The organism is Altericroceibacterium xinjiangense (genome assembly GCF_003958635.1).
GTDB classification, from domain to species: Bacteria; Pseudomonadota; Alphaproteobacteria; order Sphingomonadales; family Sphingomonadaceae; genus Altericroceibacterium_A; species Altericroceibacterium_A xinjiangense.
Genome location: NZ_RSEK01000007.1, coordinates 114,019 through 169,918 on the forward strand (window position 1 = coordinate 114,019; position 55,900 = coordinate 169,918).

At 63.1% G+C, this 55,900-nt stretch carries 54 protein-coding genes, 1 tRNA gene and 2 pseudogenes (2 of these 57 running past the window's edge); 29 read left to right on the forward strand and 28 right to left on the reverse strand.

What is annotated here, in order from left to right; translation table 11 throughout:
- The 4 genes in view from crtY to ELY13_RS09835 are tightly spaced (at most 60 nt apart) and all read left to right on the forward strand, a layout consistent with a single transcriptional unit that may run on beyond the window.
- Nucleotides 1-388, forward strand: partial view of a lycopene beta-cyclase CrtY gene (gene crtY / locus ELY13_RS09820; protein ID WP_126173738.1) — the 3' portion only. 773 nt of this gene lie to the left of the window's left edge; 388 of the gene's 1,161 nt are visible here — the last part of the coding sequence; its start codon lies beyond the left edge, outside the window; it ends in the stop codon at nt 386-388.
- Nucleotides 385-1,878 carry a phytoene desaturase gene (locus tag ELY13_RS09825; RefSeq protein ID WP_126173739.1) on the forward strand — a complete coding sequence of 498 codons (1,494 nt, stop codon included), beginning with the start codon at nt 385-387 and terminating at the stop codon, nt 1,876-1,878. The genes crtY and ELY13_RS09825 overlap by 4 nt, the downstream gene beginning before the upstream one ends.
- A complete protein-coding gene (locus ELY13_RS09830) occupies nt 1,875-2,456 on the forward strand; it encodes an LOG family protein (RefSeq protein WP_126173740.1) in 582 nt (193 codons plus the stop codon). The genes ELY13_RS09825 and ELY13_RS09830 overlap by 4 nt, the downstream gene beginning before the upstream one ends.
- A 60-nt stretch (nt 2,457-2,516) precedes the next feature.
- The gene (locus tag ELY13_RS09835; protein ID WP_241233629.1) at nt 2,517-3,536 is read left to right on the forward strand and encodes a phytoene/squalene synthase family protein; all 1,020 of its coding nucleotides are present in this window, start codon (nt 2,517-2,519) and stop codon (nt 3,534-3,536) included.
- Between the two features lie 55 nt (nt 3,537-3,591).
- On the opposite strand, the gene ELY13_RS09840 is transcribed toward ELY13_RS09835, so the two are convergent.
- Nucleotides 3,592-4,863, reverse strand: a complete 1,272-nt coding sequence (locus ELY13_RS09840) for a multidrug effflux MFS transporter (protein WP_126173742.1) — start codon at nt 4,861-4,863, stop codon at nt 3,592-3,594.
- Nucleotides 4,864-4,949: 86 nt separating this feature from the next.
- Between ELY13_RS09840 and dinB the strand changes: the two genes are divergently transcribed.
- Nucleotides 4,950-6,089 (forward strand): DNA polymerase IV, encoded by a 1,140-nt coding sequence (gene dinB / locus ELY13_RS09845; protein ID WP_126173743.1) that lies wholly within the window; start codon nt 4,950-4,952, stop codon nt 6,087-6,089.
- On the opposite strand, the gene ELY13_RS09850 is transcribed toward dinB, so the two are convergent.
- The 6 genes from ELY13_RS09850 to ELY13_RS09875 all read right to left on the reverse strand — a co-directional run bounded on the left by ELY13_RS09850 (nt 6,086) and on the right by ELY13_RS09875 (nt 9,111).
- Nucleotides 6,086-6,550 (reverse strand): NUDIX hydrolase, encoded by a 465-nt coding sequence (locus ELY13_RS09850; protein ID WP_126173744.1) that lies wholly within the window; start codon nt 6,548-6,550, stop codon nt 6,086-6,088. The two genes, dinB and ELY13_RS09850, sit on opposite strands and share 4 nt — an antisense overlap.
- Complete coding sequence (locus ELY13_RS09855) at nt 6,538-7,158, reverse strand: 6-phosphogluconolactonase (RefSeq protein ID WP_126173745.1); 621 nt, start codon at nt 7,156-7,158, stop codon at nt 6,538-6,540. The genes ELY13_RS09850 and ELY13_RS09855 overlap by 13 nt, the downstream gene beginning before the upstream one ends.
- A gap of 12 nt (nt 7,159-7,170) precedes the next feature.
- A complete protein-coding gene (locus ELY13_RS09860; protein WP_126173746.1) occupies nt 7,171-7,632 on the reverse strand; it encodes a Dps family protein in 462 nt (153 codons plus the stop codon).
- An 87-nt stretch (nt 7,633-7,719) separates the two neighbouring features.
- A complete protein-coding gene (locus ELY13_RS09865; RefSeq protein ID WP_126173747.1) occupies nt 7,720-8,274 on the reverse strand; it encodes a hypothetical protein in 555 nt (184 codons plus the stop codon).
- A 97-nt stretch (nt 8,275-8,371) separates the two neighbouring features.
- The gene (locus ELY13_RS09870) at nt 8,372-8,773 is read right to left on the reverse strand and encodes an ArsI/CadI family heavy metal resistance metalloenzyme (protein WP_126173748.1); all 402 of its coding nucleotides are present in this window, start codon (nt 8,771-8,773) and stop codon (nt 8,372-8,374) included.
- Complete coding sequence (locus tag ELY13_RS09875) at nt 8,770-9,111, reverse strand: ArsR/SmtB family transcription factor (RefSeq protein WP_126173749.1); 342 nt, start codon at nt 9,109-9,111, stop codon at nt 8,770-8,772. Before ELY13_RS09875 ends, ELY13_RS09870 begins: the two co-directional genes overlap by 4 nt.
- Before the next feature lie 62 nt (nt 9,112-9,173).
- Between ELY13_RS09875 and ELY13_RS15170 the strand changes: the two genes are divergently transcribed.
- A complete protein-coding gene (locus ELY13_RS15170) occupies nt 9,174-9,416 on the forward strand; it encodes a hypothetical protein (RefSeq protein WP_126173750.1) in 243 nt (80 codons plus the stop codon).
- A gap of 17 nt (nt 9,417-9,433) precedes the next feature.
- A complete protein-coding gene (locus ELY13_RS09885; protein WP_126173751.1) occupies nt 9,434-10,711 on the forward strand; it encodes a hypothetical protein in 1,278 nt (425 codons plus the stop codon).
- A 549-nt stretch (nt 10,712-11,260) separates the two neighbouring features.
- Here the strand turns inward: ELY13_RS09885 and ELY13_RS09890 are convergent.
- Complete coding sequence (locus ELY13_RS09890) at nt 11,261-11,698, reverse strand: hypothetical protein (RefSeq protein ID WP_126173752.1); 438 nt, start codon at nt 11,696-11,698, stop codon at nt 11,261-11,263.
- Between the two features lie 165 nt (nt 11,699-11,863).
- On the opposite strand from ELY13_RS09890, the gene ELY13_RS15660 reads away from it, so the two are divergent.
- The 3 genes from ELY13_RS15660 to ELY13_RS09905 all read left to right on the forward strand — a co-directional run bounded on the left by ELY13_RS15660 (nt 11,864) and on the right by ELY13_RS09905 (nt 14,324).
- Nucleotides 11,864-12,313 carry an RES family NAD+ phosphorylase gene (locus tag ELY13_RS15660; RefSeq protein WP_420897421.1) on the forward strand — a complete coding sequence of 150 codons (450 nt, stop codon included), beginning with the start codon at nt 11,864-11,866 and terminating at the stop codon, nt 12,311-12,313.
- A gap of 1,004 nt (nt 12,314-13,317) precedes the next feature.
- Nucleotides 13,318-13,545, forward strand: a complete 228-nt coding sequence (locus ELY13_RS09900; RefSeq protein WP_126173754.1) for a hypothetical protein — start codon at nt 13,318-13,320, stop codon at nt 13,543-13,545.
- A 152-nt stretch (nt 13,546-13,697) separates the two neighbouring features.
- Nucleotides 13,698-14,324 carry a tyrosine-type recombinase/integrase gene (locus ELY13_RS09905; protein WP_126173755.1) on the forward strand — a complete coding sequence of 209 codons (627 nt, stop codon included), beginning with the start codon at nt 13,698-13,700 and terminating at the stop codon, nt 14,322-14,324.
- Between the two features lie 622 nt (nt 14,325-14,946).
- On the opposite strand, the gene ELY13_RS09910 is transcribed toward ELY13_RS09905, so the two are convergent.
- Nucleotides 14,947-15,726: a HEAT repeat domain-containing protein gene (locus tag ELY13_RS09910; protein ID WP_126173756.1), complete on the reverse strand. Its 780-nt coding sequence runs from the start codon at nt 15,724-15,726 to the stop codon at nt 14,947-14,949.
- A gap of 88 nt (nt 15,727-15,814) precedes the next feature.
- On the reverse strand, nt 15,815-16,051 hold the full coding sequence (locus tag ELY13_RS09915) for a hypothetical protein (RefSeq protein ID WP_126173757.1): 237 nt from the start codon (nt 16,049-16,051) through the stop codon (nt 15,815-15,817).
- 124 nt (nt 16,052-16,175) lie between these two features.
- On the opposite strand from ELY13_RS09915, the gene ELY13_RS09920 reads away from it, so the two are divergent.
- Nucleotides 16,176-16,586 (forward strand): DUF6334 family protein, encoded by a 411-nt coding sequence (locus ELY13_RS09920; RefSeq protein ID WP_126173758.1) that lies wholly within the window; start codon nt 16,176-16,178, stop codon nt 16,584-16,586.
- 545 nt (nt 16,587-17,131) lie between these two features.
- On the opposite strand, the gene ELY13_RS09930 is transcribed toward ELY13_RS09920, so the two are convergent.
- From ELY13_RS09930 to ELY13_RS09975, 10 genes and pseudogenes are all read right to left on the reverse strand, one after another.
- Nucleotides 17,132-17,809 carry a phytanoyl-CoA dioxygenase family protein gene (locus ELY13_RS09930; protein WP_126173760.1) on the reverse strand — a complete coding sequence of 226 codons (678 nt, stop codon included), beginning with the start codon at nt 17,807-17,809 and terminating at the stop codon, nt 17,132-17,134.
- A 276-nt stretch (nt 17,810-18,085) separates the two neighbouring features.
- A pseudogene (locus ELY13_RS15665) lies at nt 18,086-18,241 on the reverse strand (hypothetical protein); the annotation flags it as partial.
- Nucleotides 18,186-18,875 (reverse strand): hypothetical protein, encoded by a 690-nt coding sequence (locus tag ELY13_RS09940; RefSeq protein ID WP_241233630.1) that lies wholly within the window; start codon nt 18,873-18,875, stop codon nt 18,186-18,188. The pseudogene ELY13_RS15665 and the gene ELY13_RS09940, both read right to left, overlap by 56 nt.
- A gap of 94 nt (nt 18,876-18,969) precedes the next feature.
- The gene (locus ELY13_RS09945; RefSeq protein ID WP_164549765.1) at nt 18,970-20,463 is read right to left on the reverse strand and encodes a YfjI family protein; all 1,494 of its coding nucleotides are present in this window, start codon (nt 20,461-20,463) and stop codon (nt 18,970-18,972) included.
- 5 nt (nt 20,464-20,468) lie between these two features.
- On the reverse strand, nt 20,469-21,371 hold the full coding sequence (locus ELY13_RS09950; protein ID WP_126173763.1) for a DUF7146 domain-containing protein: 903 nt from the start codon (nt 21,369-21,371) through the stop codon (nt 20,469-20,471).
- Nucleotides 21,368-21,550, reverse strand: coding sequence for a hypothetical protein (locus ELY13_RS09955; RefSeq protein WP_126173764.1), 183 nt, complete (start codon nt 21,548-21,550; stop codon nt 21,368-21,370). Before ELY13_RS09955 ends, ELY13_RS09950 begins: the two co-directional genes overlap by 4 nt.
- Nucleotides 21,551-21,553: 3 nt before the next feature.
- Nucleotides 21,554-21,760 carry a helix-turn-helix domain-containing protein gene (locus tag ELY13_RS09960; RefSeq protein WP_126173765.1) on the reverse strand — a complete coding sequence of 69 codons (207 nt, stop codon included), beginning with the start codon at nt 21,758-21,760 and terminating at the stop codon, nt 21,554-21,556.
- Between the two features lie 618 nt (nt 21,761-22,378).
- Complete coding sequence (locus ELY13_RS09965) at nt 22,379-25,564, reverse strand: Eco57I restriction-modification methylase domain-containing protein (protein WP_126173766.1); 3,186 nt, start codon at nt 25,562-25,564, stop codon at nt 22,379-22,381.
- A gap of 53 nt (nt 25,565-25,617) precedes the next feature.
- Nucleotides 25,618-26,850 carry a tyrosine-type recombinase/integrase gene (locus ELY13_RS09970; protein ID WP_126173767.1) on the reverse strand — a complete coding sequence of 411 codons (1,233 nt, stop codon included), beginning with the start codon at nt 26,848-26,850 and terminating at the stop codon, nt 25,618-25,620.
- 211 nt (nt 26,851-27,061) lie between these two features.
- A tRNA-Gly gene (locus tag ELY13_RS09975) sits at nt 27,062-27,135 on the reverse strand.
- A gap of 274 nt (nt 27,136-27,409) precedes the next feature.
- Here ELY13_RS09975 and ELY13_RS09980 point away from each other — a divergent pair.
- Nucleotides 27,410-27,871, forward strand: a complete 462-nt coding sequence (locus tag ELY13_RS09980) for an MgtC/SapB family protein (protein WP_241233631.1) — start codon at nt 27,410-27,412, stop codon at nt 27,869-27,871.
- 97 nt (nt 27,872-27,968) lie between these two features.
- Here ELY13_RS09980 and ELY13_RS09985 read toward each other — a convergent pair whose 3' ends face one another.
- The gene (locus ELY13_RS09985) at nt 27,969-28,916 is read right to left on the reverse strand and encodes a TauD/TfdA dioxygenase family protein (protein WP_126173769.1); all 948 of its coding nucleotides are present in this window, start codon (nt 28,914-28,916) and stop codon (nt 27,969-27,971) included.
- A gap of 114 nt (nt 28,917-29,030) precedes the next feature.
- On the opposite strand from ELY13_RS09985, the gene ELY13_RS09990 reads away from it, so the two are divergent.
- From ELY13_RS09990 to ELY13_RS10025, 8 genes are all read left to right on the forward strand, one after another.
- A complete protein-coding gene (locus ELY13_RS09990) occupies nt 29,031-29,351 on the forward strand; it encodes an I78 family peptidase inhibitor (protein WP_241233632.1) in 321 nt (106 codons plus the stop codon).
- Nucleotides 29,344-29,748: a Rid family hydrolase gene (locus tag ELY13_RS09995; RefSeq protein WP_241233633.1), complete on the forward strand. Its 405-nt coding sequence runs from the start codon at nt 29,344-29,346 to the stop codon at nt 29,746-29,748. The genes ELY13_RS09990 and ELY13_RS09995 overlap by 8 nt, the downstream gene beginning before the upstream one ends.
- A gap of 103 nt (nt 29,749-29,851) precedes the next feature.
- Nucleotides 29,852-30,994 (forward strand): acyl-CoA dehydrogenase family protein, encoded by a 1,143-nt coding sequence (locus ELY13_RS10000; RefSeq protein WP_126173771.1) that lies wholly within the window; start codon nt 29,852-29,854, stop codon nt 30,992-30,994.
- Entirely contained in the window at nt 30,991-32,049 is a 1,059-nt protein-coding gene (locus tag ELY13_RS10005) for an enoyl-CoA hydratase/isomerase family protein (RefSeq protein WP_126173772.1), read from the forward strand. The genes ELY13_RS10000 and ELY13_RS10005 overlap by 4 nt, the downstream gene beginning before the upstream one ends.
- Nucleotides 32,050-32,105: 56 nt before the next feature.
- Nucleotides 32,106-33,053 carry a sulfate adenylyltransferase subunit CysD gene (gene cysD, locus ELY13_RS10010; protein ID WP_126173773.1) on the forward strand — a complete coding sequence of 316 codons (948 nt, stop codon included), beginning with the start codon at nt 32,106-32,108 and terminating at the stop codon, nt 33,051-33,053.
- The gene (cysN, locus tag ELY13_RS10015; protein ID WP_126173774.1) at nt 33,053-34,981 is read left to right on the forward strand and encodes a sulfate adenylyltransferase subunit CysN; all 1,929 of its coding nucleotides are present in this window, start codon (nt 33,053-33,055) and stop codon (nt 34,979-34,981) included. Before cysD ends, cysN begins: the two co-directional genes overlap by 1 nt.
- A 23-nt stretch (nt 34,982-35,004) precedes the next feature.
- Nucleotides 35,005-35,751 carry a 3'(2'),5'-bisphosphate nucleotidase CysQ gene (locus ELY13_RS10020; protein ID WP_126173775.1) on the forward strand — a complete coding sequence of 249 codons (747 nt, stop codon included), beginning with the start codon at nt 35,005-35,007 and terminating at the stop codon, nt 35,749-35,751.
- A gap of 1 nt (nt 35,752) precedes the next feature.
- Nucleotides 35,753-36,535, forward strand: coding sequence for a sulfite exporter TauE/SafE family protein (locus ELY13_RS10025; RefSeq protein WP_126173776.1), 783 nt, complete (start codon nt 35,753-35,755; stop codon nt 36,533-36,535).
- A 20-nt stretch (nt 36,536-36,555) separates the two neighbouring features.
- Here ELY13_RS10025 and ELY13_RS10030 read toward each other — a convergent pair whose 3' ends face one another.
- The 4 genes from ELY13_RS10030 to cynS all read right to left on the reverse strand — a co-directional run bounded on the left by ELY13_RS10030 (nt 36,556) and on the right by cynS (nt 41,411).
- Nucleotides 36,556-37,203 carry an O-methyltransferase gene (locus ELY13_RS10030; RefSeq protein WP_126173777.1) on the reverse strand — a complete coding sequence of 216 codons (648 nt, stop codon included), beginning with the start codon at nt 37,201-37,203 and terminating at the stop codon, nt 36,556-36,558.
- A 21-nt stretch (nt 37,204-37,224) separates the two neighbouring features.
- Nucleotides 37,225-39,762: a DNA ligase D gene (gene ligD / locus ELY13_RS10035; RefSeq protein ID WP_126173778.1), complete on the reverse strand. Its 2,538-nt coding sequence runs from the start codon at nt 39,760-39,762 to the stop codon at nt 37,225-37,227.
- Nucleotides 39,763-39,774: 12 nt separating this feature from the next.
- Nucleotides 39,775-40,713, reverse strand: coding sequence for a non-homologous end joining protein Ku (ku, locus tag ELY13_RS10040; RefSeq protein ID WP_126173779.1), 939 nt, complete (start codon nt 40,711-40,713; stop codon nt 39,775-39,777).
- Between the two features lie 248 nt (nt 40,714-40,961).
- Complete coding sequence (gene cynS, locus ELY13_RS10045; protein WP_126173780.1) at nt 40,962-41,411, reverse strand: cyanase; 450 nt, start codon at nt 41,409-41,411, stop codon at nt 40,962-40,964.
- Between the two features lie 344 nt (nt 41,412-41,755).
- Between cynS and ELY13_RS10050 the strand changes: the two genes are divergently transcribed.
- The 8 genes and pseudogenes from ELY13_RS10050 (at nt 41,756) to ELY13_RS10080 (ending at nt 51,855) form a co-directional block, all read left to right on the forward strand.
- Nucleotides 41,756-42,433, forward strand: coding sequence for an HAD family hydrolase (locus ELY13_RS10050; protein ID WP_164549766.1), 678 nt, complete (start codon nt 41,756-41,758; stop codon nt 42,431-42,433).
- Between the two features lie 406 nt (nt 42,434-42,839).
- Nucleotides 42,840-45,257: an EAL domain-containing protein gene (locus ELY13_RS10055; RefSeq protein WP_126173782.1), complete on the forward strand. Its 2,418-nt coding sequence runs from the start codon at nt 42,840-42,842 to the stop codon at nt 45,255-45,257.
- 47 nt (nt 45,258-45,304) lie between these two features.
- Nucleotides 45,305-45,481 (forward strand): annotated as a pseudogene (locus tag ELY13_RS15670) (DUF6894 family protein); the annotation flags it as partial.
- Between the two features lie 181 nt (nt 45,482-45,662).
- Nucleotides 45,663-46,901 carry an alpha-hydroxy acid oxidase gene (locus ELY13_RS10060; protein WP_126173783.1) on the forward strand — a complete coding sequence of 413 codons (1,239 nt, stop codon included), beginning with the start codon at nt 45,663-45,665 and terminating at the stop codon, nt 46,899-46,901.
- Between the two features lie 83 nt (nt 46,902-46,984).
- The gene (locus ELY13_RS10065) at nt 46,985-48,769 is read left to right on the forward strand and encodes a thiamine pyrophosphate-requiring protein (RefSeq protein WP_126173784.1); all 1,785 of its coding nucleotides are present in this window, start codon (nt 46,985-46,987) and stop codon (nt 48,767-48,769) included.
- 3 nt (nt 48,770-48,772) lie between these two features.
- A complete protein-coding gene (locus ELY13_RS10070) occupies nt 48,773-49,603 on the forward strand; it encodes a hypothetical protein (protein WP_126173785.1) in 831 nt (276 codons plus the stop codon).
- Nucleotides 49,596-50,231, forward strand: coding sequence for a gluconate 2-dehydrogenase subunit 3 family protein (locus ELY13_RS10075; protein ID WP_126173786.1), 636 nt, complete (start codon nt 49,596-49,598; stop codon nt 50,229-50,231). The genes ELY13_RS10070 and ELY13_RS10075 overlap by 8 nt, the downstream gene beginning before the upstream one ends.
- Nucleotides 50,221-51,855, forward strand: coding sequence for a GMC family oxidoreductase (locus ELY13_RS10080; RefSeq protein WP_126173787.1), 1,635 nt, complete (start codon nt 50,221-50,223; stop codon nt 51,853-51,855). Before ELY13_RS10075 ends, ELY13_RS10080 begins: the two co-directional genes overlap by 11 nt.
- Here the strand turns inward: ELY13_RS10080 and ELY13_RS10085 are convergent.
- From ELY13_RS10085 to ELY13_RS10095, 3 genes are all read right to left on the reverse strand, one after another.
- Complete coding sequence (locus ELY13_RS10085) at nt 51,852-53,243, reverse strand: sensor histidine kinase (protein WP_126173788.1); 1,392 nt, start codon at nt 53,241-53,243, stop codon at nt 51,852-51,854. The genes ELY13_RS10080 and ELY13_RS10085 overlap by 4 nt on opposite strands.
- Nucleotides 53,233-53,910: a winged helix-turn-helix domain-containing protein gene (locus tag ELY13_RS10090; RefSeq protein WP_126173789.1), complete on the reverse strand. Its 678-nt coding sequence runs from the start codon at nt 53,908-53,910 to the stop codon at nt 53,233-53,235. The genes ELY13_RS10085 and ELY13_RS10090 overlap by 11 nt, the downstream gene beginning before the upstream one ends.
- A 66-nt stretch (nt 53,911-53,976) precedes the next feature.
- Nucleotides 53,977-55,092: a trypsin-like peptidase domain-containing protein gene (locus ELY13_RS10095; RefSeq protein WP_164549767.1), complete on the reverse strand. Its 1,116-nt coding sequence runs from the start codon at nt 55,090-55,092 to the stop codon at nt 53,977-53,979.
- 312 nt (nt 55,093-55,404) lie between these two features.
- On the opposite strand from ELY13_RS10095, the gene ELY13_RS10100 reads away from it, so the two are divergent.
- Nucleotides 55,405-55,900, forward strand: partial view of an N-formylglutamate amidohydrolase gene (locus ELY13_RS10100; protein ID WP_206436027.1) — the 5' portion only. 278 nt of this gene lie beyond the right edge of the window; the window shows 496 of its 774 coding nt (coding positions 1-496); it begins with the start codon at nt 55,405-55,407; its stop codon lies beyond the right edge, outside the window.

Here is a 55,900-nt window from a genome sequence, read left to right on the forward strand (position 1 = left end):
CGACGGCGTTGCCCGTGCCGGAGCCGGCGCCGGGCTGGTTCACCCGCTGACAAGCTACACCCTGCCCCTCGCCGTGCGCACCGCCATCGGAATCGCCAGTCTGGACGATGTGTCCGGCCCGGCTCTCAGCGATTACCTGGCGCGCAACGCGCGCTCTCACTGGCACCAGACAAGGTTTTACCGAATGCTCGGAACGATGCTGTTCGCCGCCGCTCCGGAAGAGCGGTATCGCGTATTCGCCCACTTCTACCGCTTGCCGGAACCGGTGATCCAGCGGTTCTACGCGGCTCAGAGCACCGGGCTCGACAAGGCGCGCATTCTGATCGGCAAACCGCCGCTGCCGGTGCACCGGGCGCTGTTGGCCCTGGCCGGGAGGGCCGCGGCATGACCGGGATCGAACGGCGCGCCTGCGTGATCGGCGCGGGGTTCGGCGGGCTTGCGCTTGCGATCCGGCTGCAGGCGGCCGGGATCGAGACGACCCTGGTCGAAGCGCGCGACAAGCCGGGCGGGCGGGCCTACTACTGGGAACGGGACGGCTTCACCTTCGATGCCGGGCCGACAGTGGTCACCGACCCGAACTGTCTGCGCGAACTGTGGGATATTACCGGCCATGACATGGCCGAGGACGTGGACCTGATGCCGGTTGCCCCGTTCTACCGGCTCAACTGGCCGGACGGGACCAACTTCGATTACACGAACGACGGCCCGGGTCTGCGCGGCCAGATCGCGCGGCTGAACCCGGCCGATGTCGCGGGGTATGAGGCGTTTCTCGAATATTCGGCCGCCGTCTACCGCGAAGGCTATGTCCGGCTCGGCAGCGTACCGTTCCTCGATTTCCAGACAATGGTGAAGGCCGCGCCCGCGCTGGCAAAGCATCAGGCCTGGCGCTCGGTCTATTCAATCGTCTCCAGTTTCGTGGAAAACGAGAAGCTGCGCGAAGCCCTCAGCTTCCACACCCTTCTGGTCGGCGGCAATCCGATGACCACCAGCGCGATCTATGCCTTGATCCACAAGCTGGAACAGGACGGCGGCGTATGGTGGGCGCGCGGGGGCACCAACCGGCTGGTCGCGGGAATGGTCCGCCATTTCGAACGGCTGGGCGGCGCGGTCCGGTTGCACGATCCGGTGGTGCGGATCGAAACGCTCGGCAACCGGGTCACCGGCGTGGAGACGCAAAGCGGCTGGACGGAACGATTCCACGCGATCGCCAGCAACGGCGACGTGGTCCACACGTATCGCGATCTGCTGGGCGGAAACGCGCGGGGCCGGGACGAAGGCCGCAGGCTGGCGAAAAAGCGGTTCTCCCCCAGTCTGTTCGTGGTTCATTTCGGGATTGAGGGGAACTGGCCCGGCATCCCGCACCACATGATCCTGTTCGGCCCGCGCTACAAAGGCCTGCTGGACGATATCTACCGCAATGGCGTGTTGCCGTCGGATTTCTCGATCTACCTCCACCACCCCAGCGTAACCGATCCCTCGATGGCGCCGGAGGGGATGAGCACGTTCTACGCGCTGGTCCCGGTGGCGCACATGGGCAAGCTGGCGGTGGACTGGAAGCAGATCGGGCCGATCCTGGAACAGCGGATTCTCGACGAAGTCGGGCGGCGGCTGATCCCGGACATTCACCAGCGGATCGTCACCAAGTTCCATTACGCCCCGCGCGATTTCGCACTTGATCTCAGCTCGCATCTCGGCAGTGCGTTCTCGCTCGAACCGATCCTGACGCAGAGCGCGTGGTTTCGCGCCCACAACCGCGATGCCGTGATCGAAAATTTCTACCTTGTCGGCGCGGGCACTCATCCCGGTGCGGGCATTCCGGGCGTGGTCGGCAGTGCGAAAGCGACCGCCGGATTGATGCTGGAGGACCTCTCTCGATGAACCGCCTTGCGATCTACTGTGGCTCGGCCAGTCCGGAAGATTCCCGCTATATCGAACTGGCGCGCGATGTCGGGGCCACGCTGGCCCAAAGGGGGATCGGGGTCGTCTACGGCGGAGGGCGGCTGGGCCTGATGGGCGCACTGGCGAACGGCGCCCTGAATGCCGGGGGTGAGGTGATCGGCGTCATCCCGGAAGCCCTCGTCGGCGGGGAAGTGGCCAACACGGATTGCACCCGGCTGCACGTCGTTGCCAGCATGCACGAACGCAAGCAGGCCTTTACCGACTTGTCCGACGGGTTCGTCACCCTGCCAGGCGGCGTGGGCACGATGGATGAGCTGTGGGAAGCGGTCAGCTGGGCGCAGCTGGGCTATCACACCAAGCCGGTCGGGCTGCTCAATGCCTTTGGATTCTATGACGGATTGATCGCGTTCAACACCCACATGGCAAGCGTCGGCTTCGTTCGCCCGGCACATCGCGGGATCTTGATCGTTGAGCAGGAACTTGACCCTCTGCTGGCGAGGATGGCTGCTTATGAACCGCACCGGCCGATCTTCGCGATGAAGAAAGAAGAATTGTAAATCACGATGTCTCGCCCGCGACTGCTCTCCCCTTCCCGAATCCTGCGAACCACACCTCGAATGGTCGGCGGCGGCCGGGATCGCGACCAACTGGTCAGCAAGGCTCACCAGTCCATCGAGCGCGGATCGAGAAGCTTCGCCGTTGCCGCAAATCTGTTCGACAAGCCCACGCGTGAACGGGCGTGGATGCTCTATGCCTGGTGCCGGCGCTGCGATGACGATACGGACGGGCAGGATCACGGCGGCACGCCGACGGCGCCCGAACGCGACGCGCGGGACCGGGTGAAGGCGATCCGAATCCTGACCATGCGCTCCCTCGAAGGCCAGCCCACGGCCGACATCGGCTTCGACGCTTTCGGTCAGGTGGCAATGGAAGCGGGTCTCACCGCCGACATGGCCGAAGACCTGATCGAAGGGTTCGCGCTCGATGCCGAAGGCTGGCGCCCCCGCACCGAAGCCGACCTGATGCGGTACTGCTATCACGTCGCGGGCGGAGTCGGGGTGATGATGGCCAAGGTCATGAACGTCCCGCCGGAGGACGAGGCGATGTTCGACCGCGCCTGCGATCTGGGCTTGGCCTTCCAGTTGGTCAACATTTCCCGCGATGTCGCGGAAGATGCCGCAGCCGGGCGCTGCTATCTGCCTGTCGAATGGCTGGTCGAAGCCGACATACCGCCCGGCCAGCACATGCGCCCCGAATATCGCAAGGAACTTGTCGCCCTGGTCGCGCGGGTGCTGGACATGGCCGAGCGGCACGAGGCGGCTGCCCGGATCGGAGCGGCCCAGTTGCCGTTCCGCCAGCGTTGGGCGGTGCTGGCCGCAGCCAACATCTACGGCGCAATCGGCCGCAAGGTCCGCCGCCGCGGGGCCAAGGCCTGGGACAAGCGCGTGCGGGTCTCGGCCTTCGGCAAGTTCCTCCATTTAATTGAGGCCCTGCTCGACGCGATGAAGACTCCGCCAGAGCCGGAGGAATGGCCGCGCTGGACGCGGGGAGAACTGCTGGTGATGGTCCGCATGGCCGGCCCGATCGCCGGGATTCCCCAGACTCCGCTACCGGACGAAGAGGAACAATCGCTCTAGGGCGACTGAGGGCAGGCGGGAACCCGCCGCGCCGTCCAGGTCCGGCCAGAGCGCCTTAAAGCGGCTGTTCCACGTCGACGACCGGCCGGGGGGCCCCCGGCTTGTTCAGCCGGCGGAACAAGCGCCCTTTCTCGCTGTACAGCACCAACAGCAGCGCGCTGATGCTGCAGACCAGCAGCGCAAGCGCGAAAGGCCGCGCGGTTCCATCGTAGGCCTGCCCGATGATTAAGCCGACCACGGCCGCGCCAAACATGCGGAAGAAGCTCTGCACCGAACTTGCCGCTCCGGCGATGTGGGAGAACGGCTGCATCGCGATTGAGCCGAAATTGGCGCCGAGGAAGCCGAGCAAGCCAAGGTTGGTCGCCATCAGCGGCAGGAACCAGGCCAGTTCGCCGGGGCGGTTATACGCCGCCCAGACTTGCGCGAAGCTGACCACCATGAAGATCAGGACCCCCGCGTGCGAGACGCGCCGCGCGCCGAACCGCTCCACGATCCGGGAGTTCACGAGGTTGGAAACCACCATCATCGCCGCGGTGCCTCCGAACACGACCGGGAACCAGGCTCCGGCACCGAAATGTTCGCCCAGCAGCTGCTGTGCGCTGTTCACATAGCCGAACACCGCGCCGATCAGCAGCGAAGTGCCGAGCACATAGCCGACGGAGGACCGGGTCAGGAGCGCGATCCGCATGTTGCGCAGGATCGTCGGCGCATGGACTCCCTGCCGGTCGGCAGGATCGAGGCTCTCGGGCAAGCGGATCCAGGCCCAGATTCCGGCAAGGATGCCCAGCCCCGCCAGGAGCACGAAGATCCAGCGCCATCCGGCAAACAGCAGTACCAGTTGGCCAAGACTGGGCGCGAACACGGGGACGATGATGAACACCGCGCTGATCAGCGAGAACAGCCGCGCCATCCGGTCCCCTTCATACCGGTCCCGGACAATTGCGTTCGGTATCACCATCAGCCCCGAGGCGAGGAAACCCTGCAAGCCGCGCAGCACCAACATCAGGGTGAAGTCGTGGATAAAGGAAATCGCCAGCGCCAGCACAGAATAGGCACCGATCGCGAACATCAGCACGGGACGCCGCCCGTAACGGTCAGCGAGGGAGCCGGGAATCAACGTCCCGACCCCGCCAGCCAGCAGGTACGCCGCGACGATCAGCTGTCGGCGGTTGCCGTCTTGCGCGCCGAGTTCGTGCGCGATGTTGTCGAGCGCCGGCAGCATGCCGTCGATCGCCAGAGCCTGCAAGCTCATCAGCAGGGCCAGCATCACGACCAGCTCGCGCTCGCCGATCGTCCGCCGGTGGCGGGGAATCGCATGTGTTGCCATAGTCGCGCCCCTAAACCCATGTTGCACTGCGGCAAAGCCGATTCTGCCCTGCTGACGAACAAAACCGGAACTGCTAGAATCACCCGATGGCCCAGCAAGCCCCCCATCCGCACGTCGAGTCAGGCGATACCGAACCTGAGGCGCAAGGCCTTCGGAAAATCATCCATGTCGATATGGACGCGTTCTTTGCCAGCGTCGAGCAGCGGGACAATCCGCACCTACGCGGCAAGCCCGTGGCGGTCGGGGGAAGTTCCGGCAGGGGCGTGGTCGCGGCCGCCAGTTACGAGGCGCGCCCGTTCGGCGTCCGGTCCGCGATGCCGTCTGTCAAGGCAGCCCGGCTGTGCCCCGACCTGATCTTCTGCCCGCCACGATTTGACCGCTACCGCGAGGTGTCGGAGCAGATCCGCGCGATCTTCCACCACTACACGCCGCAAGTGGAGCCGCTCAGCCTCGACGAAGCCTACCTCGACGTGACCGACGACCTCCACGGGATAGGCTCGGCAACCCGGATAGCCCAGTTGATTCGGGAACGGATTCTGAAGGAGACCCAGCTGACCGCCAGCGCGGGAGTTTCCTACAACAAGTTCCTCGCCAAGCTTGCCAGCGATCAGAACAAGCCCGACGGCCTATGCGTGATCCGGCCCGGCGAAGGCGCCCGATTTGTGGCTGGCCTGCCAGTCAGCCGGTTCCACGGCGTCGGACCCCGCGGAGCGGAGAAAATGGCGGTCCTCGGTATTGAAACCGGCGCCGATCTCGCGGCGCGGGACATTGCGTTTCTTCGGGAGCATTTCGGCAGCTTTGCCGATTACCTCTACCGCGCGGCCCGCGGAATCGACTTGCGCCCGGTGCGCGCCAACCGCGTGCGCAAGTCGATCGGCGGCGAACGGACCTTTGCGGATGATCTTTCCAGCGGCCCCGCCCTCCGTGCGGCGCTGGACGACATCGTCGAGATCGTCTGGGAACGGATCACCCGCAAGGAGGGGCACGGGCGCACGGTCACGCTGAAGCTGAAGTTCTCCGACTTCCGCCTGATCACCCGGGCCCGCTCCCTCTCCCGGCCCGTGGAGAACAGGGAGGAGTTCGCGCGCGTCGCGCTGACCCTGCTGACGGACGCGCTGCCGCTGCCGCTGCCTGTCCGCTTGATGGGCCTCACGCTGAGCGGGCTGGAGCGTGAGCAATCCGCCGAGAAGTCGCCACCGGAAAAGGTCCAGCTGCGCCTGCTCTAGCTCCGGTCCAGCATTCGCAAGCGGCGGTGAACGGTGCGATCGGCATTCTCCGGCAGTTCGCTCCGCCAGAAGAAGCCGACCTCGATGATTTCGCGCTTGTCCGGCTGCGGAGTGCCCTTGATGCGCCCGGTGAACACGTGGACTACGTTTGTCGCGCCGTGGAACGGCTCCTTCATTACGCCGAGCATGCTCACGTCGCGCAGTTCGCAGCTCAGTTCCTCGGCAAACTCGCGCCGCGCCCCGGTCTCGGGATGCTCGTTCCGCTGGATACCGCCTCCGGGGAACACCCATCGGCGGCTGCCATAGGACTGGCGAACCAGCAGGAGCCGACCTTCCTCATCCTGCGCGATGATGGTGCAGCCGTGCACTTCTCCGCCGCGCCAGCGCAGCCAGCGCCGGCGGCCCCAGTCCGCCGCGCGATACAGCAGCCGATGCAGCGGAGCCGGGATCAGGTGAAGCATGTCACGGGCTGGCGCGCCGCGCCGAGAAGCCGGGCGATCGGCAGGTCGTTCTCCCCCCGCAGCGCCGCTTCGAACAAGCCGCGCTTTTCCGCCCCCCGGATCACGAACAGCAATTCCCCGGAATTGAGCAGAGCGGGGATCGTCAGGGTAATCCGGTCGAACGGCGCCTCCGGCGGCAGGGGATCAGGGGTCAATCGGCGGACAAGCTGCGGATCGTCGGTGCGCGGATCGATGTTGGGGAACAGAGAGGCGATGTGCCCGTCCTCTCCCATCCCCAGCCAGGCGAGTGCGAACCGCGGCACGTCCTCCCTCGCCATCAGCGGAACGATTTCAGCCCCTGTGGGCTCAAGCACGGCGCGGATCCGCCCGGTGTTGCTTGCCGGATGATCCTCCGGCACGCAGCGGTCATCCCCGGGCCAGACGGCCAGCTGTTCCCATTCAAGGTTCATTGCCGCCAGCTGCTTCAGGATCGGAAACGGCGTGGAGCCGCCCGGAACAGTGAGCGCCACCGAACCATCCGCGCCTGCCAGCGCGGCTGAGAGACGCCGATGCAGCCATCCCGCGATGGCCGCATCGTCCGCGCCTTCGATGATTTCAGCCCGGGCCATTGCCCTCACGGATCACTTGGCGGTCTGCGAAAGGAACCAGACGCGTTCTTCCGCCTGATCGATCCAGTCGTCGACGACGCCGCTGGTTGCATGGTCGCCCGCTTCTTCGGACGTGCTCTTCACCTCACGCAGCCGGTCGAGCAGCTTGCGGTTATCATCGCGCAGTTCCTCGACCATCGCCTGGGCGTTCAGCGCGGTGTCGTCGCGGTCCGCGATGACGGTCGTCCGGCCGACCGCGCCGACCGATGTCAGAGTATCTGCGCCGATCTTGCGCACGCGTTCGCCGATCGGATCGACCAGCGCGATCAGCTGCGCGGCTTGCTCGTCGAACAACAAGTGCAAGTCCCGGAACCGCGCGCCCGCGACGTGCCAGTGGAAGTTCTTGGTCTTGACGTAGAGCGCCAGATGATCGGCGAGCGCGCCATTCAACGCCTCTACCAAAGCCATTTTCGAATTGTCGCCGGTCTGGGCCATGTTCGTTCCCCTGATTGCTGGTTCTGACTGACGTAACGATTTGAACGGCTCAGCGGTTCACCAAGAAAGCCGCTCATGTCAATCGGCTCAATCGATCAGGAAGGGCCGCGCACCGAACGCCATCGCCCCTGCTGCGGCGATCAGTACCGAGGCCGCGAGGACCGACCAGAGACGCGCGTTTGATGCGGCCCTGCCGTCTGCGGTAGCAGTCAGCGCAATCCCGCTGCCGAGCACGCCGCCCAGCGTGGCCGCAACCGTATCTCCGGTCCAGACAGCGAGGCCAAAGATCGCCAGCCGCGCCGGGTCGAACGCTTGTCCGGCAAGCAGGACCAGAAAGATTGCCCCGAATGAGCGAGTCGGCTCCTCAGGCACGCGCCGGGGCCGGAGCGCGATCAGTTGCACAGCTCCCAGTACCAAGGAGACGGCAGCGAGAACCGGCGCAAGGCCCCGCACGATGGCGGGCACCACCAGCGAGGCTGCCCAGCCTGCCAGCGCCGAACTTGCCAGCACCGCCAGGCAGATAGCGCAGGGCAGCGCCGCACCTGTCCCCAGCCGGGCGGACAAGCGGGCGACAAGCGGCCGGTCTCGCGCGCCAATCGACGCAAGAGCGCAGAGGATGAAGCCGATCCCGAAGACTGCCACGTCCGGGCGGTATGGCGTAGCGGACCCGGCAAAGGAAGAGCCGCGCCCCACTTCCACCAGCGTGGAGCACACCCGGCTGCCAGCTTCCAGTCGCCGGTTACGCCGATAGGGACGCCAGCGCCGGTCCGCCGCCGTACCGAGTCGCTTCCCCGCTCGTGTAGAAGGCCTCCCAGACGACTCCTTGCGGATCGGCGATCCAGCTCTTTTCGGACTTCGCGTAGCAGCAGGTGGTACAGCCTTCCTCAAGCACGGGACGATCCGCGGCGCGCAGGCGGGCATAAACGTCGGCCAGTTCGGCCTCGCTCCCCACCTGAACGCCAAGATGTTCGATCCCCTTCGGGGCGCTGGTGGAAATCGCGAAGTTCACGCGTGGATCTTCAACCATCCATTTCGCATAATCGGGCTTGGTAACGGTCGGCTCGGTCCCGAACAGGGTTGAGTAGAACCGGATCGACCGCTCGATGTCCTCGACACCGACGTGAACGTGCAGACGCTTCATGCCTGGCCTCCTTCTGCTGGCCTGACACAGGAGGCTTCAGGGTCCCCAGCCTCGCTGCCCCGGCAGCAGTTTTCCGTCAGAAAGCCGACCAGCGCGTCCATCGCCGTGTAGTCCGCGCGGTAGATGATCGAACGGTGCCGCCGTTCCTGCGTGACCAGCCCGGCACGGCTGAGCTGGCCAAGATGGAACGAAAGGGAGCTGTTGGGAATGCTCAGAGCCTCGGCAAGCGCGCCGGCTGGCATGCCGTCGCTGCCTGCCTGCACCAACTGCCGGAAAACCGCGAGCCGATGCTCGTGAGCAAGCGCACCCAACGCTTCCACGGCGACTGCGCCGCCCATCAGTGGTGCCCGCGATCTGCGGGGGAGCGGAGCATCCGCGCAGGGATGTTGCCCACCTCCCGATGGCAGCACAGCTGCTGCTGGCGAGCCGTCATGACCAGGATTTTTTCGACAATGTTCAAGAGACGCTCTGCCACGATCAACTCCTTTGTTTCTACATGTATGGAAATGACAACTCCGCAGCTACACGTCAAGTCATTTCTATAATCATGGAAACTACCCTGATCGAGCGCGGTCATTCCCGGCGGCTCCATCGCGCGCGGAACGTACCAAGTGCGCGCTCCTTTTTACTCCAGCCGCATTAAGGTAGTTGGAGGCTGACATGTCTGCCCGCATCCCCCCGCCCGACCTGAACACTGAATGCCTGTGCCTCACGGTCGATCGCGAATCCCTGCGCCGGGAACTGGCGGTGGAGGCAGATCAGGACGGCTTTTTCGACGCACTGGCAAGCAGCCACCCCAACCTGTTTTCGGGTGTCACGAGCTTTATTCCGGTCGAGATGCTCGCCCGGATGCGCTCCATCGTGTCCGCGATTGAGGACGTCGTTGCCAGTCCCGGCTATGTCGATGCGGTGCTGGCTTACGCGCCGGATATTGCGCGGGTGGATCACGGCGCACGCGGCGCCTTCATGGGCTATGATTTCCATCTGGGTCCGGACGGGCCCGGTCTGATCGAGATCAACACTAATGCCGGAGGCGCCTTCCTCAACGCCGTTCTGGCCCGGGCGCAGCGTCGCTGCTGCGGGGCAGCGTCCCGCGCCCGAATCTCCCCTCCCCGCGGGTTCGAGGCCGCGGTGGCCGAGATGCTGGAAGCCGAATGGCGCACCAGCGGCCGCACGGGAACGTTGCACCGGATCGGGATTACCGACGACCGCCCTTCCGAGCAGTACCTTTATCCCGCATTCACCCTGGCCCGGCAAATGCTGCTGCGCCTAGGGTACGATGCGGAAATCGTCGATGCGTCCGCCTTCCGCCACGAAGGCAACCGCCTGCTGATCGACGGTCGACCGGTTGATCTGGTCTATAACCGGCTAACCGATTTCGCCCTCGAGGAGCTGCATCATCTGCCGCTTCGCAGCGCCTACCTTGCAGGCGACGTGGTTCTCACGCCCAACCCGCGCAATCATGCGCTCTACGCGGACAAGCGCAACCTCATCCTTCTGTCGGACCCCGCCCGACTTGCCGCCTGGGGTATCCGCGAGGAAACCATCGAAGTTCTCCAGTCCGGGATCCCTAGGACCGTGGCGGTCACCCCGGAGCGGGCCGGCACCTTATGGGCAGACCGCAAGCACTTGTTCTTCAAACCTGCACGTGGGCATGGATCGAAAGCCGCCTATCGGGGAGACAAGCTTACCCGAGGTGTGTGGGCGGGCATCGTGAAGTCGGGTGACTTCGTAGCCCAGGTCTATCTCCCGCCCGGCGAGCGGATGATGCGGGTGGATGAGGAAATCGTCTCCCGAAAGATGGACGTCCGCCTGTACACGTACGGCAGCGAATTGCTGCTGACTGCGGCGCGGCTATATCAGGGACAAGCCACCAACATGCGAACCCCCGGCGGCGGATTTGCGCCAGTGCTCCTGACCGGGGCAGATGAAGGGTGAGTCCCCAACCGCTTCAATCACCCGCTGATCATCGCATCGCCCGCGACTTGCGTCGCTCGCTCGTAGCTACTGGTGTGGACGAGCTTAAATAGCTCGCCCCCCGGCGCTATTACCGCAGGTTTACCGCCGAAGGCCTCCGACAAGGACGCGCGTAAAGCATCAAAACGGCTGATTTCTGCGCCCAGCAAGCCTGGAGCGGGTGAAGGGAATCGCAAAGTCGCCGAACAATAGCTAAATTCTGCCATTCCTGTAATCTCTCCTCGTGGAGATACCCCCAATGATACCCCCAAACGAAGCGGGTGGCAGCGAATTGTAGCGCACGCGGGCGGACGTTAACCATTTTCTGAATTGCGGATGCGCGATTCGCCCGACGGGTGTCACTGTCCTGGGTACAAGCCTCGCCTCCTCATGCGTACATCGGGTCCCAAGTCTCCCATGGCCTGAATGTCCGCTTGCCAATGTTTCGAGACATCGACCGAACGTCCGTTTTCCACCCTTTCGCGACATTCGCACCAAGGTCTGAACGCGACCCGTTGCGGGCATTCAGGACTACTCCTCGTAGTAGTCTATCTGGGCCCGTGATTTGGCCGCGTCGGCTACAAGGAGCACCTGCCCGCCGTGAGGAAACGCCGGCGGGTTAACGATTGAGAACTGAGTGGCGACTGGAAACTCCGGGCCGACTTTCAGCCCGGTGCTAAACTGGTGGCTGCCGCCCTCAGCAGCAGTCTGGGTGAATGACCAGCCAGTCAATAGCGCCGGGAAGTCGGCAGGATCGATCTCGAACGCGCATGTAGTGAAAACGTCAGTGAATCCCCAAGAATCGCATTCGGCGTTTCGCAGCGAAGCTGGAACACTTTCAAGGCGTAGCAGGGAGCCAATGATCTGCCTTGGACGAGGCTGATAGAGAACGTTCGCGCAATAGGCCGCAGCAAGAATGAGGATCAGAGCAAGGAAGCCCCGGACAATATTCTTGCGGCTGATCGGCACCCGAGAGTTATGACACCGTCGGGGTCCGCTTTCCACCCTTTCATGATATGCGGGCTCGAGGTCTGAAAGCCACCCGTTTGCGACATTGATCGCGAAGGTCTGACAGCGACCCAAGTCGGACGTTGCCGAGCAGCCGTGAGTTCGCCAAAAGCGGGCGAGATGGTAATGCCTCTAGAGCCATTCGAAGGTCCAGTTTGGCGGTTGCTCCCCGTCGGCCTCGCCGAGACACCTGCAGCCCCCGCAGCGGCGCCGGAAGGGCGCTTTCACCATTTGGGACAAACAGCTGCCTACGCATCGCTCAGTGTGGAAGGGACGCGCGTGGCCATCCAACGCTACCTGTCGGATGGCGTATCGCGAGTACTCATTCCAATGTGGCTCAGTGCGCCGATCGTGGCGGATATTCGGGGTGACAAAGCTGCATCGATCGTCTGGCAAGACATCCGAAGAAAAGTCGGGACGCCGTCGCCGACGTGGCGCTACTCCGATGCAGCAAGAAACGCAGGAGCGTTGGCCATGCTATATTCGTCTCGTTCGCGTCCCGATCTGTCGCACGTCGTAGTCTTCGAACCTCATTGTCTGAGCTACGTGGGTCCGATTTCTCGGTTCGAGTATTGAAGGGAGACCTTTCGCTTTCCACCCGTTCAGGACATTCGCCTGAAGGTCTGGCAGCGACCCATTGCGGGCATTCATATTAGCCTCCAATCTGCTGGAATGGGAGGCAGACGGCAAACGCATCCGCTATGCAGCTATGGGCTACTATTGGCCGCGCTCTTCCTTTGGGGGTGCAGCGAGGAGGTCGAGCGCGTGGGAAAACATCGGTTCCGCGTGCCACCAGAGAACCTTATCCCTGAGAGCGAACGCCCCTTCTTCTTGCCCGAGCCCGAGGAGGATGGGTTCAGTTTCTTGCTGAACCCCACCGCCGCACGAACGGAACAACGCTCGGTCTTGGTGCAAGAGCGGGAGATGATCTGCGCCCGAGCACGTGGGTTGAAAGCCCGTGTAAACTCGACGATTTGCGCGCCAGAGGAAGTTGAATGGAGGGGACGCCGCTGGCTTAGGAACGGAAACGAGACACACTGGACGTATAGCCCCGAAATGCCCTCAGGTTCGCCCGCTCCGTTCGTGAGTTGCTTCAAGATGACGATACCGGACCATCCCGGTCTATGCAGCGCAACGTTACCCGCCGACGATCTCGCTCTCACCATCAATCTGAATGCTGATGAACTGCCTGCTCTGGAAGCCACCTACGAGCGGGCGGTGTCAGCATTACGCATATGGGAGGAGTAGGCGGTGGCGATGTTAGGTGCGGATACCCACCCTTTCGCGACATTCGGCCTGAAGGGCTGACAGCGACCCATTGCGGACCTTCGGGATCGGCGGCATCTTCGGCATGTGACCACCTATGCCGCTCTTGATCCGATCATAGACAAGTGGGTCGAAGCCACTGCTTCTTCTCTGGTAAACAAAATGGGCGGGCTTGCCGCACCGGCTGGTGGTGAGGCGTCGGTTTCGTTAGATGGTAGCGGTGCTTCGGTGAGTGGCGGGCCACGTGCAGGAATGGGCGGATACCTCGCGGGCGGTGCTGGCAAAACAGCCACGGGTGCTACCAAGCCACTGGGATGTCCGCTATGACCGTTCAACAGATTGGCACTGCTTTCAGGACAATGTCGCTCGTAGCAATACTGGTGATCATCTTCATTACAGCATTATGTGCGCTTGATATCATACTTGGACTCGGCTGGGGGTATACCTCTTATGACCTGAAGGTGGATCTTGGGATTCTCGCATTTGCCATCCTTTTACGGTTTGTCGGGCTGAGGATATTCGCATTTGTTGCTAGTGGCTGATCGTTTGTCGGTCTCTAACGCAGCATATCGCAGTGAAAGAAGAAGCCGTTTTCCACCTATCCACGATGTTCGGCTAAAGGTCCTTTTCCCACCCCTTCCGGACATTCAGACCAGCAAGACCGTAGCTCTCCAGCAATTGCTGGAGATCTCCTATGCTCGATGTCTGTCTACCGTCGCCCACATACCGCAACCGGAAGGGTGGCAGGCCCACTGGAGCCAAGCTCGCGCTCAAGCCGGTACATGTCTGGGGCATTCACATCCGACTTCAGGTGGCGAACCGGGCGAGAGACCTGGCGCTGTTCGACCTGGCGCTCGACAGCAAGCTGCGCGGCTGCGACCTCGTGGCGCTGCGCCTGTCGGATCTGCTGTCTGCCTCGGGCGTGAAGTCGCGGGTGATGATCCTCCAGCGCAAGACCGGCCGGCCGGTCCAGTTCGAGGTGACGGAACAAACCAGGCGATCGTTGGCAGCGTGGATCGAAGCGAAAGGGCTCGGACTTGACGACTGGCTGTTCCCCAGCCGCAGCAAGAAGGGGGCTCACCTGAGCACCCGGCAGTACGCTCGGCTCGTGGACAGGTGGGTTGCACTCGTCGGGCTCGATCCATCCGCATACGGAACGCATAGCCTCCGCCGGACCAAGGTCTCGTTGCTCTACAAGAAGACCGGCAACCTCAGAGCCTGCCAGCTGCTGCTCGGGCACACGAAGCTGGAGAGCACGGTCCGATACCTTGGGGTCGAGGTGGACGATGCCCTCGAGCTATCTGAAAGCTTGGAGCTCTGAGCAGAATGTCCGATTCGGGTCGCACTCAGTCCTTCCCGATGAATGTCGGCAATGGGTGGAGGCTGTGTGAAAACTCAGACTTGGCAAGAGTTGCGCAACGACGTTTCACGTTATCTCCCACTGATGCAGCCTTCATGTCGCCTATGATCATACTGTGATACAATATTTCTGATCCGAAGCGCGATCAGGCGTTTTCACACAGCCTCGGTGGAAAGCGGACGCTCAGTTACAACGGCCACGTTGCTCCATCGCGGAAGAGCCCTAAAGCTAACCTGCCCCAGCCGAGGGATGGGCATCCGGGGAAGAATTGGGATTCGCATGAGAGAAAAGCACCTTGTAGTCTTGCTACTGCTTTCCTTGTCGCTGCTTGTGGCAGGTTCCGGCTACTTTATGGGAGGCCCCTCCTACTTTTCGGCCCTTCTTTCTTTTGACAATCCTACAGCTTCGTTGATCAGCATCGGAATTATTATATCTCCCGTCATGTATGTTTGGATTTCGAGTCGCCGCAGCAGATAGTTCGTAGCCGGAACTTGCGCGGCAATGACGAGGAATAATTGAATGTCCGCAACGGGTCGCTGTCAGACCTTCGCGATCAACGTCGCGATAGGGTGGAAAGCGGGTACTACGCTCTGCGCAAGGACCACCTTTGATGCCGCTGCAACGCTCCGAGCAGATCACTCGTGCTGGTGTCGCCGCTATGTTCCATTCCTACGAGCAGGGCCGCTGCCTCTCTGGCGAATACATCGTCGGGGTCATCATGCAGAATGGTCTTCAGGTACCCCACGGCCTTGGCGTCACGGCGGCGGGCAAGGCCGTAGATCGCCTCGTAGCGCACGTCCTGATCTTGGTCCTCAAGACGGGCGACCAGTACTTCCCGGATTTCCGAAGTGTCTACGTCGCACTGTTGTGCAAGGCCGAACGTGGCCCAGTTTCGCACTTCGGCATCCCCATCGCTCGCAAGTCGGACAAGAGCTTTGATCGCCGTCTCGTCATCCACTCCGCCGAGAGCGACAGCTACAGCGTATCGAACGTTGTCGTTCGGGTGGTCGCAAAAAGCGAGGACGTGCGATGCGGCACGCTTCAAATTGACGTGTTGCAGAGCAAGGATTGCAGAAAATAGAACCTCCTCGCTCGTGTCTGACAACAGTGTCGCAATCGTGTCGAAGCTCTCATCGGGGAACGTGCGCTCAGGGATGCCGAGTTGACCCAAGATGTCGGCCCCCAGCGCTCGTTCCTCCGCATCCTTCGACCGGCACAGCTTCGCCGCACGATCAAATATACCGCGCGAACCCCGCCAATGGAGTGCCGCAACGGCATCCCACCGGACATCTTCATCTCCCGAGCATAGGGCCACTTCGAAGAGTTCCGGTACCGAACGCCTGTCGTCTGCCGGTGAGTTCATTTCAAAAGCTTTGCATGCACTGCTAGTGCCCGCAATGGGTCGCTGTCAGACCTTCAGGCGGAATGTCGCGAGTGGGTGGGAAGCGGACTTACGGATTTCGAAGGTCGGTTTCGTCTGCGCTGGCAGAGACATCGCTGCCGCGTCGGAGCCTTGTTCGTTCTTTAAAAGCACGACGTGCAATGAAAAGGGCCATCGCCGCTACTGTACCGTTAATCAGCACTCCTGCCCAATCGCGGGTTAGTAGATTCCAGAGCATCAGCGGCAATGTCAGGACTGCAACGACAGACCACATCCATCCCGCGAAACCGTCAGTGCCGGTCTTCATCCCAAACTCCTCAGGTCAGATTTGCCGCGAAGTTGGGGTGCATCTGCATGCTGGGAGAATGCGATAGCTTGCGAATGTCCGCAATGGGTGGAAAGCCGACATTCGTTCCGGCTAGATGGGTTCTATGAGCAACGAGGCAACGATGCTCCAGTTCGACTGGGAAGAAGTTGATGGCGTTGCCGTGGCGGCGGTGCTCGCCACCGGCTCACGCCCGATGACTGACGGCAGCCTAGTTTGCGATCAGATCGCGCTGGTGCTGGCGGCCAAGGCCGTGGTCATGCGCGTGAACCATGACACGGACGAGGTTATCGTCTCTCTCGAGGACGCTGCGGCAATGCATGACGCCGACTGGCAGACGCTTGGTCAGCTTGCAGAGATCGTCTCGCGAAGGCTCGGCTGGTGCTGGGTAGGCCGCAATTATCGCGGTTACCTGGACACCTTCACAATCGGCTTGGAAGGGGTCGATCCCGCCTACAGCTTCACTGGCGCGGCGTCCCGGCTCCAATGCGCGCGGGTCACACGGATAGCAGCCTAATATCCGCAATGGGTGTCGTTTGCAGAGATTGGCCGAATGTCTGTAACGGGTGGCAAGCGGCATAGGCTTAATCGTCCTGATCGGCTGGGAGTGTTCTGGTTTCCGTCGATGGCGAGTGAGACATATTCCGTCGAGCGGCGACATCTGCCCGATGCTCCTTAGCTTTCCTGTCCTGCCAGTCGCTCCGGCTATATCCTGCCATCCAACGATAGAGCGAAACGCCGAGCATGAGGAACATGCCAACCGACCCGAGGATCAGCGAGCCGACGATCACAGGAGATTCTCTTTGGAAGCCCATACTCTCGAAGAGAGCGACAAGGAGGAGCGCAGCAAAGAAGGGCGCAGCCCAAACGAACCGTTGGGCGTAGGCATGGACGGGACTGTAGTCACGCGCCTCCCAATCCTTGTCCATCCATCTTACCAGTGACTTGAAAAGTCGCATCGGTTCGCTCTCTTTGTGAGGAGCTTAGCGAGCGGTGCGAATGTCCGCTACGGGTCGCGTTCAGACCTTCGCAGCGAATGATCACCCCCGATAAAGTCGCACGCTAGATCCCCAGCCATTCGAGACCGTGAGGCAGAACCTCGGCGGCAAAGTCTACCTGAAGCACTCGCCGGCTCGTCGCTATCGAGGCGGCTTCCGAGGCATGAAGGATGGACGTTGCATAAAGCCACACATCGCCTGCATCTGCGATGCAGGTTGCAGTGCCGCACTGTTTCACGGCCTCTTCGATCTCATCGACGGCTATTCGGCCCAAGGTGTGTGAGCCGGGAGCAATCAGCAGCGGAGCATTGCTCACAGGTACGTCATCAAGGTGCGCCCGTAAGGTCACCATCCTCGTGAGCAAGTCGAACGGCGGCGCGACGTGGATCATGCCGCTCTTGACCGTCCAGGGACCGAAACCAGGCACCTCCCGCTTCTCCTTCACACATATGGTTCTGTCCTGATGCCACGCGAGCGACCAGTTGGTTTCCGAAGACTTGTTAAAGAGAATGGCTCGAACAGGTTTCGCACCTGCGCCCAAGACGGTTGCGGCAACGGCTCCGAGGCAGCCTTCACTGGCGAGAAGCGGCCGAAGTGCCTCGATGCCATGAAGGCGAACCCCGGCTTCATCGATCGGAACGTGCTCAACAGCCGTCAACAACTCGCCCATGCATGGCTTCAGCGCGCCCTTGAATAGCTGCGCGCCGTAAGAGGCGAAGTGATCCGTCGTGCTGTTGATCATGGCAGCCAACTAAGCGTCAGTCCGAAATTCGCGCAATGTCGCAAATGGGTCGAAGGCAGACATTCGGCTTCGTGCGTGATGGCGGGCAAAAAACTGAGTTAGCGTTATCGTACGGCAGAGCCGCCGGTACTGAATCCGGTGCGCCGGACTTTTGACCCCCCCCCATGCTCTGAATTGCGGATGCTCGCGTCGTGGGAGCGGCCGATGTCCGGGCTCGGGGCGCCTGAATCTTTAAACCGCTTCCCCTTTTCCGCGCGCCCGCGCGGAATGCGCGAATCAAAACTCCAGATCGTCCAGCATCCGCCCTAACGCCTGCACGTGCGCCAAGCTGGCCCGCGTCTCGGCCGATCGCGCCCCGTGCTTCCATGCGTTCCGGTTACCCTCCGGCGCTCCGCTTCCTCTGCCACCGTGCATCCGGCACCGCCGCTTTCCATTTACCGCTGGCGAGCGGCACGGCTGGCCCGATCGGGTCCGGGCATGGCAACGCGGCGCCTTCGCCAGCCGCTCCGGTTCCGGTTGCATGGGGTTGTTCGTTCGATCCTGCATTCTTCGGCCCCCCGGCGTTGTGGAAGTGATCGGCCACCACGGCCTGCCCGCCCTCGTTGACGTGAACGTGCTTCACAATCTGTTCGCGCGGCTGGTGCAGCTTCACCAGTGCCTCAAGCGTAGCGCGGCTTCCCGCCTGTGCCTTCAAGGCGATGCGCGCATAGGTTTCGGTCGCGCCAAGATACTCGCCCATGTTGAGCGCCATGCGCCGGGCCATCTCGGCAAAGATGTTGTCCAGTGTCATGGCCTGTGCGGCAAGCATTCGGCTGGCGAACGCAAGATCGCCCTTTGCCGCCTTGTCGGCTGTCCGCCCGATCGCATCGCTGTAATCGCCCAGCCCGGGGGCAAGCTCGCTTCCCCCCAATTGTGCCTTGAACAACTGTGCCGCCGCTTGCCCGTGCCGGAAGTCCGGGGCGAGGATCGCGCGCGCGGTCGCCTGAAACTGTGTGTCGCCTTCGCGCATCGGGCTGCGCAGTGCATCGTTTGCCTTGCCTTTCGGCTTGCTCTTTCCTGTCGTCATGAATCCCTCGTGTTCCATTCGGTCCCTTGCGACACCCGCGACACTTGCGACAAACCAGCCCGGCCTGTCGCAGTGTCGCGAATGTCGCAGCGGATCATTGGCAGATGCGCCACGCCTCCCGGCGAACCTGCCCTTCAATTTCCGTTCCGGGCGGGAGCGGGGCGAGCCAGTGATGTTCCACCAGCATCTGCACCGCCTTCTTTGCTTCCGGACTTTCCCGAAGGCGGTTGGGGCCGCGCCTCAGGACATCGCGCACCGTCAGCCAGGGCTTGCCCCAGGAAGGCGAAAGCATCCACTTGCGCAGCGCCTCTGCCTTGCTCACCGCATCCGAAAGCGTGGCAGCATTTGCCAGCCGCTGCGCCTCGCAGAGATAGAACAGCGCCAGCTTGATCGCGCATTCCATGGCGTCACCGGACACCTGCGCCGCTTCCAGATCGCGCCAGAGGGTCAGCACGCCCGCAATCCGCGCGGCCTGTTCCGCTGCCTTGCTGGCATGACCCCGCACGGGCTCCATTTCGCCGCCCGGCCTTTGCGCCCGCTCCACGTTGTCACTGAACCTGATCAGCAGCGCCTTGGCTTCGGACGACAAGGGAAGGCGCCGGGGGCGAAGTTCGCGCGTTTCCAAGTCCATCGCCATTTCGGTGTTCAGGATAGCGTTCAGCCGATCGGCAAACGCCCGCACCGGGGCATCATCGCGCACCCCGGCATCGTGCAGGCGAAACCCGATGGTGGATTCCGGCTGGCATACAAGGCAGCGGGGCAGAAACCCGGTATCGCCCGCCAGAGGATCGGCCAGAAAGCCGTGCGCCACGACAGGCTGCACCATCAAGTGCAGGCTCAGGCGCCGCCCGTGAAGCGTGAAGGCGCCATCCCCCTGCCGGGTTCGCTTGATCGGGTTGCCCATCCACAAGTCGTTCAGCGCCGCCAAGGTCTTTTGCTTGTTGTCCTGCGACATTGCGAAGCCGCCCAAAAACTGCCCGCCTTCGTCGGAGAACAGCCCAAGGCTCGGCTGGCCCTCCGCAAACAAACGGGTCAGCCCCTCATAGGTCGGTTCCGAAACCAGCCGATCGGGCAGCGGCAGGGGCGCAGGTTCCGGGCCAAGGGCGGCCAGCTCTGCCTTGTCTCCGGCACCGTTTTTCATCTTGCCCAGCAGGGTGTCGTGGCGCTTTTTCCAGATCGCAAGATCAAGCGCCCGTTCCTTGCGGGCTTCCCGGTAAATTGCCGCCTGCTCCCGCTCGAATTCCCTCATCGCGGCCATGAGCGGGGCGTCGCAACTGCTCTTGCGCTCCCCCGAAGCCGCCACGGTCAGGCAATAGAGCGAGAGCGGCGCCCAGCCTCCCAATGTTTCCACGTTGGCGAAGCCCTGCACCGCCAGCGCCGCGACAGAGAGAGCCGATTGCGCGGGGATCGCCACCGGGGCTTGCGTGCGCCGCTGCACCGCCTCCACGGCTGGCCGCAGCGGCCCCAGCACCTCCACCGGATAGGGCAGCCCCGTAGGAATCTCTCGCACCAGCGGTTGCGGGCTGGTTCCTTCACACGGCCCGATTGTTTCGGCCGCGTCCAGCCGGGCGGGATCGATGTTTGCCATCTCCATCACCGCGCCCCCCGCAGTTCATCGTTGAAGTCCTTGAAGCCCGCCAGCGGCCGGAGAATGCGAGACGACAGCCCGCGCGCGGCGAAGGCGTGGGCGGCCTTGCGCGCCTGCGCTGCGCCGGTTAGATCGTTGTCCGCCCCTATGACGATCGATTGCACCTCCGGCGGGAATTCCATTCCCGGCAGCATCGTGGCCCCGGCAGAAACCCAGACCGGGCCGCCAATCATCCGAAGCAGCGACAAGCCATCTTCCGGCCCTTCGCACACGATCACGCGGCCGGAACCGTCCAACTCGCCCAGCCGGATCGCGCCTCCGGCCACTTTGCCCAGCGACAGCTTGGGCTTCGGCACATCGGCTTTCCCGCTCCCGTCGCCTTTGAGGTAAATGCGCTGAATGCCGGTCAAACGGTCCGCCAGGTCTTGCACGCCCGCGATAAGGCAGGGCAGCGGGGCGGAGCGGCCATAAGCAAGCCGCGCAAAGCGGATTGCGGGCGGAAGGGGAGCAGGGATGCCCCGTGCCGCCAGATAGGCTTCAGCGGGGGTTCCAGCCGCCGGAACGGCCTTGGCCCAGATTGCCCGGGCTTCCGCCTCCCGATCGCCCTGAACGGCTGGCGCACGGGATTGCGCCTCAGCCCGGGGCAGATCGCCCGCGCCAAGCAGGCGGGCCGCTTCCACCAGGCCCAACCGGTGCAGGCGAGCGACATAGTCCAGCACGTCACCCGAAGCGCCGCAGCCAAAGCAGTGGAACCGCTCGCCGCCTGCAAAGATGGTGAAGCTGGGGGATCGGTCGGCGTGGAAGGGGCAGCACCCCTTCCACTCGTTTCCGGCACGCTTCAGACGGACTTGCGCGCCCGCCACCCCGGGCAGGGGATGGGCGGTGCGGATCGCGGCAATATCGATCATTGCGCACCCCCGTTGAAGGCAAGTGCCGCCACCATGGCCGCAACTTCGGGCCGGATATGGTGCTCTGCGATCAGGAATTGCGCCTGGTAGCCGCCCAAGATAGGGAGAGACTGCGACCACCGGCCAAGTTGATCGCGCGAAGCCCCGCCTGCCACCGGCGGGGTTTTGCTTGTCTGCATGGTTCAAGCCTCCCCCTCGATCAGCCGCCGCAGGCTGGTCGCCGGGATCAGGGTGCGCTTGCCAATCTTGCGCGCTTCCAGCCGTCCTTCATTGATAAGCGCGTAAAGCCGAGTCCGGCCGATGCTGGAGACGCGGCAGGCATCGGCCACACTGTAGGCGAGCGGTTCGGGATGAACGGGCGCAAGCGCGCGGTTCGGAGTGCTATTCATGAAAATACCTCAGTCGCAGGCGAGCGACGGCAGCGTGGAAAACGTGTCCGTTCGCCACCGTTCGCTTTTTCGTTGTCGGGGAGTGCGAGGTGAGGTTACAAAGGGTCCGCGATGAAGCGCCAACTTAATCGCGCGGAGCCCCGTCCCTCACCGGATGGGGTTTCGTTTTTCTAGGTCACGCGTTGTCTCTCCGTCGGGGTTATCAACATACTGTCCACAGGCATTCAGTTGTGACCAAACGGCGAACGGCGCGCAAGCAGGAATGGCGGAGAATCCCCATTGGTTGGGGAAAAGTCGGGCAAACATCGCCATGCCGCCGCGCGAACGGTCCAAAAAGCGGCGCGGAACGCCGCGAGAACATTCGTGTAAGGTTTCCAAGTAAGACCCGCGAGTTCCTCGACGACTTCGATCGCCCTACCGCGAGTCACACAAAGGCGGGTTCGCCAGCGCTTTGTAGCGACCGCACAGGTATTCCACGCGATCGCCGGTGAAGGGGCGGCGCGGTGCAACCAGTTTCACGGCGGTATTCGGCGCATGATGCGCCTTGCGCAGGTAGACTCACACCGTGTCGGAATCGTGAAGGTTGGCCAGTCGGAGGTCGGATGGGCCCGATTTGGTTCAAACTGCGCTTTCCAGAAGGGCGATTTCGTCCGGCGTCAGGTCGAACAGGGTACAGACGATGCTGTCGATTTCCGCCTCGGCTCGTGCAATCTCGGCCGTGAGGCTGGCAATTTCGGCGCGGTCGCGGGCGATCCAGTCTTCCCATTCCGAACGCTCAGCCAGCGGAATGTCAGCCTTGAACACCTTCTTCACCTCAGCGCGGAAGGCGGCAAAGTCGGGCAGGGTCCACCATTCCTGAAGGCGAGTTGTGAGCTTGGGGTCGCGGCCAGCCGGGCAGAGATCGGGAATCCGGCGTGTCAGGGCTGTTTGGAGCGCCAGCCGGGTCTTGGCGGCGTTATGCGCCGATTTTGATTGGACCGCTAATTCCGCCCTTGCTTCACTCGTCCACGCAGGGATTGGCATTTCGCCCAAGTGGTTCGAGAAGAATCGAACAAATCCACCCCTGATTTGGGCGCTGACGTTCAGGTAAGTAAACCAAAGCAGTTTTGAGTTGAGGTATGCCGCAAGATGGTGTTCGTCGCTGGCGATGAAATATCCCGTGTTCGCCATGAAATTACCTTCAGCGTCCACATGGAACGGGGCGCTATCGCCAATATCTTTATAGGCAATTTTTGGCGCGGAGAAGTGTGGTGCATAAGCTTCCTGCGCCTGTTGTAGTTCGAACCATTCCTGCTTGGTTGCCCGCTTTTCCAGTCTGTCCTTGAACGGCCGCAGCCAATCCCGAATTGCCGGATAGTCATCAATTTTGATCCGGTTCTTCGGAATATAGATGAGCCAAAGCGCGCGCGGCTCGGCCCGCCAACGTTTCAGGTCTTTGCCTTCGAGGAAGGGCTTCAGCAGATCGGCAGAGTTCGGGTCTTCGGCGCAGAGGCGTTCTTTGGTCGCGCTGTCGATCACAAAAGCTGCATTTAGCCCCGTCTTGATACCGTAAAGCGGCAATCCGTAGACCTGCTTCAGAGTACTCCTTCCGTTCCTGATTTTGTCGCGCAATGCGCGCAGGGCGGGATTTTCCAGTTCCCATGATCCGGCCCCAAGGGCAGCTTGCGGATAGGGCCCTGCCGACTTTTCCCAAGTGGTCAGAAAATTGTTTTCTGGCAGGGCGTCCACCTTCCAGAAATGTAGCTCATGCCCCTTGGGCGCGGCCCCGCGTTTCATGATCAGGATGGCTGGATAGGTGGTCACGCCTTCGAAGACCTGAAGATCGCCAAAATCTACCACGCTTTCCATGGTGGCTTCGCGCAGCAGGTATTCGCGCAATGGCTTGCCTGATCCGGTTTTGAAGAAGGTGTTCGAGGAAATGAACCCCAAGCGCCCGCCTGGTTTCAGCAGGCGCAGGCCCCTTTCGAAGAAGTAGCAGTAAAGGTCGGCCCGGTCGGAGACGACTTCATAACGAGCTTCCAGATAGGGCTTCAGCGCCTTCAATAGTTCCATGCGTACATAAGGCGGATTGCCGAGAACCACATCGAATCCGCCTTCGGCAAAGACCCCAGGGAAGGCAGTTTCCCAAGTGAAGGCGTGGTCGAGATAGGCGAAGTTGCTGTCCTCGATCAGGCTGTCGCCTACCCGCAGGCTATCCGCCAGACTGTCCAGCAACTTGCCGCGACGCGCCGTCTTGATCCAGAGGGACAGCTTGGCGATTTCAATGCTCTCGGAGTTCACGTCCACTCCGAACAGGTTGTTCGCCAGAATCTCACTGTCGGGGTCTAGAAGATCCTGAATGTGCTGATCCTTGCCTTGCAACTCGGCAATCTTGTCATTCACGCGGGTCAGCTCGGCCTTCATGAAGTCGAAGGCCATTATTAGGAACACGCCCGATCCGCAGGCTGGATCGACAACGCGCAAGGATTTCAGTCGGCTACGATAGGCTCGCCAAGCTTCCAGTTCAGCCGATTTTCTGCGCCAAGGAATGGTAGCGTAGTCGGACAGATCGGCCCCGGCCTTCGCATGGGCGCGCAGAATATCGCCCCAGGCTTCTTCGAGATGTGCCCCTAACGTTTCGGCCACGATGAAGCGGGCGATGTAGTCAGGGGTATAGACCACTCCATCGCGTTTGCGCCGCCCGGTGGTACCACTTGCCCGTTCTTCTTCGGCTTCTTCGCCCCGCGCCTGTGCCTGAAGGCGTTCAACGTCAGCAATGGATTGTTCGAAGACATGGCCCAAAACAGTGACAGACACTTCGGACGCAAAATCGTACTCGCCCAAGGTCTTGAAGCCCTCGCAGACGGAATCGGGCAGAGGGAGATTGTCGATCGTATCGTCTTGCCGGAACAGGCCACCATTGTAGCGGGGAATTTTTAGCGCTTCGCTGCCGTTGTCGATGGCGTTGAACAGGCCTCGAAAATTGTCCCAGACCGGGCGAGGATTGTAGGGGTCACGAGTGGTGAAGGCTTGCGACAGGGTGTTGTCGGGCAGCAGGCCGGTATCTTCGGCAAAGGCGATGAACAGCACCCGGTCGAGGATCTTTTGCGCAACGGCGATTGCGTCCAGGGGGGCGATATTAGCGTCAGCCTCTTGCACAGCTCTGATCAGCTTGAGGCGTAGCGCCTTGTAATCCTGATACAGGCTGTCCGTGATGTCTTTATCTTCGGCGCGGCTCTGTTTCAGTAGTTCGAGTGTGCGACCTGATAACAGGTTTTCGGCTGACAGCAGCAGCATGAACCGGGCATATTCGTTGGGATCGGTTAGATGGTCGAGCCGGAATGTTTCGTAGGCTGTAGTGCCTTCACCAAAACCGTAGAGACGTAGCTCGATCATGTTCGAGACAAGCACCCATTTCACACCCGGCGCATTCATGGCGTATTCCCACGCCTGTTGAACCGGGGACTTGTTCCGCCCCGGCATGATCGCATCCAGATCGCGGGTATCGGCGCCCTTCAGTTCGAATGGGGCCAGAATTGCCGGTTCCTTGCTGCCGAACCGGCCGAGGGCAAGATCGACGCTGCCCCGCAAAATGCCCTGCTCCGTGGCTAGGGTGTAATCTTCACCGCCCGCTGGCCCATGGTAGCCAAGAACACCTGCGATGAGTTTTGAGGCGATTTCGCCGTGAAGAGCGGTTTCCTTCAGTCCATAAATACGCCCGGAGCGGATCATATCCGCCCAGGCATCAAGGGCGGCCAGGTGATCGGCGGGAATAGGGGCGAGCTTGATGTGCCGCTTCAGCGTCTTGCGGTTGAAAAGATTCATAGGAGCGTTGTCTAACTTACGTCCGCCCAGAGGGCCACGACGCAATGACAAGCTCAGCCCGCTTCACGTCCGGGGAAGGGCACAACGTCCGCACCGCTGCGCAGGGTGCCCAGATGATCGCTCCACCATTGGGCCATTGCCACGCGTTCTTTCCAGTGCGCCCCCCGGTGATAGGCAGCGCGGACCTTGTCGCTATCGCCGTGGGCCAGCGCCCGCTCGATCGCGTCAGGATGCCACTTGCCGCTTTCATTGAGCAGGGTTGAAGCCATGGCCCGGAAGCCGTGTGCGGTCATTTCATCGCTAGTGTAGCCCAGCCGCCGCAGTCCGGCGTTGATGGTGTTTTCACTCATCGAGCGGGAGCGGCTGCGGATCGAAGGGAATACATACCCGGCTGGTCCGGTAATGGCTCGCACTTCGCGAAACAGCTCGATCGTCTGGCGCGAAAGCGGGACGTGATGCGGCTTGCGCATCTTCATCTTGCCCGCCGGGATGATCCAGAGGGCGCCGTCCAGATCGAATTCGCTCCATTCGGCATGGCGCAGTTCGCCAGGCCGGACGAACACATGGGGCGCAATCTGCAAGGCGAGCTTGGTGATCCCGCTGCCCTCATAGCCATCGATGGCCCGCAGCAGTTCACCTGCTTTTTTCGCGTCGGTGATTGCGCCGTAATGGGTAACGGTCGGCGCGGTCAGCGCGCCCCGCAGATCGCGGGTAGGGTCCGACACCAGCCTTGCCGTCGCCACGGCATAGCGGAACACCGCGCCCGCCAGTTGCAGGCTGCGCCGGGCACTCTCCAGCTTCCCCTTCCCTTCAATCCGGCGAATGGCGGTCAGCACGTCCGCCGGTTCAATCTCGCCAATGGGCAATTTGCCGATAGACCCGCAAACTAGGGACAGCAGGTATTCGCTCCGGGTGGCGGTCGCGGATGCCCAGCCCTTCACCCCATCGCGTCGCCGCTTTTCGCAGTATTCGTCACAAATCGCCTTGAACGTGTCCGCTGCCTGTATGCGGGCGCGCACCTTCTCGCGTTGCTTCTCTCTCGAAGGGTCTTTGCCAAGGGCAATCAGTTCGCGCGCTTCCTCCCGGCGCCTGCGGGCTTCCCCCAGCCCTATTTCGGGATAGGCGCCGATCGCCAGCAGCTTCTCGCGCCCATCGATCCGATACTTGAGCCGCCAGAGTTTGCCTCCGGCTGGCGTCACCAGCAGGAACATCCCGCCCCCGTCCGCCAGCTTGATCGCTTTCGCGCCGGGCTTGGCATTGCGGATTGCAACGTCTGTCAGGGCCATAGGATTCGCCAGCCTCTCCGGGGACTACCCCCGATATACCCCCAAGGGTGGGGGTATCAAGTTGGCCGTTTTGCACATACCCCCCAATCATACCCCCAGCGGCTGGCGGCTGAATGCGAACGCGGGTGAACGCTTGCGGCCTGATAACCGCTGAATACTGTGGATTTCGGGGGTCTGTCTAGACGAAGGCGAACATCGGCGGACAGGAAAGTGGAGCGGGTGAAGGGAATCGAACCCTCGTCGTAAGCTTGGGAAGCTTCTGCTCTACCATTGAGCTACACCCGCAACCGGCTGATCCGTGCGAGAAATATCGCCGGAAGGAGCTGATGCTTCGTCCACGCGGATCCGGTCCGCAGCAGACGCCGGGCGATTGCCACAAGAGGCCGGGTGCGGTCAATACAGATGAGACCGGTGCCCGCGCAACGGAAACGGAGATGTCCGGATTCGCCCCTTGGCTCGGCTTCGGCAGGAAACCACTCGCCCCGCTTTGCATTCGGTATTCATGCAGGCCATTTCCTTTTCGCCCGAGTACCTTGGTTGGTTGGATGTCGGGGGGAGGATGACCGCTGCGGCCGTGCTGTCGCTGCTGCTTGGAATCGAACGTTTCGTGCGGAAGAAACCGATCGATTTCCGCCCGTTTGTCATAATCTCGCTTTCGGCCTGCGCCCTTATTTTCAGCTCGCTGGAGTTGCCGCACCGGACCGCCGACTCCCAACTTCAGATCGACCCCACCCGCGTATTCGCCGGCGTAATTACCGGGATCGGTTTTCTGGGAGCCGGCACTCTGTTCCGGGAGGGCAACTTCGTAAAAGGAGCCGGCTCGGCCGCATCGATCTGGGCAGCGGGGGCCATCGGGATCGTGTGCGGTGCCGGGCAAATCTGGTTGGCGGGCCTGATCGCGGTTCCGATCCTGCTGCTTCTCCTGATCAGCGGCCCATTCGTCAGCCGCTACAACCCCGGCACGGATGACCAGGGAGACGATGACCGGGGAGACGAGGAAACCGCTCCGGACCGGGATTAGGACTGACGGCAGACCAAGCAGGTCTGCCGGCGATGAAGGTCCCAGACACCCTCTCCCGCTTCCGGTCCCGTTCTTGCCGGGTACCGAAATCGGTGCGCTATCTGCCTTCGACGCGGGCTCGCTGAATATCGACCGTCTTGGGTGTTTCGGCGAACAGCTTGGTGAACGGATCGTCCAGATCGAGCGTGTGCGGCTCGGTCCCTTCACGCACGGTGGTGCGCCGCATGTCGCGCTTTTCCCGCTCGTAATCGAAGTCCCCGCCCCGGTGCATCGAGCACAAGTTGTCCCAGATCACCAGGTCGCCTTCATTCCACTTCACGCTGAAGGTATACTGCGGCTGGGTGCAATGCTCGACCAGTTGACGGATCAGCGCGCGGCCCTCCTCCTTCGGCATTCCTTCGATGTCCATCGTGTGGGCGGCGATGAACAGCGTCTTGCGTCCAGAACCGCGGTGGACATGAACCAGGGGGTGCCGGGCCTTGAAACGGGCGTCGATCTCTTCCTCCGCGATATCCGCGCCCGCCATCTTGCGCGACCACCAAAGCGAGTTCACCCCGATCTTGTCCTCGAGGAAGTCCTTCGTTTCCTGCGGCAGGTCTTCGTAGGCGGAGCGGGTATCCGCAAACCAGGTTTCCCCGCCTTCCTTCGGCACTTGGTGCGCCAGCAGCAGGGAATAGGACGTGCGCTTTTCCATGAAGGCGCTGTCGGTGTGCCACAGCCGGTCCCCCTTGCGGTACTGGATCGCCGCCACGTCTGTCGTGATCTCTCCATCCACGGTCAGGTTGGAAGCATCGAACAGTTCGCGCAAAGGCAGGCGCATCCGTGCGCCTTCGCGCACCGGCACCCGCTCCAGATAGCCGAAGTTGCGACTGAAGGCGACGTGCTGCTCATCCGTAAGGCCCGTGTCGCGGTAGATGCAGACGCCATAGGTATCCATTGCATCCGTCACCTGCCGGATCTCGTCAGCGGAAAGCGGCTTCGTCAGGTCCAGCCCGGAACACTCCGCGCCAAAGCGCGGCAGGATCGGTTTGGCGTTCAGCGGCATCGTCAAAACTCCCAAAACTTTATTAGCATGCTATGCTTATCGCGCAGTTATCGCATAATTTGAAGATTCGGACCAGAGCCTGTTCCACGCGGCTGTTTCGGATATACTCCCCTGATGGTAAGAACTATCAAGCCCACGCTCGCACTGGCCGGAGCCGCGCTGCTGACCGGCTGCGCCACGGCAACCTCCCTCCCGGCGTCATCCGAAGACCCGCCGATTCGCCGGGCGCCGGATACCTGCAAGGCGGAGCCCGGCCAGCGCTTCATCGGGCAAAAGGCAAGCCCGCAGACTGGGGCGGCGCTGCTGGCTGCAACGGGATCGCGCGAACTGCGCTGGCTTCCGCCCGAAACGATGGTCACGGCCGAATACAAGCACGGCCGCCTGACGGTTGCCTATGACCGGGACTACACCATCACGCGAGTCAACTGTGGCTGAGCGCCGCTGCATCCCGCCGCTGTCCCCATTCGAGGAAGAGATCGGCTTCACCCGCGCCTTGCGCACCGGCAACCGGATCGTCGTGTCCGGCACGGTCGGGGTGGAGGAAGACGGCAGCGTCGCGCCCGATGCCGGAACGCAGGCGGATCGCTGCTTTACGCTGATCGCCCGCTATATCGAGGAACTCGGCGGCCGGACCGACGATGTCGTGCGCGTGCGGATGTTCGTTACCGACATCCAGGATGCCGATGCCGTAAGCGCAGCGTTTTCCCGCCACCTGAAGCACGCTCGCCCTACCGGCACCCTGGTGGCGATTGCCGCGCTCTACGATTCGCGCTGGAAAGTGGAGATAGAGGCAGAGGCAGAGGCAGAGGCTGTGGTGGAAGAAACGCCGTAGCGGCCAAGGTCGCGCCGCTATGGAAGTTCAACCGGTTTCATGAGATACCGTTTACGCAGACCGCGGGCCGATGACCGTCGCGGATGCGGGGAGACGTGATTGCATGACCGGACAATTCGGGCTGACCGAGGACCAACTCGCCATTCAGGAGATGGCGCAGCGCTTTACCGCAGAAAACATCACTCCCCATGCGGGTGAGTGGGACGATAAGCACATCTTCCCGCGCGACACGATCCGGCAGGCGGCCGAGCTTGGCTTCGGCGCGATCTACGTCAGCGAGGATTCGGGGGGGATCGGGCTTGGCCGGCTGGACGCGGCGTTGATCATGGAGGCGATGGCGTACGGTTGCCCGTCGACCAGCGCCTTTATCTCGATCCACAACATGGGCGCGTGGATGATCGACCGGTTCGGCTCACAGGCGGTCAAGGACAAGTACCTGCCCTCGCTGGTGGGGATGGAGCGGATGGCGAGCTACTGCCTGACGGAGCCGTCTTCCGGCTCCGATGCGGCGGCGCTGAAGACCCGCGCGATCCGCGACGGGGATCACTACGTCGTCACGGGGACCAAACAGTTCATCTCCGGCGCGGGAGAGAACGACATCTACGTGACAATGGTCCGCACCGGGGAGGAAGGGCCAAAAGGCATTTCCTGCCTGGTGATCGAAAAGGAGATGGAAGGCGTCAGCTTCGGCGCGCAGGAGCGCAAGCTTGGCTGGCATTCCCAGCCGACCGCCGCGCTCAACCTCGATGCCGTGCGCGTCCCGGCAGAGAACCTCGTCGGCAGCGAAGGCGAAGGGTTTCGCATCGCGATGAAGGGCCTCGACGGCGGACGGCTGAACATCGGCGCCTGCTCCCTTGGCGGAGCGCAGCGCTGTCTGGACGAGGCGATCCGCTACACCAGGGAGCGGCAGCAGTTCGGCCGACCGATTGCCGATTTCCAGAACACGCAGTTCACCCTGGCCGACATGGCGACCGAGCTGGAAGCCGCACGCGCGCTGCTCTATCTCGCCGCCGTCAAGGTGACGGACGATGCCCCGGACAAGACCCGCTTTGCCGCGATGGCGAAGCGTTTCGCCACCGACGCAGGCAGCGCGATCGTCGATCGGGCGCTGCAACTGCACGGCGGCTACGGCTACCTGCAGGACTATCCGATCGAACGCTTCTGGCGCGATCTCCGGGTACATTCGATCCTGGAAGGGACCAACCAGATCATGCGGCTGATTATCGGCAGGGACCTGTTGAAATGACCGAAGAAGTCCACATCCACACCCACGGCGCGGTTGGGCACCTCTCGCTCAACCGCCCGCGTGCCCTTCACGCGCTGACCCAGCCGATGTGCGAGGCGATGAGCGAGGCACTGCTCGGCTGGCGGGATAATTCGGCGGTCAAGGCAGTGATGATCGACCATGCGGAAGGCCGGGGCTTCTGCGCCGGGGGCGACGTCGCGCTGGTCCGGCGTTCCGCGCTGGAGGACGGCGGGCAAGCAGGCCGGGCGTTCTTCTTTGCCGAATACCGGCTCAACCACTTGCTGTTCACGTATCCCAAGCCGACCGTGGCCTTCATGGACGGGGTAACGATGGGCGGCGGGGTCGGCATTGCCCAGCCGGCCCGGTTTCGGATCGCGACCGAGAACACGCTGTTCGCCATGCCGGAAGGGGCGATCGGCTTGTTCCCGGATGTCGGCGCCGGGTGGTATCTCTCACGCTTACCCGGACGCATCGGGCCGTTTCTCGCGCTCACGGCCGCGCGGCTTGACGGAGCAGAGTGCCTCTGGGCAGGTCTTGCGACCCACTATCTACCCAGCGAGAATTTGGCCGAAGCCAAGGCGCGGATCGTTGCCGAGCCGGATCGCATCGAGGCAATCCTCGGCGATCTTTCCACCAGCCCGCCGGCAGCCCGGCTGGCCGGCAACGCCGAACGGATCGACCGCCTGTTCGCCTCCGACCGGCTGGAGGATATCATCGCCGCGCTCAAGAACGATCCGTCCGAATGGGCCGCGAAGGAGCTGAAGGCCGTCACGGCGAAAAGCCCGCTCACTGCGAAAGTCGCCTTGCGCCAGATCGCCGAAGGGGCTGCGCGCCGCGATTTCGCCGAGGAAATGGAACTCGAGTACCGACTTGCCGCCCGCATGATCCTGCAGCCGGACTTTGCCGAAGGCGTTCGCGCCGTGCTGATCGACAAGGACAATTCGCCCCGGTGGGCCGCTTCCACGCCTGAGGAAGTCGACGACGAACTGGTCAGATCCATGTTCACTCCACTGCCCGCAGGCGAAGAATGGAGCCCGTTTCCGGCACCAGCTTAGCCCCCGACAAGAAATTCTGACTGCGCGCAGGCGGCAGCCCGTGCGATGGGCGCGGCATGGCTCTTCACGATCTACATGACGACGCGGGCGCACCGCAGCGCCTGACTCACCTTCAGCGGCTCGAAGCCGAAAGCATTCACATCATGCGCGAAGTCGTTGCCGAGACGACCAAGCCGGTGATGCTCTATTCGGTCGGCAAGGACAGCGCGGTGATGCTGCACCTGGCCAAGAAGGCGTTCTACCCCTCGCCCCCGCCCTTCCCTCTGCTCCACGTCGATACGACCTGGAAGTTCAAGGACATGTACGCCTTGCGCGACAAGGCGGCCCGCGAAGCCGGGATGGAACTGCTGGTCCATCACAACCCCGAGGCGAAAGAGCGCGGGATCAATCCGTTCGATCATGGCCCCTTGCACACCGACATGTGGAAGACCGAAGGCCTGAAGCAGGCTTTGACCAAGTATGGGTTCGACGCCGCATTCGGCGGCGCGCGCCGGGATGAAGAGAAATCCCGCGCCAAGGAACGGATCTTCTCCTTCCGTACCGCCAGCCACGGCTGGGACCCGAAAAAGCAGCGGCCAGAGCTGTGGAATCTCTACAACGCCCGCAAGAACAAGGGGGAGAGCATCCGGGTATTCCCGATCTCCAACTGGACCGAGCTGGATATCTGGCAGTACATCATGGCCGAGAATATCGAGATCGTGCCGCTGTACTTCGCCGCGCCGCGCCCGACCTACGTCATGGACGGCCAGCTGTTCATGGCCGACGATCCGGAGCGTCTGGAGCAAGTGCTGGGCAAACTGCCCGAACTCCAGACACGCTCCGTCCGGTTCCGTACGCTCGGCTGCTCTCCGCTGACCGGCGCGGTGGAAAGCAATGCCAGCACGCTGGCCGAAGTGGTGCAGGAAATGCTGCTGACCACCACCAGCGAACGGCAGGGCCGCGTTATCGACAAGGATTCGGGCGACGCCTCGATGGAAAAGAAGAAGCAGGAGGGCTACTTCTGATGGCCAACAAACTCGCGCCCGAAACGGCCGATCCGATCTACAAGACCGATGCGCTGATTGCCGAGGATATCGAGGCCTATCTCGACCTGCACCAGAACAAGGGGCTGCTGCGCTTCATCACCTGCGGCAGCGTGGACGATGGCAAGTCCACCCTGATCGGACGCCTGCTGTACGATTCGAAGATGATCTTCGAAGACCAGCTCGCCGCGCTGGAAGCCGACAGCAAGCGCGTCGGCACGCAGGGGCAGGAGATCGATTTCGCGCTGCTGGTGGATGGCCTCGCCGCCGAGCGGGAGCAGGGCATCACGATCGATGTTGCCTATCGCTTCTTCTCGACCGAAAAACGCAAGTTCATCGTCGCCGACACCCCGGGGCACGAACAGTACACGCGCAACATGATCACCGGCGCTTCGACCGCCGATCTTGCCGTGATCCTGATCGACGCACGCAAGGGCGTGCTGCCGCAGACCCGGCGCCATTCCTACCTCGTCAACCTGATCGGCATCCGCAACATCGTGCTGGCGGTGAACAAGATGGATCTGGTCGATTACGACCAGTCCACTTTCGAACGCATCGTCGCCGATTACCGCGACTTTGCGCGGGGTATCGGGATCGAGGATTTCACCGCGATTCCGATCTCCGGGTTCAAGGGCGACAACATCACCCAGGCGCCTTCCGCCAACACGCCGTGGTATCAGGGGCCAAGCCTGATCGATCACCTTGAGACGGTGGAGATCGCCAACGATGCCGCGCTGGCGCGGCCGTTTCGCCTTCCGGTGCAGTGGGTCAACCGTCCCAATCTCGACTTCCGGGGCTTTTCGGGGCTGATCGCCAGCGGGGAAATCCGGCCCGGTGACCCGGTGCGGATCGTGCCGTCCGGCAAGACCAGCACCGTGAAATCGGTAGTGACGATGGAAGGCGAGCTGCCCCGGGCAGGAGCCGGCCAGTCGATCACGCTCACACTCGAGGACGAGGTAGACTGCAGCCGCGGCGACGTGATCGCCGCGGCCGACAGCCCGCCGGAAGCTGCCGACCAGTTCGAAGCGACAATCGTGTGGATGAGCGACGAGGCAATGATCCCGGGCCGCGGATACTGGCTCAAGCTGGCGACGCAGAGCGTCACCGCCACGGTCGCCACGCCCAAGTACGAAATCGACATCAACTCGCTCGATCAACTCGCTGCCAAGACGCTTCAGCTCAACTCCATCGGGGTGGCGGAAATCACCACCGATCGGCCGATCGTGTTCGAATCCTATGAGACGAGCCGCCAGTTTGGCGGGTTCATTCTGATCGACAAGCTGACCAACGCCACCGTGGCGGCCGGGATGATCCACTTCAGCCTGCGGCGGGCGCAGAACGTCCACTGGCAGGCGATCGAGATCACGCGCGATCAGCATGCCGCGATGAAGAACCAGAAGCCAGCCGTGCTGTGGTTCACCGGGCTTTCCGGCTCCGGCAAGTCGACCATCGCCAACCTGGTGGAAAAGAAGCTCCACCGGATGAACCGGCACACGTTCCTGCTGGATGGCGACAACGTTCGTCATGGGCTGAACAAGGATCTCGGCTTCACCGAGTCGGACCGCATCGAGAACATCCGCCGGGTCGGAGAGGTCGCCAGGCTGATGACGAATGCCGGCCTGATCGTCATCACCGCCTTCATCAGCCCGTTCCGGGCCGAACGCGAGATGGTCCGCGCGATGATGCCGGAAGGCGAATTCGTCGAAGTGTTCATCGACACCCCCATCGAAGTGGCCGAAGCGCGCGATGTGAAGGGCCTTTATAAAAAGGCGCGTGCGGGCGAACTGAAGAACTTCACCGGGATCGACAGCCCTTATCAGGCGCCTGAAGAGCCGGAAATATGGATCGACACGACCGCGATGACGCCTGAAGAAGCCGCCGACCTGATAGTCGGCAAGCTCATTCCTTGAGCGGGTCGCGGGGGCGGACGGCAATGACGGATTCTGAGCTCGCGGCGCATCTAGCGCAGTGCGCCGGGCGGATCCTGCTTGAGGTGCGCACCAGCGGCATGTTCGCCGGCAAGAGCCTGGGCAAGGCCGGCGATCAGGTGGCCAACCAGTTCCTGGTTCGCGCGCTGCGGGAGCAACGTCCTGAAGACGGCCTGCTGTCGGAGGAAAGCAAGGACACCGAGGAACGGCTGAGCCGTTCGCGGGTCTGGATCGTCGATCCGGTCGACGGCACGCGGGAATACGGAGAGGAACGTGCCGACTGGGCTGTCCATGTCGGCCTTGCCATCGACGGCGTGGCCGAAGTCGGCGCGGTTGCCCTGCCCGGCCTTGACGACGGACTGGTGCTTCGGACGGATCGACCGGCTGCGCTTGTCCGGTACGACGGGGCGCCCCGGCTTCTGGTCAGCCGAACCCGCCCCGCTGCCGAGGCGGTGGCCGTGGCCGAACGGCTGGGCGGCGAACTGATCGCGATGGGTTCCGCCGGAGCCAAGGCGATGGCCGTCGTTCGCGGCGAAGCGGACATCTATCTCCATTCGGGCGGACAGTACGAATGGGACAGCTGCGCTCCGGTGGCCGTGGCCCGGGCCCATGGCCTCCACACCAGCCGGATGGACGGCAGCCCGCTGATCTACAACCAGCGCGATACCTACATGCCGGACTTGCTGATCTGCCGCCCCCAATGGGCTGAGCGAGTGCTCTCCATCGTGGGTACATTGCCGACCGCCGGCTGAAATGCATTTCGAATACTCTCTGGCGGGGGCCTTTGTCGGCTTTCTCGTCGGGCTGACCGGGGTGGGCGGCGGATCGCTGATGGCGCCGCTGCTGATCCTGCTGTTCGGCTTTTCGCCCGCCGTGGCGGTAGGGACAGACTTGTGGTTTGCCGCGATTACCAAGACTGCTGGCGGGCTGATCCATCACCGGTTCGGATCACCCGACTGGAAGATCGCCGTGCGCCTGGCAATCGGCAGCGTGCCCGCGGCAATCCTGACGCTGCTGTGGCTGGGCTTTTTCCATTCCGGCGAGCTGGAATCCGACCTGCTGATGAAGCTGCTTGGCGGCGCTTTGCTGCTCACCTCGGTGCTGATGCTGGCGAAACGCCAGATCGCGGGTCCGGTCCAGCGCGTTCGGGATCGGCTCGGTCCCGCGATGCGCAGCCGCCAGATTGCGGCGACGATCATCGGGGGGGCTCTGGTCGGCTGCTTGGTAACGCTGACGTCGGTCGGCGCCGGAGCACTGGTCGCGGTGCTGCTCGCCGTGCTCTACCCGCTGCGATTGGGCACAAAGGCCATCGTGGGGACGGACATCATCCACGCCGTTCCCCTGACGCTGGTCGCGGCCCTGGGGCACAGCTGGCTCGGCAATGTCGATGGCTGGCTGCTCGCCACCCTGCTGGTCGGGTCGATCCCCGGAATAATCGCGGGATCGCTGTTCGCGGGACGCGTGGACGACAAGCTCGTCCGCTATGCCTTGTCCGGAATGCTGGTGATCTCCGCGATCAAGATGATGACCAGCTGAAGCCTTCCAGGCGCGGTACGTTACAGCTTCGGGTTGCCCGCGGACCAGCGGATCGACAGCTCGATCCCGCTGCCCACCGGGAGCAGCATCGTCTGCAGGTCCTCCTTCGCCGTGATCGCCGCGCGATAGCGCCGCACGGCATCGCGCGCGCTTGCCGGCTGGATCATGTTGTCGGACGCGATGATGCCTTCTTCCGCCAGCTTGGGATAGACAGCTTCGAAGCACGGCAGATACTGGTTCTTCCAGATATCGAGCAGGACGAAATCGAGGGGTCCCGGATCTGCGGCGATCAACTTGATCGCATCGCCGCAGCGGAATTCCACAGTGTCTGCAAACCCGGCGCGCGCCAGCATTCCGGCGGCATAATCCTGTTTCGCGGCATCGAGATCCACCGAGATCACCTGCCCTCCATACGACTGCGCCGCATCAGCGAGGAACAGCGTCGAGTACCCATAGCTGGTGCCCAATTCCAGGATTCGCTTCGGTTCTTTTCCCCGGATCAGTGCACGCAGGAATCCCCCTGCTCTGGCACCGATCGGCAGGAGAAACTCGTCACGCCGATCGCCGAATTCGCCTGCCGGCAAGTCACGCATCAAGGCACGCTCCCGCTGATGGCGAGCATCGTATTCGGCAAACACGGCGGAGGCGGCGGGGCTGCTGAATTCCATCGGGTATCCTTCGGTGTATCGTTAAAAGTCCGGTAGCGACTGGTCGGCGAAGCCCCACCCGGAAAGCCCCTTCCCCTTGGCCCGCCGGATCAGCTTGTCGGCATCGTCGATGGAGAGCGGATGCGCGTTGTCAAAGCCCTTCAGTTCCCCCCATGCGATCGGCAGCGCCACCGGCGCCCCGGGGCGGGAGCGGGTCGAATAAGGCATCACCGCCGTGCTGCCACGCTGGTTGCGCAGATAATCGATGAAGATCCGCCCTTCCCGTTTCTCAAGGCGCAAGTTGGCGGTGAAGCGATCCGGCTCGGCCAGCGCCATCGCTTCGGCGAAGCGGTGGGAAAAATCCTTATGCACGTCCCAGGAATGGCCGGTCTTCAGCGGCACGATCACGTGGACGCCCTTCCCGCCCGAAAGCATGGCGAAACTGACCAGGCCCATGTCGGCCAGCCGCTGGCGAATATCCTCGGCTGCCGATTTCACGGCTGCGAAATCCAGCCCGACATCGGGATCGAGATCGAACACCATCCGGTCGGGAGCCTCGACATCCGCGCTGCGCGATCCCCAGCCGTGGAACTCGATCGTGCCCATCTGAACGCAGGCGAGCAGCCCCGGAGCGTCGTCGATGTAAAGGTATTCCTCGGTGTTGCCCCTCTTCTCCACCACCGGAACATGATGAACATGCGGACCGAAGCTGCCGCTGTCGTGCTTCTGATAGAAGCACTTCTTCGCCCGCCCCTGGGGGCACCGCACCAGCGTCAGCGGCCGGTGGGAGGCGAACGGCAGGATCAGGGGCGCAACGGCGGCGTAGTAATCGGCGAGCTCGCCCTTGGTGTTGCCGCTTTCGGGGAAGATCACCCGGTCGCGGTTGGTGATCCTGACGATCTCCTTTCGCTCCGCTTCCTCTAGGCTCACGGGCTTTTCCGGGGTGACATCCTTCGCCGCCTTGTCCTCGCGCAAGGCGATAAAGCTCGGGTGGCGCAAGTGCCCGTCATGGGTGAACTCGGTGAAGGCAATTTCCGCTACCAGGTCCGGCTTCAGCCAGGTGACGCCCCGCCGCATCGGCCGTGGTACTTCAGCCGGCATGGTCTTGCGTTCAAGCGGCTTCATCCGCTTCGCCAGTTCGTGCAACCGATCCGTGTTGAAACCCGTGCCGACGTTGCCCTTGTAGACCAGTTCGCCGTTTTCGTACTGCGCCAGCAGCAGGGAACGGAACGGGCGGGCGGCTGCCTTCGACGGGTTCCAGCCGATGATCACGAACTCCTGCCGCAGGATGCACTTCACCTTCAGCCAGGCCTTGGTCCGGCTGTTCTGGTACGAGGCGTCGATCTGCTTGGAGATGATCCCTTCCTGCCCGGCGTTGCACATGGTGCGCAGCAGCTTTTCACCCGCGCCGATCACGTGGTCCGTCACATGGACCGGCGGCCCTGCGTCGCCCAGCAAGGCGTGCAGCCGCTCCTTGCGTTCTACGTTGGAAAAGCCGGTCAGGTCCTCCCCGTCCAGTTCCAGCAGGTCGAAGGCGTGGAACGAGATTGCGTCGTCTTCCCCCTGCCCTCCGTGGCCGCGCTTGAGCACTTTCTGCAGGGAGGAGAAATCCGGGTTGCCCTTCTTGTCGTAGGCGACCACCTCCCCGTCGATCAGGCAGCAGGGCAAGTCCAGTTCCTTGATCCGCTCGACCAGCGGAGCGAACCGGTCGGTCCAGTTCTTGCCTGTTCGCGTGTAGACGATCACCTTGTCCCCGTGCGCTGCGATCAGCGCGCGATAGCCGTCGAGCTTGATCTCGTGCATCCAGCCGCTCCCCTCCGGGACGGCATCGACGAGGGTAGCAAGTTGCGGCTTGCGGAATTCCGGCAGCTCACTCGCCTTTGCGCGGGATGGCGCCGTGTTCGACCGCTTCCGGTTGTGCGCGGCGGCCTTGTCCATCACTTTGGCGAAGTCGGTGCCGTTCTTGCCTTCGAGAGAAAACTCGCTGCCCGGGTCCGCTTCGATCTCAGCCATCGATCGTCCGGTCAGGACACTGGTGAGCCCATGTTCGATCAGCTGATCGCCGGGTTCGGAGTATTCATCGTTCAACTTGCGCAGCAGCCAGTTCTCACGCTTTTCGCCGCCCTTCGGCTTCAGGCGGATCAGCAGCCATTCGCCCTTCATCCGCTCCCCCTCGAGGATGAAATGGAGGTGACCCTTCTCCAGGTCCTTCGCGCTCTTGCCTTCGATCGGCGCCCAGGTGCCCTTGTCCCACAGCATCACCGATCCACCGCCATATTCGCCCTTGGGGATCACACCTTCGAAATCGGCATAGTTCAGCGGGTGGTCTTCGGTTCTTACCGCCAGCCGTTTGATGTCCGGATCGGGCGAAGGCCCCTTGGTCACGGCCCAGCTTTTCAGCACTCCGTCGACCTCCAGCCGAAAATCCCAGTGGAGCCGGCTAGCCGCGTGCTTCTGAACGATGAAGCGATTGCCGCCCTTGCTGCTGGCTCGCTTGCCCGCCGGTTCGGCGGTCTTTGAGAAATCGCGCTTACGGTTGTATTCGCCGAGCGGATCGGGCGGATCGGGAGGCTTGTTCATCGCGCCCCTCCCTTATGCCCGCTTGCGCGTCTTGCTGGTCTTCGTCGCGCCAGCCTTGCCCGAACCTGACTTACTTGAACTAGACTTACTTGAACTAGACTTACTTGAACTGGACTTGCTTGAACTGGCCTTCGTTGAGGTGGCTTGTTTGCCGGAGGGCTTGTCTCCCACGGAGCGTTTCAGCGCCGCCATCAAGTCGATCACGTTGGATCCTTCCGCCGCGATTTCCTCGCCTTCGGGTTCCTCGACCACCTTCTTGCCCTTGGCCTTGATCTTGCGCTCGATCAGGTTTTCCAGCGCCTCGGTGTAGCGGTCATGGAATTCACCGGCATCGAACGGTGCGCTTTTTTCATCGATCAGCGTCTTGGCGAGGTTGAGCAGGTCCCGCTTCGGCTTTGTGTCGGGAATTTCCTCGAAATAGCTCTGCGCCTGGCGGACTTCATCTTCGTAGCGCAGGGATTCCATCACGATCCCGTTGCCGCAGGGCTTCAGCGAAACCAGCGTCTCGCGCCCGCGCAGCGCGATCTGGCCAAGTGCGACCTTGCGCGCTTCCCGCAAGGCTTCGCGCAGGACCACGAAGGCTTCCTCCGCCAGGTCGTCGCTCGGCACGACGTAGTACGGTTTTTCGAAGTAGAACACGTCGATGTCCCCGGCATCGACGAACTGCACGAGGTCGAGCGTTTTCGTGCTCTCGATCCGGACTGCGTCGATCTCTTCCGGGTCGAGCAGGACGTAGTTGTCCTTGGACACCTCGTACCCCTTGACGATCTCGTCCCGGTCCACCGGGCCGATCCCTTCCACCACCTTTTCGTAACGGATCCGCTTGCCGGTCGGCTCATGGATCTGATGGAAGCTGATCTTCGCGCCGGTCTTGGTGGCCGAATAGACTTCTACAGGAATCGAAACCAGCGCCAGCCTGATCTGGCCGCTCCAATAGGGGCGTGCTGCCATCGCGGTTACTCCTTTTGCAAGCTCAGCGCTCAGGGCGCGGATTCGGTTCCGCGCCGCTTGAGCGGCTCAACGGCGGAGCCGGGCACTGCCCCGGCCGGGGACCGAAGCCCACCTGGCTCTGCATTGCCCGAAGCCCCCCAAGCAAAAAGCCCCCGGCGCCGTTGGCGCGGGGGCTTTGGTCTTGCAGCCCGGACGGCGGAAGCACCGGGTGTGGCTCACCTGGCGCGGTGCCGTCTTCGGCGCCGCCCTTAGTAGCTCTTGTACGGCAGGAACTTGCCGGAAATCACTGCATGCACCCGGTCCCCAGCCGGGTTGGATTCCCGCGTCAGGTCCAGGGAGAAGTCGATGGCGCTCATGATCCCGTCGCCGAATTCCTCATGGATCAGCTCCTTGATCGTCGTGCCGTAGACGTTGACCATCTCGTACCAGCGGTAAATCAGCGGATCGGTCGGCACCGCAGTCGGCAGCGAACCCTTGTGCGGCACGATTTGCAGCCACGCCACGGCCTCATCGCTGAGCTCGAAGATTCCGCCGATTGTTTCTGCCTGAGCCTTGTCGAACGTCATCTGCCCAAGGCAGGCTGCCGTCGTCCACTCCTTGGAGCGCCCGATCGCTTCGGCCACGTCGACCCACTTCAGGCCCTTGCGCACCTTGGCGGCGCGGATCATCGCGGTGACTTCGCTACGGTCTGTAATCATTGATGCGTGTTCCTTTGAGGTGGTGCTGAAAATTGCCACGGTGCGAAGAAAGCTGGTCCCGCCCGGGGATTTGGTGAGGCGGCATGACTTGATCGGGATTAAGTGAGGAGTACCGTGCCTCCGGCCCCCAAACTGGATGGCAGCCGGCCCTTATGTTGCCTATGACCGCGGTTGAAGCAATGACCGGCGGAGCAGCCCTGAACAGGACGCAATCGACAGGCAATCTTGCGCATTTCGAGCCAAAGGGCGCCAGGCTGTCCAAGGGGACACAATCTTCCTGGCGGTCTCCGTCGGAACGATGCGGCCCGCCGCTCGCTCTGAACCGGTGCCAACCAGGAGCGCGGATGACGATCAAGGCGGTTTTCTTCGATATCGACGGTACGCTCGTCGACAGCAACGACTACCACGTCACGGCCTGGGAGGAGGCATTCGCGCGTTCAGGATCGACTGTCGCTCGTCACGAAATTCATGGTCAGATCGGTAAGGGAGCCGACATGCTGATCCCCGCCTTGCTCCCGGATGCGGATGACGAAACCCGGCACCAGCTAGCGCAGGCGCACGGCACGATCTTCAAATCCGCTTTTCTTGAGCGAGTCGAGCCGTTCCCCTCGGCACGCGACTTGCTGCTGCGGACGCAGGAGTCGGGATTGCAGGTCGTGCTTGCATCCTCAGCCTCCCAGGGGGAGCTGGATCATTATCTTCAGCTTCTCGATGCCCAATCGATCGTGACCGCGACGACTTGTGCCGACGACGTGGAGCATACCAAGCCGGATCCCGATATCTTCGCCAGCGCCTTGAGCAAGCTTCCGGGAGTTGAGGCGAGCGAGGTTATCGTCATCGGCGACACGCCCTATGACATCGAAGCCGCGCGGCGGTGCGGAATGGCTGCAGTTGGCCTGCGGTCCGGGAAATTCCCCGATCAGAGCCTTTGGGAGGCAAATCCTGTCGCTCTGTACGATGATGTTGCAGCCATTCTCGCCGATTTCGCGAATTCACCCATAAGCCAGCCCTGGAAAACCTGACCCCCTGCCCATTTGTCTTCAGCGGCTCTCTTTTTCCGGAACCAGGCGCGCCGATAGGGGAGGCGCGACACGCGCAGGCCGCTCGAACTGCCGGATGGGGCGCGGCCGTCTCCGCACAAATGGCCGAGTTGCGCCGACAGATCGTAGTCCGGCAGGCCTGGCCCACGCGGCCGAATTGCACCAGGCAGACCGGCTCGCGGCAATTGGGGAAAGTTTCAGCCCGCGTCGCGCAGGATAGCGCCCAACCCGGCCGCCTGCTCCTTGGCTTTCAGGTAGTTGGAGATGTCAACCAATCATTTATACCTGACTTTTCCGCCACGGCGCCGACCCCTGTCTTAGAAGACAACCAAGGCTGCCTGGTTGGGGAGGCGGGAACATTTCTGATTGCAATTCAGGTTCGAGGGGCTTGGGCGAACCGGACACCCATGCTGCCGTGACGAGCTTCCTTGAGGGCACCACCGACTGTGTGTTCCTGCTCGGTGCCGACTGGCGCTTCAGGTATCTGAACAAGCGTGCGGTCATGGAAATCGCCCGAGGCGAAGATCTGACGGGGCAGGACTTCTGGGACAGCTTTCCCGGAACCGCCGGAAGCCCGTTCGAACACCACTACCGCCAAGCTATGCGGGACCGCTCGCCCGTTGGGTTCGAGGCTTACTATCCACCGCTCTATGCCTGGTACGAAGTCCATGTCTCGCCTTTCGCAGATGGCGGGATCGGCGTGTGGTTCAGAAATATCAACGAGCGCAGGCAGACAGAACACGCGTTGAGAACCGCGGAGGAACGATACAGGCTCGTCGCATCGGCTTCCGCAGACCTGATCGTGGACTGGGATCTGCAAACGGGTGAAGTCCGCTGGAGCGGCCAGCTTGGCAGCCAGCTCGGTTACCAGGAAGACCTGGTGAGGACCCCTGAGTGGTGCGCACAGCGCGTTCATCCGGAGGACCGGGATCGCATCGCGGCAGAGATTGGCCGGTGCATCGAAAACGGCGACCGCATATTTTCGGAAGGTCGCTTCCTGAAAGCGGACGGGGAATATACCCTGATCCAGCAAAGAGGCATCGTGCAGCGCGACCTGGAAGGCCGTCCGGTTCGCGTTATCTGCGGAATACAGGATGTATCTGACCGTGAACGAGCGAACGCCGCAATCCGGCAGCGCAATGCGGAACTGGCCACCATCTTCGGCCAGGCGCTGGTCGGGATCGTCAAGACCGACAATTACGGACGCGTGCAAGCCGTCAATGCGCGCTTCTGCGAAATCCTTGGTCGGACAGAAGATGAGCTGAAAGCCTGCGGGCTGATGGAATGCACCCATCCGGAAGACTTCGAATGGAGTGAGCGGCTGATCCTTGAGCAGGTCCACAAGCGCGAACCTTTCCAGATGGAAAAGCGGTTTATTCGGCCGGACGGGTCGGCGGTGTGGTGCCGCGTCAACGTTTCGTTCGTGACCGGCGAAACCGGGGAGATGGAAGGCTCGATCGTCGTTGCGGAAGACATCACCGAACAGCGCAAGTCCGCCGAACAGTTGAAGTGGGCAAGCGAACATGACCCTCTGACTGATCTGCCGAACCGCCGGGCGTTCGAGGCGCAGCTGAAAAAGGCAACCGCCAGGGCTTTGCAGTCCGGCGGCAGGGTCGGCCTGCTGCTGATCGACCTCGATCACTTCAAGCACGTGAACGACACGTTCGGCCACACCGCGGGAGACCGCGTGCTGACCGTCCTCGGCGACCGCCTGCGGGGGTTTCTGCGAAAAGGCGACTTTGTCGCCCGGCTCGGCGGTGACGAGTTCGCCTTGATCCTGGAGGGTCGAGGAGAGCTGGACATTACCGCCGCGGGCGCATCCATTCATGCGCGCCTGCGCGAGCCGGTTGTTTCCGGCGATCAGTCCGTGAACACGGGCGCAAGCATCGGCGGAGCCATCTTCCCCCAGCACGCCCGCAGTGCAGATGAGCTCCTCGATAACGCGGACATCGCGCTTTACGCCCTGAAGGGCAGCGGGCGCGGCGGGACAATGATGTTCGAGCCGCACATGCGCGACAAGGCGCAAATCAGATCAGCACAGTTAAGCCTCGCCAGGACGGCCGTCAGCGGGGAGACAATCAGGCCCCACTACCAACCGAAAATCAACCTCATCACGGGGGAAATCGTCGGTTTCGAGGCTTTGCTGAGGTGGCATAACGCCTCGCGCGGCCTCCAGAGCCCGGACTTGGTCCAGGAGGCCTTCAATCACTTCGAACTCGCTTCGAAAATCGGCGCGCTGATGCATGAGCGGGTGCTTCACGACATGCGGGACTGGATGGATGCCGGGCTTCCGTTCGGCCGTGTCGCGATCAACGCCGCCCCCGTGGAGTTCCTTCGCGATGACTTTGCCGAACAGCTGATCGCGCGCGTGGAGGAACACGGGATACCCCCTTCACTCGTGGAAGTCGAGGTGACGGAACATGTCTTCCTGGAAGCCGGCTCGGGCTATGTCACACGTGCCCTGACGCGGCTCAAGCAGGCAGGTTTCAGGATTGCCCTCGATGATTTCGGAACCGGTTATTCATCCCTCTCGCACTTGCGCGACTTTCCAGTCGATGTGGTCAAGATCGACCGCTCCTTCATCGCCAAGCTGGCATCCGAGCCGGAAATCCGGGCAATCGTTTCGGCTGTGATCGACCTTGCGAAAACACTGAAAATCGATGTCGTGGCCGAAGGAGTCGAAACAGAGGAGCAGAAGCAGGCCCTGATCGATGAAGGCTGCCTGTTCGCGCAAGGCTTCCTGTTCGAACGTCCCGTGAGCGCCGATGCAGTCTCGCGTCTTCTGCGACCCACTGACGGCGAATGAGGGGCTAGCCGGGAGCCGACCTTGTCGCCGGCCCCCGGTATTTCCTCCAGTTGTTCGAGGGGAAAGGCATGTGCCCGGACCCGAAGGGCTTGCCCTGCCTGTCGCTGCAACACGTTCCGGCGCGTGTCCTGAAAGAGGCTCGTGCCATTCTGGCCGAGGATAGGGTTCGCGGTGAGTTGTGGCTGAACCGGCGAATGGAAATTGCCGACCAGCACGGGGCTTGAAGACAAGGTCGTCGCCGGCGACTGCCTGCCATGCCGGACTAACCTCGTTTCCTTTCTGAAATTGCGCCGGACGCCAAAGGGCCAGGACGGCGGTTCCGGGCCGCTCCCAGCTCCTGCCCGGACGCAAGCAAGTCAGGAACTGTTGCCGCGCGCATCCCGTTCGCCTGACGGAAGGATCGCAATGGCCAACGAGAAACTCCGCGCCGCCGAGTTCGAAGGAACGCCGAAGCGGCATTTCTACACCGGGCGACGGGTGACGCGCGCCCGCTCGATCGAGGACCTTCGCGCCCGCGCGCACAAGCTGATGCCGCGCTTCGTGCTGGAGTATCTCGAAGGGGGATCGGGGCAGGAAGCAACCCTGAGGCGGGAGCGGGAGGCGTTCGCCGAGTGGCGCGTCATGCCGCACACGCTGGTGGACGAATCGAACCGCGATTGCTCGGCGGACATTCTCGGGCGCAAGGCCGCGCTTCCGCTCGCGATCGCGCCAACGGGCCTCAACGGCATTTTCCGCCGTCATGGAGACATCGCGCTGGCGAAAGCGGCGGCGCAAGGGGGGGTGCCGTTCATCCAGAGCACGATGTCGAACGACCCGATGGAGCGTGTGGCCAGGATTCCGGGATTGCGGCACTGGTGGCAGCTCTACGTCTTCGGGCCGGACGAAATCTGGCAGGAACTGGTGGCCCGGGCCGACAAGGCGGGATGCGAGGCGCTGGTGCTGACCACGGATGCGCAGATCTTCGGCCAACGGCAGTGGGACAAACGCGGCCGGACCGAAATCGGCCTTCCCCGTATTCCGAACCTCCTCAACGCGGCCTCGCACGTCCGCTGGCTCGCTACGACGCTTTCCGGGGGGCTACCGCAGTTCAGCAACGTACGCGATTTCGTGCCGAAGGACCGGCGATCCTTCTTCGATACGGCGAACTGGATCCGGGAGCAGATGCCCCGGTCGCTCAGCTGGGGTGACGTGGAGAAAATCCGCCAACGCTGGAAGAAGCCGCTTTTCCTGAAAGGCCTCATCAACCTCGATGACGTGGAGCGGGCACTGGGCAGCGGGGCCGACGGGATCATCCTCGGCACGCATGGCGGCAGGCAGGCGGACTGGTCGGTCTCCGCGCTCGACATTCTCCCCAGGGCGCGGGAAATCGTGGGAGACGACAAAGCGCTCTACATGTCGGGCGGAATTCGCTGGGGCAGCGACATCATCAAGGCCCGCACCCTCGGCGCCGACGTCGTGCTCTCAGGCCGCGCCATGCTGTACGGCCTGTGCGCCTACGGCACCGACGGCGTCAGCCGTGCGCTGGAAATCCTGGAAGCCGAGGTGCTCAATGAGATGGGGCAGTACGGGGTGCCGAACCTCCAGTCCCTGTCCCGCGATCTGCTGGTGCCCACCCGCGACTTGCCGCTGACGGAGAAGGCCTGACGCAAAAAGTTCCCGAAATTCGGAACGGAGCCGCGCGAAGGTCCGTTAGCGAAACGACAGCAGCCAAAACCGGGAGACAAACCATGGCCCAATCCGTGTCCGAATTCGTCTGGCAGCGACTGCACGATTGGGGTGTCCGACGGATTTTCGGCTATCCGGGAGACGGCATCAACGGCTTGGTCGGCGCGCTCGATTCCATGCGCGACAAGTTCGAATTCGTGCAGGTCCGGCATGAGGAAATGGCCGCCTTCATGGCTTCGGCCCATGCCAAGTTCGCGGGGGATCTCGGCGTATGCCTTGCCACGTCCGGTCCGGGCGCTTCGCACCTGCTGACGGGACTCTACGACGCACGGCTGGATCATATGCCGGTGCTGGCGATCACCGGCCAGCAGGCGCGAACCGCCGTTGGCGCCCACTACCAGCAAGAGCTCGACATGACGTCGATGTTCAAGGACGTTGCCGGCGCCTTCACCGGCTATGCGATGGCCCCCGCGCAAGTGCGGCACCTGGTCGATCGGGCGGTGCGGATCGCCATCGGCCGCCGGCGCGTGACCGCGCTCGTGTTTCCGAACGACCTTCAGGAAATGCCGTACGAGGACCCGCCGCGCAAGCACGGAGCGGTGTTCTCGGGAGTGGGCTGGTCACGGCCACGGGTCGTGCCCGCCGAAAAGGATCTTGAGCGCGCGGCCGAGGTGCTCAATTCCGGCAAGAAGGTCGCGATGCTGGTCGGGGCCGGCTGCAAGGGCGCGACCGATCACGTGATTTCCATTGCCGATCGGCTCGGCGCGGGCTGCGCCAAGGCGCTGCTGGGCAAGGAAGTGCTTCCCGATGACCTGCCCTGGGTGACCGGATCGATCGGACTGCTCGGCACGAAACCAAGTTGGGAGCTCATGCAGGAGTGCGACACGTTCCTGATGATCGGGTCGGGCTTTCCCTATTCGGAGTTCCTGCCCAAGGAGGGGCAGGCCCGCGGCGTGCAGATCGATCTCGATCCGGGGATGCTATCGATCCGCTATCCGTTCGAGGTCAATCTCGAAGGCGATGCCGCCCTTTCGATCGAGGCGCTGCTCCCCCTGCTTCAGCCGAAGACCGATACCGCGTGGCGCGATTCCATCGCGGGTTGGAAGAAGGACTGGAACAAGACCCTGCATGACCGTGCGATGGTGGAGGCCAACCCGGTCAATCCGCAGCGTATCTTCACCGAATTGTCCCCTCGCCTGCCAGACGACGTCATCCTGACCAGCGACAGCGGAAGCTGCGCGAACTGGTATGCCCGCGATATCCAGATGCGCCGGGGGATGATGGGTTCGCTTTCCGGCGGGCTCGCCTCGATGGGGGCAGGCGTGCCGTATGCGATCGCGGCCAAGTTCGCCTATCCTGACCGGCCGGTGATCGCGATGGTTGGCGATGGAGCCATGCAGATGAACGGCATGGCCGAACTGATCACGGTCGCCAAGTACCACAAGAAATGGCCGAACCAGACTTTCATCGTCTGCGTACTGAACAACCAGGACCTGAACCAGGTCACGTGGGAACAGCGCGTAATGAACAGCAATCCCAAGGCCGAGATGACGCAGGAATTGCCCGATGTTCCCTATCACAAGTTCGCCGAGCTGATCGGGCTGCAGGGCATCTTCGTCGATGACCCGAAGGATCTCGGCGCAGCGTGGGACCGCGCGCTCGCTTCCGGCAGGCCCACGGTGCTCGAGGTCAAGACAGACCCCGAAGTGCCCCCGCTGCCGCCGCACTTTACCTTCGATCAGGTCAAGTCCTTCATGAGCACGGCGATCAAGGGCGATCCGGAACAGGGGAGCATGCTCAAGGGCAGCGTCAAGCAGGTGATGAGCTCCGTCTTTTCAGAGGAGTAATTCTTGCCCGGACTGCCCCAACCCAGCGATAAAGCCGCTCGCCTGATCGCCGGCGGAGCGTCTCTGGTCGCAAGCTCAGTGCTGGCCGATGCCGGGATCGAGCATTACCGCGGATCGTTCGAAAACCGCGCGATGGTGCTGCCGTTGGCTGGCTCGGCGTTGTCCATCCTCACCGACACGCGTCTCGCGCTCGGCGCACGTGCGAGCGGAGGGACAGGCGCTCTGGCGATGTCCGTTCACGCGGCAAATGTCGCGATCGGGGCGGCGGGCCTGGGTTTCCACGTGTACAACATACTGAAGCAGCCCGGCGGCTTCACCTTCGGAAACGTCTTCTATCACGCGCCGATCGCCGCCCCGGCAGCCTTGATGGTTGCTGGCACTTTGGGTGCGACGGCACTCGCGCTCGGCAAAGGCGCGAGCCGCCTGGGGCCGGTGCCGCTCGCATCCGGGCGCTCGCTTGCCGGTTTCGCGGCCTTCGCCCTTGCCGGCACCAGCGCGGAAGCCGCCGTGTTTCACTTTCGCGGCGCATACCACAACCCCTTCATGTGGGTTCCGGTGGTCGTGCCGCCGATTGCCGCCCTCGCCCTCGGCAAGGCAGCCGTGACCGGAACAGTCGGCCGGATCACCAACCCCGCCCTTACCGCCACGGCGGTGCTCGGCTTCGCCGGAGCGGCTTTCCACGCGTACGGCGTCTCGCGGAACATGGGCGGCTGGCGGAACTGGCGACAGAATCTGATCGTCGGTCCGCCAATCCCTGCCCCGCCCTCGTTCACCGGAATAGCGATCGCCGGGCTCGGGGCGCTGCTGCTGATGCGGAGGTTCGCTCGTGGCTGATCCCTACCCGACCTACGATGTCCTGGCGAAGCGCGACAGCGCGAGCTGGGACGACACGACTCGCGCCGTCGTGGATCGCCGGCTTTCACTCAAGGTGCCTGAAGGCGTGCTGAGCGACACCCAGCTCGCCACCTTGCGCATGGTGAAAGCGCGGGTGTGCCCCGATCCTGAGGGGAGGCCCCCCACCACGACCCTTGCGATGGTGGTCCAGCGGATCGAGGAGGACTCGACCGAGGGTTTCCGGCATCACGAACTGCCGCGGACGTCCGACGCCTGGCGGCGCGGGCTCGACGCCATCGAAGCGGAGGCGCAGCTCCGCTTCGGCTCACCCTTCGCCGATCTGGACGGGGGGCAGGCCGACGCCGTCCTGCGCTCCATCGAGGACGGCGACGTGCGCGCGCCGGAATGGGAGAGCTTGCCGCCAAGCACCTTCTGGACATGGCGGGTGATACCCGATCTCGTATCCTGCCATTGGTCGCAGCCTTCGCTCTGGAGCGCGATGGGCTTCGGCGGGCCGGCCTCCCCGCGCGGCTACGTCCGCATCGCCGAAAACCGCCGCGATCCGTGGGAAGCGCTGGAGGAAAGAAGCACGTCTCCGACAGGATGGCCACGGCACCATGTCCGCTGAAGCGCAGGCCCCCCGCGCCCTGAATGGACAGGCGCCGGATGTGTTCACGCCCGGCGGCTGGGTTCCCATGCGCGAGTACGGAGAGGAGGAAGTCGATTTCCTGATCGTCGGTACCGGCGCGGGCGGCGGAACCCTCGCCTGCAAGCTCGCCGAAGCCGGTTTTTCCGTCGTGGCGATGGACGCGGGCGCCTACTGGCGCCCGCTGGAGGACTTCGCGTCCGACGAACACGAACAAGGCAAACTCTACTGGAACGATGACAGGATAGTCGACGGCGATAACCCGCTGAAGCTTGGCGCAAACAATTCGGGCAAGGCGGTCGGCGGCTCCACGGTCCATTACATGATGGTTTCGCTGCGCTTCCGCCCTGAATGGTTCAAGAGCCGCAGCAAACTGGGTTATGGCGTCGACTGGCCGCTCGATTGGCGGGAAATGTGGACCTACTACCGGGAAGTGGAGGAGGCGCTGAGCATCTCAGGTCCGGTCACGTACCCGTGGGGTCCGAAGCGCCCGCGCTACCCCTATCGCGCGCATCCGCTGAACGGGCCCGCACGGTATCTCGTGGAAGGCGCGGAGAAACTCGGCATCCAATGGACAGAGACACCCATCGCCACGTTGTCTGCGCCGCGGGGAAAGGCACACCCGTGCGTCTATCGCGGATTCTGCATGGCAGGATGCTCGACCAATGCGAAGCAATCGGCCCTCAACACCTGGCTTCCCCGTGCCCTTTCGGCCGGAGCGGAGATCCGCGATCTTGCCATGGCAGGACGGATCGAGAGTCGGGAAGGCCGCGTCACCGGCGTGCACTACCGGCGCGAGGGGGAATGGCGCTTTCAGAAAGCGAAGAACGTCGTCGTTGCCGGCTACGCGGTCGAGACCCCGCGCCTGCTGCTTAATTCCGCCAGCCCGGAATGTCCCGACGGGCTGGCCAATTCATCCGGTCTGGTGGGCAAGAACCTGATGGTTCACCTCAACCAGTCCGTGTTCGGCCGAACACAGGACGATGCCCGCTTCTACAAGGCGCCGCCGAGCCTCGCGGTAAGCGAACACTGGAATTACGAGGACGCCGGAAAGGACTATCACGGGGGCTGGTGCTACATGCCCCCGGGTCCGCTGGCCGCCAGCTGGGCCAGACTTGTCGCGGGCAAGGGACTCTGGGGACAGGACCTGCTCGATGAAATGCATCGCTACAATAATGCGGTCGGGCTCAAGATGGTGGGCGAGGTTCTTCCGTATGAGCGCAACCAGGTGACGCTTACCGACCAAGCGGACGAGTACGGCCTTCCCGTACCGCGGATCACGTTTTCCTATGGTGAGAACGAGCAGGCGATGATCCGGCACGCGCTCGGTTTCATGGACCAGGCGCTGGATGTGGTGGGGATCACGGACCGGTGGCAGAACCCGGATGAGACGGCGCACTTGCTGGGCACCGCCCGCATGGGCTCCGATCCGGCGACGAGCGTGGTCGATGCCGACTGCCGGAGCTGGGACATTCCCAACCTGTGGATTTGCGATGGATCGGTGTTCCCCACCAGCGGCGGCGTCAATCCGTCACTGACGATCCAGGCGATTGCCTGCCGAACCGGGGATCGGATCGCCGAACTCGCCCGTCGCGGAGAACTCTAGGACAAGGTCTCCGCGCGGCCGATCGGGAAGATCACCTCGACCCTGAGGCCTGGCTGGTTATCTCCGAGCCGAAGCGTGGCGCGGTGCACGCGCGCGGCGGCCGCGACGATGCTGAGACCCAGACCGCTGCCGGGTTCGGAACGGCTGGCGTCGAGCCGGGCGAAACGCTGCAATGCGATCTCCCGCTGGGCCTCGGGTATGCCCGGCCCTTCGTCGGTTACCACGAACCGCGCGGCTTCCGCGGTCCGGTGCAGCTCTACCCGGACCACCCCGCCCGGCGGCGTGTACTTGATGGCGTTGTCGATCAGATTGGTCGCCGTCTGCGCCAGCAGGGCCCGCGCGCCGGAGAGCCGAACCGGCGCAAGATCGGTTTCCAGCCGCACGCCCCGCTCTTCCGCCACAGGCTCGAACAACTCGGCGGCCTCAGCGACCAGGGCATCGAACTGCACCGGCACGAAGCTCGCCGCCGCCGTCGCCTCCGCACGAGCCAGGCCGAGCACGTCCGCGATCAGCCGCAGGATGGACTCGATATCCTCGCGGCTTTCGGCCATCGCGGTGCGGAGCCGCTGCTCATCGCTCGCCTGAAGCTCCGCCAGGTCCAAGCGGGCGCGGATGCGTGTGAGCGGTGTCTTGAGGTCGTGCGCCAGTCCTTCGGTCGCGGCTCGCAGGGAGCCGACCAGCCGCTCGGTTTCCGCGAACGTGCGGTTGATCGTTTCGCCCAGCCGATCGTACTCGTCGCCGCGTCCCGAGACGGGCAGCCGCTCCGCCAGATTGCCGCGCAGGAAACGCTCGCCCGCGCTGGAAGCCTGATCCACGAACGCAAGCCCGCGCCGGCTATACCAGAAGCCGAGCGCCAGCCCGAGAGCGCCGGTTGCCAGCAAGGACCACACGAGGGCCGATAGATAGCGCTCCTGAAGGGCTTTCTGCTCATCGGACAAGTTGCCGACCAGCAGGCGAAAGCCGCCCGGCAGGATGACGGCGCGCGCTTCGACGCTGCGTTCACGCCAGCCGGTACCCGTGCTGGCGACTTGCGTGCTGAAGCTGTGATAGCCGGACCGGTCGATCTCCTCGGGCCATCCGGCGAGGTTGCCGACCAGCGGCTCTCCTCCGGGGCTGGCGAGAAGATAAAAGAACTCGTTGATGCGGGGCAAGCTCTCCGCGCGGCGGATCGCGCCGGCGACGCCGCCGATCCCTGCCGCCTGATACCGGGCGAGCAGGCTTGCCGCCTCGTCGTCCACCAGCGCTCGCGTGCGTTCCTGCAGCAGCCGGGTTGTCTGGACATACTGCACCGTCAAGGCAACGCTGGTGGTCAGAAGCGCGATGAGCGTGATCCACAAGGCGCCGCGCAAGGCTGCGCTGCCTGCGATCGCGCTCCGTTCAATCGGCATCGAGGCGGTATCCCGCGCCGCGGATCGTGCTGATCAGGCTCGGCTCCTCCGGAGCGTCGATCTTGCCCCGCAATCGGCTGACATGGACGTCGATGACATTGGTGCCCGGGTTGAAGCTGTAATCCCAGATCGCCTCGGTCAGCATGGTGCGCGTCACCACCTGCCCGGCGTGGCGCATCAGATACTCCAGAAGCTGGAATTCCTTGTTGTGCAGTTCGATCCGGCGGCCCTTGCGCGAAGCGGTGCGGCCGAGAAGGTCGAGTGTGAGGCTGCCGACCTGAAGCTGCGTCCTGGGCGCGGTGTCGCCGCCCCGGCGCCGGACGATGGCTTCCAGCCGCGCGAACAATTCCTGAAAGGAAAAAGGCTTGGCGAGGTAATCGTCGCCACCGGCGCGCAGCCCTTCGACCTTGTGATCGACCTCGCTCAGCGCCGAAAGCACCAGGACCGGCGTGCGGTTTCCCTGCGCCCGCAGCGCCGTAAGCACCGCCAAACCATCCAGCTGGGGAAGATTGCGGTCAAGGATGATGGCATCATGGCCGCCGCTCAGGGCGGCCGTCAGCCCGTCCACTCCGTTGGCAACATGGTCGCAGGAATGGCCAAGCTCCCCCAGGCCGCGCTTCAGGTAATCGGCGGTCTGTTCGTCATCTTCCACCAGCAGAAGCTTCAATGCCTCCTCCCCTGCGTCTCACAGACCCTGACGAGCATCGGAGGAGGCAGTTCCCGGCGGACCGAATCAGGCAGCGTCGGTCCCGATCCGCAGCCGGGCGTTGAGGCGCCGCCCGTCGCGCAGGACTTCCATTTGCACGGTGCTGCCGACTGCGGCATCGGCCACGGCGCGCGCGAGATCGGTTCCGTCCTCGATTGCCTTGCCGTCGAACCGCCGGATCACGTCGCCCGGCCGAACGCCCGAGAGCGCGGCGGGACCATCCCGCTCCACTTCGGCGATCAAGGCGCCCTCGGCTTCAGTAAGGCCAAGGCTGGCCGCCACATCCAGCGTCACGTCCTGCAGCGCTACGCCGATCCGTCCGCGCGCGATGCTGCCGTGCTCGGCAAGCTGCATCGCCACCTCGTGCGCGAGGCGCGCGGGGATGGCGAAGCCGATGCCAACATTGCCGCCCGATGGTGAGAAGATCGCGGTGTTCACCCCCACGACCCGGCCGTTCGCATCGAACAGCGGCCCGCCGGAATTGCCCGAATTGATTGCGGCATCGACTTGCAGGAAATCGTCATACGGCCCCGCGCCGAGTTCGCGGCTGCGCGCCGAGACGATCCCGGACGTCACCGTGTTTCCAAGGCCGAAGGGGCTCCCGACGGCGAAAACGCTGTCACCCACGCGAATGCGATCGCTGTCGCCCCAGCGCACGGCCGGAAAGGCGCCGCCCCCCTCGATCCGCACGACCGCCACGTCGGTCTTCGGGTCGCGGCCGAGCACCCGGCCCGACAGCTCGCGCCCGTCGCTGAGCTGGACCGACACCACGCTTGCGTCCGCGACCACGTGGTTGTTGGTGACGACAAGCCCGCTCGCGTCGATGATGAAGCCAGAGCCGAGCGACGCGCGCTGATGAGGCTGCCGCTCGGGCATGGGAGAGCCGAAGAATCGGCGCATCCGTTCATCGCGGGAGAAGGCCCCGCCCATCCGCTGCGCCTGGTGTTCCGGCTTCACCTGAATCTGTACGACGCTCGCCCCCACGGCCTCAACCATGTCGGCGAGCGAGGCGTGCGTGCCGGCCTGCGGGACTGCCGCCGCCTGAGGGGCGATCACCGCAGGGACGCTGTATTGTTCGTTCTCGAAAGCGGCCGCGCCGGTCGCGCCCATTACAGCCGCACCCCCGACCAGAACGGCAGCCATTGCCGGGGTCAGGGAAAGTTTTCGCTTGGAAGCCATGTGTGTCCCGTGTTCTCGAATTGATCTTTTCTGGCCCCTATCTGGCGCATGGCCATCACGGCGTCATTGTCCGACGGTTAAATCGATTTAACGAAAGGCCGTTCGGCACGCGGGCGCCCGGCAATACCTGCCCCGGCTGCCCTCGGAACGAGGCCGAAGGCGCCGCGTTGCCATCCCATGCAGCCGATTCTGTCGAAAACCGCTTCCCCTGTCGACGAACGAGGGGTTGGGAACCCTGCAAGCCAAGCCAGCCTGGCGGATGGGCCGCCCTGGGACATGGTGATCCAGAACGGGCCCGTCATGGTGACGGCAATCCATGCAGGGCACACGATCCGCCGCTCGCTACAACCCTGGCTGACGATTTCCGAACAGGAGCGGTTGCGGGAAGAAGACCCGCTGACCGATTTCTTCCTTCCGGCAGGCGACACGATCGTTCGCGCCAACCGGTCGCGTTTCGAATTCGATCTCAACCGCCCACCTGAAAAGGCGGTCACCGTCGATCCGCAGGACACCTGGGGTCTCAAGATATGGGACCCGGACCTGCCGGAACAGGAAATCGAACGCTCGCTCGCGCTCCACGCGCAGTTCTATCGCCTGATAGCGGAAAGGGTGGAAGCGATGATCGCCGAGCACGGCCGCATCCTCGTGCTCGACCTCCACAGCTACAATCACCGGCGCGATGGCCCCGAAGCTTCCCCCGCCTTGCAAAGCGAGAACCCCGATATTGATCTCGGTGCCACGACCCTGAACAAGGACGTGTATGGAAACCTGC

Coding starts and splice junctions, on each gene's coding strand:
- ELY13_RS09825 (WP_126173739.1), top strand. CDS start 385: ATGACCGGGATCGAACGGCGCGCCTGCGTGATCGGCGCGGGGTTCGGC.
- ELY13_RS09830 (WP_126173740.1), top strand. CDS start 1,875: ATGAACCGCCTTGCGATCTACTGTGGCTCGGCCAGTCCGGAAGATTCC.
- ELY13_RS09835 (WP_241233629.1), top strand. CDS start 2,517: ATGGTCGGCGGCGGCCGGGATCGCGACCAACTGGTCAGCAAGGCTCAC.
- ELY13_RS09840 (WP_126173742.1), bottom strand. CDS start 4,863: ATGGCAACACATGCGATTCCCCGCCACCGGCGGACGATCGGCGAGCGC.
- dinB (WP_126173743.1), top strand. CDS start 4,950: ATGGCCCAGCAAGCCCCCCATCCGCACGTCGAGTCAGGCGATACCGAA.
- ELY13_RS09850 (WP_126173744.1), bottom strand. CDS start 6,550: ATGCTTCACCTGATCCCGGCTCCGCTGCATCGGCTGCTGTATCGCGCG.
- ELY13_RS09855 (WP_126173745.1), bottom strand. CDS start 7,158: ATGGCCCGGGCTGAAATCATCGAAGGCGCGGACGATGCGGCCATCGCG.
- ELY13_RS09860 (WP_126173746.1), bottom strand. CDS start 7,632: ATGGCCCAGACCGGCGACAATTCGAAAATGGCTTTGGTAGAGGCGTTG.
- ELY13_RS09870 (WP_126173748.1), bottom strand. CDS start 8,773: ATGAAGCGTCTGCACGTTCACGTCGGTGTCGAGGACATCGAGCGGTCG.
- ELY13_RS09875 (WP_126173749.1), bottom strand. CDS start 9,111: ATGGGCGGCGCAGTCGCCGTGGAAGCGTTGGGTGCGCTTGCTCACGAG.
- ELY13_RS15170 (WP_126173750.1), top strand. CDS start 9,174: ATGGCAGCACAGCTGCTGCTGGCGAGCCGTCATGACCAGGATTTTTTC.
- ELY13_RS09885 (WP_126173751.1), top strand. CDS start 9,434: ATGTCTGCCCGCATCCCCCCGCCCGACCTGAACACTGAATGCCTGTGC.
- ELY13_RS15660 (WP_420897421.1), top strand. CDS start 11,864: ATGCCTCTAGAGCCATTCGAAGGTCCAGTTTGGCGGTTGCTCCCCGTC.
- ELY13_RS09900 (WP_126173754.1), top strand. CDS start 13,318: ATGTCCGCTATGACCGTTCAACAGATTGGCACTGCTTTCAGGACAATG.
- ELY13_RS09905 (WP_126173755.1), top strand. CDS start 13,698: ATGCTCGATGTCTGTCTACCGTCGCCCACATACCGCAACCGGAAGGGT.
- ELY13_RS09910 (WP_126173756.1), bottom strand. CDS start 15,726: ATGAACTCACCGGCAGACGACAGGCGTTCGGTACCGGAACTCTTCGAA.
- ELY13_RS09915 (WP_126173757.1), bottom strand. CDS start 16,051: ATGAAGACCGGCACTGACGGTTTCGCGGGATGGATGTGGTCTGTCGTT.
- ELY13_RS09920 (WP_126173758.1), top strand. CDS start 16,176: ATGAGCAACGAGGCAACGATGCTCCAGTTCGACTGGGAAGAAGTTGAT.
- ELY13_RS09930 (WP_126173760.1), bottom strand. CDS start 17,809: ATGATCAACAGCACGACGGATCACTTCGCCTCTTACGGCGCGCAGCTA.
- ELY13_RS09940 (WP_241233630.1), bottom strand. CDS start 18,875: ATGACGACAGGAAAGAGCAAGCCGAAAGGCAAGGCAAACGATGCACTG.
- ELY13_RS09945 (WP_164549765.1), bottom strand. CDS start 20,463: ATGGCAAACATCGATCCCGCCCGGCTGGACGCGGCCGAAACAATCGGG.
- ELY13_RS09950 (WP_126173763.1), bottom strand. CDS start 21,371: ATGATCGATATTGCCGCGATCCGCACCGCCCATCCCCTGCCCGGGGTG.
- ELY13_RS09955 (WP_126173764.1), bottom strand. CDS start 21,550: ATGCAGACAAGCAAAACCCCGCCGGTGGCAGGCGGGGCTTCGCGCGAT.
- ELY13_RS09960 (WP_126173765.1), bottom strand. CDS start 21,760: ATGAATAGCACTCCGAACCGCGCGCTTGCGCCCGTTCATCCCGAACCG.
- ELY13_RS09965 (WP_126173766.1), bottom strand. CDS start 25,564: ATGAATCTTTTCAACCGCAAGACGCTGAAGCGGCACATCAAGCTCGCC.
- ELY13_RS09970 (WP_126173767.1), bottom strand. CDS start 26,850: ATGGCCCTGACAGACGTTGCAATCCGCAATGCCAAGCCCGGCGCGAAA.
- ELY13_RS09980 (WP_241233631.1), top strand. CDS start 27,410: ATGACCGCTGCGGCCGTGCTGTCGCTGCTGCTTGGAATCGAACGTTTC.
- ELY13_RS09985 (WP_126173769.1), bottom strand. CDS start 28,916: ATGCCGCTGAACGCCAAACCGATCCTGCCGCGCTTTGGCGCGGAGTGT.
- ELY13_RS09990 (WP_241233632.1), top strand. CDS start 29,031: ATGGTAAGAACTATCAAGCCCACGCTCGCACTGGCCGGAGCCGCGCTG.
- ELY13_RS10000 (WP_126173771.1), top strand. CDS start 29,852: ATGACCGGACAATTCGGGCTGACCGAGGACCAACTCGCCATTCAGGAG.
- ELY13_RS10005 (WP_126173772.1), top strand. CDS start 30,991: ATGACCGAAGAAGTCCACATCCACACCCACGGCGCGGTTGGGCACCTC.
- cysD (WP_126173773.1), top strand. CDS start 32,106: ATGGCTCTTCACGATCTACATGACGACGCGGGCGCACCGCAGCGCCTG.
- cysN (WP_126173774.1), top strand. CDS start 33,053: ATGGCCAACAAACTCGCGCCCGAAACGGCCGATCCGATCTACAAGACC.
- ELY13_RS10020 (WP_126173775.1), top strand. CDS start 35,005: ATGACGGATTCTGAGCTCGCGGCGCATCTAGCGCAGTGCGCCGGGCGG.
- ELY13_RS10025 (WP_126173776.1), top strand. CDS start 35,753: ATGCATTTCGAATACTCTCTGGCGGGGGCCTTTGTCGGCTTTCTCGTC.
- ELY13_RS10030 (WP_126173777.1), bottom strand. CDS start 37,203: ATGGAATTCAGCAGCCCCGCCGCCTCCGCCGTGTTTGCCGAATACGAT.
- ligD (WP_126173778.1), bottom strand. CDS start 39,762: ATGAACAAGCCTCCCGATCCGCCCGATCCGCTCGGCGAATACAACCGT.
- ku (WP_126173779.1), bottom strand. CDS start 40,713: ATGGCAGCACGCCCCTATTGGAGCGGCCAGATCAGGCTGGCGCTGGTT.
- cynS (WP_126173780.1), bottom strand. CDS start 41,411: ATGATTACAGACCGTAGCGAAGTCACCGCGATGATCCGCGCCGCCAAG.
- ELY13_RS10050 (WP_164549766.1), top strand. CDS start 41,756: ATGACGATCAAGGCGGTTTTCTTCGATATCGACGGTACGCTCGTCGAC.
- ELY13_RS10060 (WP_126173783.1), top strand. CDS start 45,663: ATGGCCAACGAGAAACTCCGCGCCGCCGAGTTCGAAGGAACGCCGAAG.
- ELY13_RS10065 (WP_126173784.1), top strand. CDS start 46,985: ATGGCCCAATCCGTGTCCGAATTCGTCTGGCAGCGACTGCACGATTGG.
- ELY13_RS10080 (WP_126173787.1), top strand. CDS start 50,221: ATGTCCGCTGAAGCGCAGGCCCCCCGCGCCCTGAATGGACAGGCGCCG.
- ELY13_RS10085 (WP_126173788.1), bottom strand. CDS start 53,243: ATGCCGATTGAACGGAGCGCGATCGCAGGCAGCGCAGCCTTGCGCGGC.
- ELY13_RS10095 (WP_164549767.1), bottom strand. CDS start 55,092: ATGGCTGCCGTTCTGGTCGGGGGTGCGGCTGTAATGGGCGCGACCGGC.